We start from the raw sequence: 57,671 nt of genomic DNA on the forward strand, positions 1-57,671 counted from the left end.
CCTTTACGATGGTGTTTTTCTCCAAAGCGCTTATTTGGTTGAATGAACTCAAAGCCTGCCGAATAATAGTAGTGACTGACCGTGTCGATCTAGAAACCCAGTTGAGCAATACCTTTAAGTCAGGTGGTGTCATAACCAGTAAACGCGATAGTCGTGACGCCATGGCTACCTCTGGTCGCCGTCTAGCTGAGCAAATCGGTCGCGGTAACGAGCGTGTTATTTTCTCCATCATTAATAAGTTTGGTTCAGCCGTTAAGTATGATGAATGCTATAACGACAGCCCAAACATCATCGTCATGGTCGATGAAGGTCACCGCAGCCAAAACGGTGAGAATAACATCCGCATGGCACAAGCCCTGCCAAATGCTGCTTTTATTGCCTTTACTGGTACGCCATTACTTAAGGATGACAAGACCGAAAACAAATTTGGCAGCATCATTCACTCCTATACCATGCAGCAAGCGGTCATAGACAAAACCGTTACCCCGCTGTTATACGAAGAGCGTATCCCTGAGCTCAATACCAATGACCAAGCAATCGATGCATGGTTTGACCGTATTACCCAGAAGCTCACCGATGATCAAAAAACTGACCTCAAACGTAAGTTCTCACAGAAAGGACAAATCTATCAGGTTGAAGGTCGTATTGAGCTGATCGCTCATGACATCTCTGATCACTTCCAAAACTTCAAACAGCAGCATCTAAAAGGTCAACTGGCTTGTGACTCCAAAGCCTCAGCTATCCGCTATAAAATGGCATTAGATAAGATTGGTAAAGTGACCTCAGTGGTTGCTATGTCACCACCTGATACCCGTGAAGGGCATGATACCGTTGATGGTGAATCAAAAGACATCGTCCAGAACTGGTGGCAAGCCAATGTCGCTACTGAGTACGGTGGTGATGAAAAGGCATATACCAAAGCCATCATAGAAGCCTTTGGTCAGGACAATATTGACGGTAGCGCTCCTGATATTATGATCGTCGTCGATAAGCTACTAACGGGCTTTGATGAGCCAAAGAACACCGTCCTGTATATCGATAAGCCATTAAAGCAGCATAACCTGATTCAGGCGATTGCACGGGTGAACCGCTTACACGAGAAAAAACGCTTTGGTTATCTGATTGATTATCGTGGCATCTTAAAAGAGCTGGATACCACCATTGAGAAATATCAAGACTTAGCAGAACGTACCCAAGATGGTTTTGATATCGAAGACCTCAAAGGTCTGTACAACGCAATGGATACCGAGTATAAGCAGTTGCCAAGACTCCATAAGGAGCTGTGGGCGATATTCTCCTCGGTGAAAAACAAGCAAGACGGTCAAGCGTTAAGACAAGTGCTTGCACCAAAGATGCAGGAAGTAGAGGGCAGAGTAGTCGATACCAAGCTTAAAGAGCGTGACGACTTTTATGCAGCTTTGACCGCATTTTCTAACGCCATGAAAATTGCGCTGCAATCAGCGTCTTTCTTTGAAGATAAATCATTTGATAGCAAGCGTGACCGCTACAAAGCCGATCTAAAAGCCTTTATCAATCTACGTAAGCAAGTACGCGAGGATGCTGATGAAACTATCGATTACGATGAGTATGAAGCAGATATTCGCAGCTTACTTGATAAGCATATTGCTGGCCTTGAGGTTCGTGAGGCAAAAGGTGCTTATTTGGTTGGCAACTTAGGTAAGGATGTTAAGCCTGAAGAATTAAGCGATGATGAAGCACGCAACCAAACGGATAAAATCACTGGTCGGGTGACCAAGATGATTGAGCAAGATTTGGCTGATGATCCTTATGCCCAAGAGTATTTTTCTAAACTGCTTAAGCAAGCGATTGCAGATGCGAAAGCAATGTTCGATGCGCCAGTGAAGCAGTACATGATGTTTGCTGACTTTGAGCAAGCCGTTAAAGACCGTGATGTCGCTGATGTACCGAATGAGTTTATCGATGGTAATGGCAGATTAAACAAACATGCTCAGGCGTATTTTGGTTTGTTTAAGCATTTATTCGATACTGATTTCTTGATAGATAAAGAGTTAGATAACGACAAGCTAGTCGATTACGCCTTTGAAATTGATAATATCGTTAAGACAGCCGTGGCTGAGTACTCTATCAACCCAGCAGAAATTGAAAACGCCATTAGTGTCAAATTGCTACCGATGTTATTTATGGATTTGGGTATCGATAAAGCGCAACAACTCATCGAAGAAGTACTAAAAATTACCCGTCTTGGACTTTCGAGAGACCAGTAGCATAAGAGCAGAAAGAGGGTAGTAGGCAATGACTGAGAATAAAGTGTTTTACTACGGTCAAGATAAAATTGGCTATGAAGTTGTGCGTAAAGAAGCAACTTATAAAGAAAAGATAAACCAGACTGAAAGCGCCAAGCTTGTTACCGAAAAGACCAAACCTCGAAAAGTAGTCATCAAGGTTCATCCTGATCAGCGTGTGGTCGCCACAGCACCTGTCGATGCTACCGATGAGGTGATACACGATGCGGTGATGAAACGCGCTCGCTGGATATGGCAGAGCCTACAGGATTTTGCCAAACAACAAGATCATGTATTGCCCAAGCGTTATGTCAGTGGCGAAACTCAGTTTTATCTCGGTCGTCGCTACGTGTTAAAAATAATAACGGATGCAGAAGTTGCTGATGGAATAAACAGCACGGTGAAGCTCAGTCGCGGTAAGTTAAATGTAGAATTGTCTCAAAGTGATTCTGAGTTAGACGCTGAAGAACGAGCTGTCTTAGTTAAACGTCTTATTGATGAATGGTATAGAAATAAATTTAGGTCGATCTCTAGAGAGAGGCTTGAAGCCTTGATATATAAGGCTTCATGGGTTAAAAATAGTCCTTCAATAAAATTAATGACCATGAAAAAGCAGTGGGGAAGTTGCTCAACTAAAGGCAATTTAATACTCAATCCGCATTTAGCAAAAGCCCCAAAGGAGTGCATTGATTACGTGATACTACATGAGCTCTGCCATATCGCTGAGCATAATCATAGTGAGCACTTTTGGCGCTTATTAACGCAGGTAATGCCAAACTGGAAAGAGGTGAAAGCTAGGCTTGATGAGATGGCTGAGCTTTATTTGAATGAGTGACTCATAACACCTTTATCATAATTAGCAAAAAGACCACCTTCAAAAGAGTAGCTAGCTATCAACTAAAATAACCCGCATCAGACGGGTTATTTTAAGTTCAATTCTGAGAAGCTTTTTAACTATGGCGTACCTGCATGCCCCACCTTAACTCGCACAGCTAACATACGTCCTTTAGTTTCTGCCTTACGAGAGTCTTCATCCCAGTCTGGCGCCGCGCACATAAATAATGTCTTACCATCATGTCCACCAAGCGTAACCGCAAAGATACCATCAGGTGCAGTATCGATAACTTCTAAAATCTCACCACCCTCTGCTATACGTACCGCTCGCTGATTTAAAGTATCTGCGATCCACACGGCACCTTCTGCATCCAAGGCCAAACCATCAGGTAATATACTGGCATTCTCTATACGTAGACCAAGATTTGGCTCATCACCTAATTCTCCAAAATTAGCAAAGTCACGCTTTTCTCCAAGGCTACCATCTTCTTTGATATCAAACTGCGTAACTTTATTGCCGAATAGCTCGTTAACGATCAATGTTTTCTGATCTGCAGAGATAACCATACCATTTGGAAATGCCAACCCTTCAGCAACAACCTGTGAGCTTCCATCAGGCTTAACCAATACAAGCCCTGTGTTTTTATGGTCAGCGCCACCCATTAAATCAAAACCAAAGTTGCCGACATAAGCATTGCCATTGGTTGAAACCACCATGTCATTGGCATGACCACCGCAATGCTCCCAGATATCAGCGTGAACGACCAAGTTACCATCATTTTCTAGTCGCAAGACTTTGCGGTCTTTCATCGATACAACCAGCAAACGCCCATCAGGCAACCATCCTAAACCGGAAGGTTGATGTTCAACATGGATGATTTTCTCCGCTATTCCTTCATCGTTGACCCGATAAACGCCTTGAGTATAGAAATCGACAAACCATAGCGCATTTTGATACCAGCGAGGTCCTTCTAAATAGTGAAAGCCATCAACGGCAACTTCTAATTCATATTTCGACATAATCATCTTCCTTGATTGATAGACAAAATTATTTAAACAATATTTCTTATCATGCTATTTCTTCATATATTGCAGTGACTTCCTCTAAATTCATATCTTTGGGATTGGTCGCGATTAGTCGTGCATAGGTATTGATAACTATGTCGGCTAAAGCAGGAATATCGTTCTTTGTAATATCCAGTTCACTTAAACGGTATTTAAGACCACTGTTTTCCAAAAACATTTTTAGTTGACTAATAAATGAAGTCGCTGCGTCTAAATCAGCCATTCCAGTTGTCTGAGTAGGCATGACAGCACGAGCAAGCTCTGCGTATAGAGGAGCAGCTTCTGATAAGTTAAATGTAAAAACACCGCACATGACTAGTGCATTAGCATGTCCATGTGGAATGTGGAAGTTAATACTAAGAGGGTATGAGAGTCCATGAACGGCGGCTACAGAGGCATTAACGAAGGCGATGCCAGCTAACGTAGAACCTAATAACATCTCGGCACGAGCATCAATATCGTCACCTTGGTTTAATACTCTTTCAAAATTATTCCAAAGCATCTGTAAGCCTTTTAGTGCTAGTGCATCTGAAATAGGATTCTTTTTAGTACGACTGGTATAGGCTTCAATACAATGCACCATGGCATCAAGTGCGGTTGCTGCAGTGATATGACGAGGTAGTTTTAGTGTTAATGTTGCATCTAAAATGGCGACGTCAGGTAGGATTTTAGGTGTATAAATGGCCTTTTTACTACCATCTTTTGCTGTAATCACGGAGACAAAAGTGGATTCTGCACCTGTACCTGCAGTAGTCGGTATTGCAAATAGTGGTAGTTTTTTGAAACCGCTAATATCTTTATCCAAAATATCATTAAGGGTCTGAAAGTCGTTCGGATATAAGGCGACAATCTTTGCTGTATCAATAGAGCTGCCGCCTCCTAAGCCAATGATCAAATCACATTGATTGTCTCTTGCAAGCCCAATAGCGCTTTCAACAATCTCGATAGGTGGGTCAGCAACGACATTGTCGAATACAACGACACTAACGTCTGCTTCCTGTAAGGCTTGCTGGGCGATATTGACATAGCCTAGTTCGGAGATTCCAGCATCTGTAATGATTATAGCTGAAGTGGCAGCATATTGTTTTGCTAAGACCCCTAGCTTTTGTCGCATGCTGTCAGCTTCGCTGACAATATGACCATTAGTATAAAATTCAATCCCTGTCATTCTGTTCTTCCTTGTTTATATATACTCACTTGTTGAGATCAAACGATACAAAAGTAAGAGTGTTTTTATATCGATTAGACTTTTATAAGGCGTCAATGCTTTTCAAGAGTATTAGGTAACTACTTATCTTATTAATATTTTACCTTCAATACATTTTTTACAAGAGCAGTGTGCAGTGGGCTGCAAAAAAAACGTATTAAAAAATTCTAGGTACCAGAAAAGCAAGCAATATCTTAATTTCTTAACATGCTTAACTAGCCGATGTTTGTAAGGTGTTACATTAGCATAAACATTAGCGAATAGTCATTAAATGATTTGACAGCTATCACTTTAGTTGCTAATTTCAGATGGATGTTTAGGTGTGTCTTAAGTATATATTGACCTAGTTACTTATAACCACTGCTAATAGTGTATTTAACTTACCTGTCGAATACTACAAAAATACAAGTTAAATTAATGAACTTATGACTACTATCAAAAGGAATTGATAATGAAATTAGCACCCATTTTTTCGATAAGCGTGCTAGCCGCGATGAGCCTTTTAGGTTGTTCAAACCAATCCAGTAATGGTACGACTTCCTCAGAAGAGACCACTGTTTTACGTTTCTCACATTTCTATCCTGCAACATCTGATATTAATAAAGAGATTTTTGAACCTTGGGCAAAAAAAATTGAAGCTGATTCGGGCGGGCGTCTTAAAGTTGAGGTATATCCTTCGGCCACTATTAGTAAAGCGGACACAGCTTATGAGTCTGCTGTAAAAGGAACCATTGATATTGGTTCACAAGTACAAGGTTATACAAGTGGTCGATTCCCATTATCTCAGATTGCAGAGCTTCCGGGGTTGTCTAACTCATCAACACAAACAGGCTGTATGCTGCAAACCTTATATGACAATGGTACGATTGCTGACGAGTATAAAGATTCACACTTGCTCTTTATGTTTGCCACAGGACCTGGAACCTTGCACAGTACTAACAAATTGATCAGAACTCCTGAGGATATGAAAGGTATGCGTATTCGTAGGCCCTCAGCAGTTGCAGGTGACATTATCGAGAGTATGGGAGCTTCTCCTGTTGGGTTACCTGCCAATGATATATATACTTCTTTACAGCGTGGTGTCGTTGATGGATTAAGCTTTCCATGGGAGGCCATGGAGACTTTTAAACTAAATGAGTTGACGAAATATCATACCAATATGCCATTTTATAGTTCTGCTTTAATGGTAACTATGAATAAAGATAAGTATGAAGGTCTTCCAGAGGACTTGAAACAAGTTATTGATGAAAATTCAGGTATGGCGCTTAGCAAAAAAGTAGGGGCTATGTGGGATAAGACTTATTCAACGCAGTTACAAGCAGCTATCGACCAAGGAGACGAAGTTGTCGATATCTTAGACCCACTCAATGACCCAGACTGGAAAGGCCCACTTGAAAAAGGTACAAAGAAATATCTTGATGATGTAGAGTCTTTAGGACTAGATGCTTACGAGGTCTATGATAAGGCTAAAGAAGCTAGTGTGGTCTGTAAAGTGTAATCTTATAAAATTTTTAGCTAAAATGTAGCTGAACTGACTAAACTGAAAAAGCCCCAGCTTTAAGCTGAGGCTTTTTTGTTTTTCTGATTCTAACTATTTTAAGATTTACCTACCTAGGACAAGCTGTCCACCAGAAAAGCTAATACACCCCTCACAAAACCAAGAGTTCAATCTCATTGCATAAGGTACATCTGCTGGGACATCTAATTGATAGGGACGACCACAGTACTCACAGTGTACGTTATCTAAATAAACCTGACATTTTGCAAGTGTAACAAATAAAACATCAATCTCCGTGTTGTGGTCATAACAAAGCAGTTCTAAATGAGCTATATAATCACTGGGCGACACATAGGACCAATACTCATAGCACAAACGCTTCAGTGTATCCTCCAGAGCTGAATCAAAGACGAAGTTCATGCTCATAATACCCTCCTTAGTATCCATAGCCAGTTTGAGGTAGTAGCTCGTAAAGTTCACTCTGTAGCTGACTACACATATCATCAGCGATATAGTCAGGATTGACATCTAAGCGCGTCTGAACCCATACGCGCAGCGCCATATGATTATCAAAGCAACTATCAATACTTAGGAACCTAGCCAAACCATTACCTGACTGAATACAGAGCTCACAAATGAGATAGTTAGCAATATTATCTGCGCCATTACTGACATAGCCACTAGGTTTAAACGTCGCATGCAGTTTATCGTAATCAATCATTTTCATGGTGAGACCCCTTATCGGTAGATACCTGAGCAATCTGACTGCGATTGACCAATGCTTCAAATGCACTACCATCCTGTCGAGTCATATTCGGTACATAGCGACTATACGTATTAAATAGCATCTTGGTTGTAGAGTGTCCCATTTGACTGGCAATCCACTCAGGGCTTTCGCCAGCAGCTAACCATAGCGTTGCTGCGGTATGACGAGTCTGATAAGCATTACGCTTCTTCAGACCTAAAATCTTGAGAGTAGGGTGCCAAACACGTTTATTTACGTTGTTGTAATCAAATGGCTCACCTGTATGCGCGCAAAATACATAGTTAGATTGCTTATAAGTGATGGTCTGCTGTTCCTTCAGAGCATCGTAGACCCAAGGTGACATTTGAATTGCACGGTAAGACTCTTGAGTCTTAGGAGGAACAATTTTGCCTTTAACATAAGCTTGTTTGATCACAATCTCACGCCGATTAAAGTCAATGTTCTCCCACGTTAACCCATCAATCTCACTCGTACGCATACCTGTAAAAAAACGTACCAGATAATAATTGCGATAGTCTGCTCTTACCCCATTAATAAACGTCCAAACCTCACTTAGTGTGAATGGTTGGATATCCGTTTTAGGTTGCTTGAGCGCATTGATATCGTAATAAGGATTATCAAATTTATAGCGTTTAGCCGCTTCTTTTAGTATCATACCTAAAGGTACCATTATCGAATTGATACGTGCCGCTGACAGATGTTTGTTAGCTTTTCCGTAAGTCACTTTGGCGAGGGATGAACGGAAGGCTAATACATCTGTCTTTTTTATGAGGTTAATGGGTTTAGTCCCAAACTCAGCAATCAAGTACATATCAATAATCTCCTTTATTTTGCGTTTGTAAGTATCACGCCACTCAATTTCTTTTTCAGAAAACCATAATTCTGCAAAATTTTTAAAAGAGGGCGTATCGGTACTAATGCATTCTTTGCGATCGCTTAACGCTACCATCTGTGCCGCTTTATCACTTTTTGGAAAGTACTTAGCGTAATTGAACAGTCCTAAGATGATTTCTGCTTTCATTTTCTCAGCCACCTTCTCAAGTTTCTTGCGATTTGCTGGTGTGTCTGTCAGGTTTGTCCTCTCCCGACAGCGTATACCCATATAATAAAAATCGACAAATAGCATATTGCTTCCTTTGCGCTTTCTAATACTAGCCATTCTATTTCTCCTTATTGTAGTGCCATAGCGTTGATGCTACCGGCGATACCAGTGCGCATATCTTTTTCAATCTCTTCCCATATGTATAAAATCTTACGACCACCGAACGGGCGTATATAATGAATGCCCTCGATAAGCACACTATCCTTAAGCTCATTACGGATAGTACGAGGGTTATATTTGATGAGTTCAGAAAGCTCTTGGGTAGTTAGGTAGGTATGTGACATAATAAATTCCTTGTAGGCCAATTAAATAACTAGGTTGTTTTATCAAAATAACAAATAATTCTATAAAAGTAATTTGTTGTTCGATACAAGTACTTTACTAGCTATTATTAGTCGATACAAGTACTTTTTTAGTCTATTAAGGAATTATTAATGATTTTATGTAATTTGCCAGTGCTACTAGCTGAACGACGTATGAAAGTTGCAGACCTAATAAGAATGACAGGAATTAGTAAGTCGACCATGCACAAGATTTATAACGAACAGACTTCGAGAATAGATTTTGACACTATGGATAAAATTTGCGAGGCACTAGATATTGAAGTAGGTGATTTATTTACTTATGTACCTAACGAGTCGCTAGATAAAGAGAAGTAAATTAATCTTGAGAGTGTTTTAGATAATTTAGGGTAGAGGTCGAAAGTGTTACTCTAAAAGAAAGGCAAAATAAAGAGCGGGCACAGTTTGGGCACAATTTGGGCACACACGTTTTTTGATGATGTTTGCTGAAAGTGAGAAAAGAGATAATTTGAATCGACGTATAGTTTCCTTTTCCGCTACAGCCTATATTTTACGGACAAAAAAAGCCCCAATCGTGAGATCGGGGCTTTCTAAATTTGGTAGGCATAAGCAGATTCGAACTGCTGACCTCTACCATGTCAAGGTAGCGCTCTAACCAACTGAGCTATACGCCTATTTAGGTTGAGCATTTTAGCAAGTTTCCCAGACTTTGCAAGTCTTTTTTAACATAAAACTATTTTATTGTCGTAATATTTAGTATTCAGTCAGATATTAGTTATTGGAATATATCTTTGTGTATATTTACTAAATATCAAATTTAGTTCGTTAAGTATTTATTGTTAATAAATGGTATGACTCTAATGAATAAGGGCTTATAACTGGTATGATACCTCTTTAAACAATGCGTTTATCGTGATAATAATAGCTTAAAGTCAATCATGCTTAGTAAGAGTTAGGCAAATAACAAAAATAGTTGGAGAATAACATGGGTCTCTTGGTAGACGGGCAGTGGCAAGATAAATGGTACGATACAAAAAAAAGTGGCGGCCGCTTTCAGCGTGAAGATGCTGGTTTTAGAAATTGGGTAACGGTAGATGGTAGTGCAGGGCCAACAGGTATTGAGGGTTTCAAAGCCGAATCTGACCGCTATCATCTTTATGTGTCGCTAGCCTGTCCTTGGGCACACCGCACCCTTATCTATCGCAAGCTTAAAGGCTTAGAAGATATTATTCCGATATCTGTAGTACATCCATATATGGGTGAGTACGGCTGGACGTTTGCAGAGGGGGCAGGGGTCATTGCTGATCCAGTGATCAATGCAGACTATGCCTATGAGCTGTATACCAAGGCTAAGCCAAACTATACAGGCCGTGTCACCGTACCTATTTTATGGGATAAAAAAACAAATACGATCGTGAGTAATGAGTCATCTGAGATCATTCGCATGTTTAACTCAGCTTTTGACGAGGTTGGTGCGTTAGCAGGTAATTTTGTACCAGCAGAGTTATTACAAGAAATCGATGAGATCAATAGTTTTGTTTATTCTGCGATAAATAATGGTGTGTACAAAGCAGGATTCTCTACCACACAAGAGGCTTATGAAGAAGCTGTGACCGAGCTATTTACAGCCTTAGATACTCTTGAGGCGCGCTTAGCACATCAGCGTTATCTGACAGGCAGCACTATAACCGAGGCTGATTGGCGACTCTTTACGACTCTAGTTCGTTTTGATGCTGCCTATGTTGGGCACTTTAAATGTAACATGCATCGTATTGTTGATTATCCAAACCTTTGGGGCTATCTGCGTGATTTATATCAAGTACCAGGTATCGCAGATACTGTAAATATGGATCATATCAAGCAGCATTATTACACCAGTCATGTCAACATTAATCCTACGCGTATTGTGCCTGTTGGTCCTGATATTGATTTTATGACAGCGCATCATCGTGAGCAGTTATAGACATTTATAGTTCGTAAACTTAATAAACCTCTTTATTTTGAATAGAGTATCAGTATAAAAAAGCCCCAGCTACTAATAAGCAACTGGGGCTTTTACACTATAAAAGGTAGTGAAACTACTATTAGGCATTATTTAGCTGACGGGCCGCTTCTAAGGCAAAGTAGGTCAAGATGCCATCAGCGCCAGCACGGCGGAAGCCAATCAGCGACTCTAAAATCACTGCATCACTCAACCAGCCGTTTTGAATGGCTGCCATATGCATGGCATATTCGCCAGACACCTGATAGGCAAAGGTTGGTACGCCAAAGGTATCTTTGACTTCACGAATCAAATCAAGATAAGGCTGACCTGGTTTGATCATGACCATATCTGCGCCTTCGTTGATATCCATAGCCACTTCATGTAGCGCCTCAGCACGATTGCCAAAATCCATCTGATACTGCTTTTTGTGGCCACCTTTTAAGTTGCCCGCACTACCGACAGCATCACGGAAGGGACCGTAGTAAGCAGAAGCATATTTTGCTGAGTAGGCCATGATAGCCGTATTGACAAAACCTTCTGCTTCAAACGCATCACGCATGGCTTTGATACGGCCATCCATCATGTCACTAGGAGAGATAATGTCTGCACCCGCGCGAGCATGTACAAGTGCTTGCTTGACCAATACTTCGATGGTGGCATCATTGATGACGTAGCCGCTGTCATCAAGCAGACCGTCTTGACCATGTGAGGTATAAGGGTCTAGCGCGACATCAGTCATGACGACCATTTCTGGTACAGCGTCTTTTATCGCTTTTATCGTGCGTACTGTCAGAGCGTTTTCGTCATAAGCTGCGCTACCGTCTGGTGTTTTCAAGGCATTATCGATCACAGGAAAAAGGTCGATGGTTGTGACGCCTTCTGCTAATAACTCTTTGGCATAGTTGATTAGCAAGTCAATCGATAAGCGCTCGACGCCTGGCATACTAGCGATGGTCTCGCGCTGATTTTCACCCTCTAATACAAAGACAGGGGCGATAAAGTGCTTGGGATGCAGTTCTACTTCACGAATCATTGAACGTACGTTGTCATTGTAGCGTAGACGACGTAAGCGAGTAGCAGGGTACTGACGATTAAAGGTATAACTCATAATAATTCCTTATGATTGTTTTAATAGTTATCATGTTACATGATTAAAATAATGTCTTTCTAAAGGGTATTTTGTAAAATTAGCCTATCAAAAACGGTATTTCATAAAGTGGCTGTATAGAGAGAGGTCTTGTATAAAGCGGCTCTACTATAACAAAAAGACGTTAATAAAAGTAAAAAGCCCCACCAAGTTGAGTCGGTAGGGCTGATAGTACTTATCGACTGTCAATGTGATGATAGTTTATATCATCAGATTAAGCATGGGTCATTTAAGGCTCAACAATCTGCGTAGCAGGGGCTTGTTCGGCGCTATTGTTATTAAAGCCAGTCTCTTCAGTGACCACACCGACAGCAGCATCCTTCTTACCATCATCATTGACATCGACGATAGCAGTCGGTTCAAAAGTAGTGGTTTCTACCGCTTGTGATTGCTTAATCGCGACAGCTTCCTGTGGCGTCGTTACACGCGCTGAACCAGCTGCTTTGATAGCATTTGTCGCTTTGGTTTCTGCACTAGTAGTAGAGCCAGTCACAATCTGTGCCAAGTTGGTATGCTGCGGTACTGGGATAGCGGTCGGTATATCAAGGTTGGCACCGCCACCGAGCGCTTGGTACAACTCAACCTGACTAATGATTTTTTGTAGCTCTAAATCTAATATGTCTTGCTGAGTAGAGAACAATGAGCGCTGGGCATCAAGCACGTCTAGGTAGTTATCAAGACCAGACTTGAAGCGCGCATCTGCTATCTGATAGGTCTGCTCAAAATTATCTTGCAAGCGATACTGCGCTTCTAATTGCTCACCAAGTGTTGCACGTGTGGCAAGTACATCTGACACTTCGCGGAATGCTGTTTGAATAGAGTTCTCATAACTGGTAAGCGTTTGGTCACGCTCAATTTGAGCCACATCATAATCAGCATCCAAACGTCCTGCATCAAAGATAGGTACGCTAACGCTTGGGCCAAATGACCAGCCAACGGCACCATTCTTAAACAAGTCATTTAAGCTACCGCTACTCACGCCCACACTACTGGTTAAACTAATAGAGGGGAAGTAAGACGCACGAGCCACTGCAATATTGGCACCAGCGGCTTTCAAGTTGTATTCTGCTTGCAAAACATCAGGACGATAGCGTAGCAACTCACTTGGTAAGCCAGTATTAAAGATTTGCTGGCTAGTAATATTACTAACAGCCGGCGTTGGAATTAGCTCAGCAGGAATAGAGCCACCAACCAAATACTGTAGTGCGTTTCTGGCTTTTAGAATATTGGTTTGCGCAGCCAATACAGCAAGCTTGGCGCTTTCAAGAGAAGCAGAAGCCTGCAATGAAGGTAGTTTTGCATCAATACCTGCTTCAAAACGCTTATTTGTAATGAATAACGAACGTTCGCGACTTTCAACAGTCGCTTCAGCAAGCTTTAACTGTGCCAAGCTATAGCTTAGATTGGCATAGCCTTGTGAGATATTGCTGATTAGACTGATTTGAGTCGCGTCTTTGGCTGCTGTAGTCGCCAAGAAGTTCTGTAAAGCTTGATCTTTTAAGCTTGAAATTTTGCCCCAAAAGTCTAGCTCGTAACTAGCAAGACCTAGATTGACGCTATAACTACTACTAGCGTTTCGGTCAGTACGATTCTGTGCTTGACGGGTGTAACCGGCAGTGCCATCGATAGCTGGCAAGTCATTAATATCAGTAATCTGATACTGTGCACGTGCTTTTTCGATAGCTAGGCGAGCACTTTCAAAGTCTTTATTGTTTTCAAGACCTAACGCAATCAGGCCTTTTAGACGCTCATCGCTATAAAAGTTCTGCCAACGTTGACCTGCAATACTCGCTTGCTCTGCGCTACTTGCCGTTTCCTTATCAAACGCACCATAAGATTGCTGCATAGAGATGTTCGGCTCTGCGAGAACAGGGCTCATATCGGCTTTTGGAATGGTATTACAAGCGGCCATGCTAATTGCTAAAGCAGTTAGACCTAACAAGCGACCGCTGTTCTTACGCAAACGTGATAGCGTTGGTTGTGCAACGGTAGCTGTAATAGCTACCGATGATGCACTAGTGATAATTGTTTTTTGAGCACTCATTGTATATTGTCTCCAAGACTTGCAGGCTGATAACTCTCAGAAGATGTTGGGTTAGGCGTACCATTACCACCATCTCTATCATTTGGCTTATTATTCTCATATTTATGAGGGAAGATGCTTCGTATCCAAATATAGAACATCGGAATAAAGAACACTCCTAATAAGGTGGCAGTGACAACGCCACCAACCACACTAGTTCCGATCGCATTTTGACTGCCAGACCCTGCGCCAGTGGCTAGGAATAATGGCACGACCCCAAGACCAAAGGCAAGTGATGTCATGATAATAGGGCGTAAACGTTGACGCGCCGCTGTCATGACTGACTCTTTGAGGCTGTAACCCTCTTCTTGATGATCTCTTGCAAACTCGATAATCAAAATAGCGTTCTTGGCTGATAGACCAACGACAGTTAATAGACCTACTTGTAAATAAACGTCATTGGATAAGCCACGGAGCCATGTGAATATCACAGCGCCCAAGACCCCAAGCGGGATCACTAGTAGTACAGAAAATGGTATAGACCAGCTCTCATATAGTGCTGCAAGACATAAGAAGACGACTAGGATTGAGACCGCATATAGCACTGGGGCTTGCGCACCTGATTCTTGCTCTTCTAGTGACATACCTGTCCATTCATAACCGACACCTTCAGGTAGCTTGGTTATGAGCTCTTCCATCGTACTCATTGCCTCACCAGTACTAAGACCAGCTGCTGCTGAACCTTGAATATTCATTGATGATAAGCTGTTATAGCGCGTCAGACGTGGAGAGCCTGACTGCCATTCGCTACTAGAAAATGCATCGAATGAAATCATATCACCATTTTCATTGCGTATATACCATTGGCCAAGGTCATCAGGATTGGTGCGACTGCTTGGTTCACCTTGTACATAAACTTTTTTAATACGACCACGGTCAATGAAGTCATTAATATAGCTTGAACCCCATGCGGTTGATATGACGCTATTAATATTTGACATCGACAAACCATAAGCGGCGGCTTGTTCTTGATTGACATTGACTTTTAATTGTGGAGCATCTTCTTGACCGTTAGGGCGTACACCAGTTAAGTTTTCATTTTGTGCGGCCATACCAAGCAGCGTATTACGGGCTTCGAGCAGGCCATCGTGACCAAGGTTGCCTGTATCTTGCAACATCAAGTCAAAACCACTGGCATTACCCAGTGCGGTAATAGCGGGCGGTACAATCGCGAATACTGATGCTTCATTAATCTGAGTAAAGAAATACCCCATGGCACGTTCGGAGATGGCTTGAGCGGTATTCTCATCACCCGGACGGTCATCCCAGTCTGATAAGCGCACAAACGCCAGACCCATATTTTGGCCCGATCCAGCAAAACTAAAGCCTGCGATAGTAAAGACAGAAGCGATATTGTCTGTTTCTTCAGTATCGTAATAGTTTCTTACCTTATCAAGAACGTCTTGTGTTTCATCTATAGTAGAGCCAGAAGGCAGCTGAACGATCGTGAACATAAGGCCTTGATCTTCTTCTGGCAAAAATGAGCTAGGAATCCGTAAAAAGACTACCGTCATGATGCCGATAATCGCAGCATAAATGATAAGGTATATCCATTTACGACCAAAGCTCTTACCAATAAAGCCTTCATACGAACGGCTTGTTTTAGTAAAACTACGGTTAAACCAACCAAAGAAGCCTTTTTGTTTTTCGGTGCTGTCTTTTTCGTGGCTTTTACCACGCTTTAGCAAGGTCACACATAAAGCAGGGGTAAAGATAAGTGCTACTAGAGCAGATAGCACCATGCTGGTAATCAGAGTAATCGAAAACTGACGGTAAATAGCTCCAGTTGAACCGCTAAAGAAGGCCATTGGTAAAAACACTGCTGATAGGATCAGAGCGATACCAACAACAATCCTACTAATTTCACCCATCGACTTTATCGTGGCGTCTTTAATAGAGATATGCGGGTCTTCTTCTAATATTCGCTCAACGTTTTCTACAACGACGATGGCATCATCGACCAGTAGACCAATGGATAGTACCATGGCAAACATCGTCAGGACGTTGATACTAAAGCCAGCAATATAGAGCACGGCAAATGTACCCAAAAGAACGACAGGGACAGCAAGCGTTGGAATAATTGTGGCGCGCCAGTTCTGTAAGAAAATGAACATGACGATAAATACTAATACAATGGCTTCAATAAGCGTATGTACCACTTGCTCAATAGATAAACGTACAAATGGTGTCGTGTCGTAAGGTGTAACTGATACTAGGCCTGTAGGAAAATTGGCTTCTAACTCAGCCATACGTGTACTGATGGCCTCACGAGTATTCAGCGCATTGGCACCACTAGCAAGTGAGATACCCATACCTGCCGCATCTTGACCATTATATAATGAGTTGACACTATAGTCTTCACTACCGATCTCAACATCTGCGACATCGCCTAAGCGCACTTGTGCACCTGATGCATCAGTTTTTAATAAAATATCTTTAAATTCATCAGGCGTCTGTAAGTAGCTTTGTACCGTAACTGTTGCGTTGATGACTTGCTGTTCAGTATCAGCGGGTGCTTGTCCTAGCTGTCCTGCAGATACTTGCGTATTTTGCGCGGTAACTGCAGTGACCACATCAGAGGGCATTAAGCTGTAACTGCGTAAGCGTGCAGGGTCGAGCCAGATACGCATCGCGTATGTAGAACCAAATACTTGAACTTCACCAACCCCTTCAACACGGCTGATCTGATCAACGACATTTGAGTTAACGTAATCGGCAATATCGTTACGATCCATACTACCATCTTCAGACACAAAGCCTTGTACCATTAAGAAGCTGCTAGAGGATTTGTTAACGGTAACCCCTTGACGCTGAACGGATTCAGGTAGTGAGCTTGTTGCTGACTGGAGTTTATTCTGTACTTGTACTTGAGCCGTATCAGGGTCAGTACCATTCTCAAACGTCAGCGTCACGGATGCACTGCCGTTTGATGAGCTGGTTGACGACATGTACATCAAGCCGTCAAGCCCTTTCATTTTTTGTTCAATAACCTGAACAACTGAGTTTTCAATAGTTTGCGCATTGGCACCTGGATAGCTTGTACTAACCGAAACAGTTGGTGGTGCAATACTAGGATACTGTTCAACCGGTAGGCTGTTAACTGATATTATCCCGATGAGCATGATCAAAATAGCCAGTACCCATGCAAAAATAGGGCGATCAATAAAAAAACGTGACATAGTATATCCCTAAGTCTTCCTATATTTGAATGGAATTAGTTAGTGGCAGTTTCTGCAGGTTTTTCGCTCTCTTTTGCAGCTTGCTGTGGTGTTTTGGCTACAGTATTAGAAGAAGCGCTTTGCGTCGCTGATGTTGACTTAGTGTCTTCAAGGGGTTTAGCAACCACTTCCTGATCTGGTTTTACCTTTGAGCCACCAATAACTACTAGCTTTTCGCCTTCTTTTAGACCGTCAGTTACTACCCAGTTGCCGTTATAAGTGCCATTGACCGTTACAGGACGTACTTTAATTTGATTATTCTCGTCGACGATATAAACCTGAGTATCACCTTTAGCAGAACGTGTAACAGCGCTTTGAGGAACGAGTGTAGCATTGGTAATAACGCTTTGAGTTAAGCGTGCCGTGACATACATACCTGGTAGCAGGATATTATTACTATTTGGGAATACAGCACGTAGGGTGACAGCACCTGTTGACTCATCCACTTTTGCTTCAGACAAAGCCAGTTGACCATTGACAGGATAAACTGTGCCATCTTCTAATACCAACTCAACTGTATTTGTACCTGTTTGAGCTTCGCCAGCAGAAATCTGTTGTCGTAGTTTGAGTAGCTCAGAAGAAGACTGACTAATATCAACGTAGATAGGGTCTAAGCGCGAGATAGTAACCAATGGATCGGCTTGGCTTGCACTAACCAATGTACCAGCAGTGAAACTTGAGCGATCGCTACGGCCTGTAAGAGGGGCGCGTACGATGGTACGGTTCAGATCCAAAGCGCTGGCTTGTAAACCTGCTTTTGCGCTTTCAATAGTCGCTTTTGCACTCTCAGCACTGGCCTCAGACTGGCCGATAGCTGCGCGCGCGCTGGCTACCGCTGCTTCGGCGGTACGAAGAGTGGTCACAGCTTGATCGTACTCTTGTTTAGATATAGCATCAATTTCGACCAAACCACTTAATCGCTGTAAGTCGCTTTTTGCTTGTGCTAATGATGCTTGGTTGCTAACCAGAGCAGCTCTACTGCTAGCCGTATTTGCCAATGCCGTTTGATAATTGGCTTGTGCTTGCTGTACGGCTGCTTGGCTACTCGTGACAGATGAGGCATAGTTATCAGTATTAATGCGATACAGTGGCTGACCTTTTTTGACGTTACTTCCTTCACGAAAAAGTACTTCGTCAATGACGCCATTAACCTGTGGACGGACATCGGCTGTCTGATAGGCTGAGGTCCGGCCGGAGAATGTTTGTACTTGTGGTACAGATTCAAAAGTGACAGTCTGTACGTTGACGACAGAGGGTGGCATCTGCTGTTGAGCAGCATCCCCAGCGGTGTCTCCGCTGTTGTCGCAGCCAACCAGTACAGCTCCAGATAGTACAGATGCTATTACAAGCGCAAGATAAGAGTGCTTCATCAATGTCCTCGGCAATATATAAATAGTGACAGTATAAAAATCGATCAATAAGTTTAGCGTACTGAATATAAGGGTCTTGTAATGCTAAATAAAAAATAAGTAGTCTAAGCTAGCACTATTTACTCAAATTTTAGATCGTTCAGTTAATGGAACATTGCCAATCAAAAATCTGACATCGATATGGATTAAGTATCGAAAGAGCTATTTAGCATTAATTGTTTAAGCAAACCACAAAGTGGATTAATAAATTTAATGAGTCATTATAAACTATTGGGGTAACCCCACAGTCAAGTGGTTTGCGATATGAGCTGGACCAAAAAGGGGAAGTATGACAGTTTGCGAATTAACGAATTACCGTTATAGTAAGCGTCGTCTCTACTAACAGCTAATAGCTCCATGCACAACCTAGTATCAAAATATATTGTAAATTTTTGTTATAAATCTAAAGCCCTAGAGTTAATGAGGTCTTTAAATAGTAAAAAATCAACTTTGTCAACAAAACGACAATTTTAGCAACCCCTAATTGTAGTCATAAAGAATAACTATCAGTATGTGCCTGCGAAGCGTGCACAAATATTATTCGACTGTCGAAAAAATTCTTATATGATTATAGTACTGCTAGGATGTATGAAACTTAAAGAAAGGTAACGATTTAGCTGACAAACGATTTTTTGAGAGGGTAATTCTTGTTTAATGGGTCTTATATTCCTTAATTGCCAAAAAGCTCTGCTAAAAACTGAGTCGCCGTAATCATTTAACAATATAGACGACTCAGTTTTGATTATACTAATCGTGCGCTAGCGAGTTCAGTCAATTGATATAAGCCTGTACGATAACGGTTATCAGGTAGTGTGCTCAGTGCGTCTTGCGCCAATTTGGTTTCTTCCAACGCGCGCTGCTTACAATAAGCCAATGAACCAGAACTACGTACCAATTCAATAAGCTGCTCAGCATTTGGTGTCTTACCTGTCTGAACGGCGATACGTAACTGCTCATAGCCTTCAGAGTTGCTATCTTTGAGTAGTTCGAGTGCTTTGATAGTCGGTAGGGTAGGTTTGCCTTCAGCAAGGTCGTCGCCTAGGTTTTTGCCCATCACGTCACTATCGCCGCTATAGTCGAGTACATCATCGATAATCTGAAAGGCATTGCCAAAGTGCTGTCCAAAATCGCCCAACGCGGCCATATATTCTGTCTTGTCTTGCAAAATAGCAGCACCTTGAGTCGCCATCATGAAAAGGCGTGATGTTTTGCCATCGATAATGCGCAAGTAATCTTCTTCTGTCGCAGCAGGGTTATGCTGGTGCTGTAGCTGTAATACTTCGCCCTCAGCAATGTCACAAGTCCCATCTGAAAATACTTGTAACAATGGCAGGCTCTGAAAACCAACCAAAAGATTAAAAGCGCGAGCAATCAGATAGTCGCCGACCAACACAGCAGTAGCATTATCCCATGTGGCATTTGCCGTTGGTTTGCCGCGGCGTTGTCCTGACTCATCGATGACATCGTCATGCACTAAGGTAGCCGTATGTAGCATTTCCGTGATAGCAGCCAGATGCATGGCCTTTTCTGATGGATTGTCATCAAACATACGGGCACAGAGCAATGTAATCAGTGGGCGCATACGTTTGCCGCCAGCATTGATCACGTGTTGCGATACGCTCATGACGAGTTGTACTTTTGAGTTCAAGCTGCCAAACACTTGCTTGTCCATTACCTCGAAGTCATTGGCTACAATACTTTGAATGTCAGCATAGCTAGGCGTTGATTGAGAAGCAGGCACGGTATTATTTAAAGAGGTACTAGTCATAATAAATAGTCATATTAATAAGAGTAAAGAGAGTTGTTATAACTTTGACTTTATCTATTGGTAGGTAAAGTATTATTTCGCTTATGATAGCATAGCTATCTGTTTAAATTGTTGGTTAAAATATAGGGCACAAGTAGGTCAGGAGTATGATATGTAGGGCTTGCCATGCCTATAAAACAAAATAAAAGCCCCTCATATTTTGAAGTTACATCTTCTAGCTTATCTGAGTTTTTTAGTCACATAAATGTTTTATAAAAGACTGTAAGTAACTGATTGCATAAGTTATAATGGCCACTGTCGAGCTTAATCTATCACTTATCATTACTATTTCTCATGTTTATATTCGTATTGTCGTTCATCGACTTTCCTTGATAAGCAGCCGTTATAGCAAAATGAGAGATGGTCAGTAGTGTAACCACCTTGCAAAAACAAGAGGCGCGGCTTGCTTTTATGAGCAAAAAGCCGTAAAATCTTGCCTTTAATTTTTCCCTGTCGTGTTCGTCGTAAAAGCGTTGGTATAACATCAGCCACGGCACACGGGTTAAACGGAGTCATATAATGTACGCAGTAATCAAAACTGGTGGTAAACAGCACCGTGTAGTCGTCGATGAATTGCTTAAAGTTGAACTACTAAAAGCAGAAAAAGGCGAAACAATCAAATTTGAAGACGTGTTGATGGTTGTTGACGGCGATAACGTCAAAATCGGTCAGCCTGTTGTTGACGGTGCTAGCGTAGAAGTTGAAGTTGTCGAGCATGGTCGCGGCGAAAAAATCCGTATCATCAAGCACAACCGTCGTAAGCATTATCACAAAGAACAAGGTCACCGCCAATGGTACACCTTGTTAAAAATCAAAGCGATTAATGCCTAATTATTCATTTAGCAATTATTGCTAAATAGCGCACTAAATGCTTAAGAGTTATCGCATTAGCGATAAGTCAAATTAACAAGGAGATTTTCTCATGGCACATAAAAAAGCTGCCGGTTCGAGCCGTAACGGTCGTGATTCAAACCCAAAAATGCTAGGCGTAAAAATCTTTGGTGGCCAAGCTATCTCAGCTGGTAACATCATCGTTCGTCAACGTGGTACAGAGTTCCATGCAGGCGAAGGCGTTGGCATGGGTCGTGACCATACTTTATTTGCACTGAATGACGGTGTTGTAAAGTTTGCGACCAAAGGTAAATTTAACCGTCGTTATGTTACGGTTGAAAACGCATAATTATCTACTTAAGTTGTTTTATTCTTTGGATAAAATGATTGGATAATTAAAAAAGCCCCTGTTGCCTTATGGTAATAGGGGCTTTTTATATTTGTAGGCTTATATAAAATAATAATGACTCTTATGAGTGCTATCTTAGAAGCTATTATGATCATAGTTACTGTAGCTAAGAATACTAAATACAAAATTTTGCTGTGTCATTGTATTGGTTACAAGTGTGTATGGCAGCCGTAGTAAAGATTGCAAATCATGACTAGGCGCGTAATAAAAAAGCTGGCACACTATTGTCATTGCTGATGGTTACCCGTTTTATTTTGGTAAAATTAGTATTTATAGAAAACAAAAATTTCAATAAAACATTTTATTTTAAGCGACAATTTTTAAGCGACTATGCTTTTTTAGAGAGGATTTATGATGAACTTATCTACGACAAAATCAACCAAACAAAAAATGATGAGTGGTGCTTTAGCAGGTGTATTGATGACATCGCTAGGTATTGCCGCTCCAATGATGGCGCTAACTCAAACGGCTACCGCAGCTCCCGCTGATAATCTAACAGCTGCTAAACGTTTGAATAAACTACTAACGAATACTAAGAGCATGACAGCCAACTTTAGCCAAACGACCAAAGGCGCCAGTAGTGGTACGTTTACAGGCTCTATAAGTGTTCAACGTCCAAACAATTTTCGCTGGGAAACTAAGTCACCATCAGAGCAGCTGATTGTTGCGAATGGTAATTCTATGTGGGTTTACGACAAAGACCTAGAGCAAGCAACTAAACAAAACGTCGATAGCCAAGTAGGGAATACACCAGCTTTACTACTGTCAGGTGATCCGAGCAAAATTGATCAAAACTTTAAAATTACTCAGCCATACGACAACAAGAATTACTATGTGCTTTATCCTAAGTCAGAGAGCGCTAGCTTTAAGAGCCTTTCAATGAGCTTTAGTGGTGGTAAACCTGTCATGATGGTATTGAATGATACCTTGGGACAAACAACTTCTATTAAGTTCAGTAATATCAAGATGAATCCAAGTGTTGGCAGCAGTCAGTTTAAATTTACACCGCCAGAGGGTGTTGATGTTATTAATCAGTAATTAGCAAATATATTGTTAGGTTTTGATTCAAAATTAGCAATGTAATAAAAAGGACAGATCCTATGCGGTCTGTCCTTTTCTATGTGAGTCACTATAGTTTGGTTGGTAGATAAATTAAGACATGGATCTTATGGCTTCCATATCTGGCATAGGTGGAAGTTCATCTAGGTGGTTTAATCCAAACGCATCTAAAAACTGCGCTGTGGTATGGAGTAATGCAGGGCGACCTAGAGTGTCCTTAAAGCCTTTCTCAACAATCCATCCTTTATCAAATAACTGGCGCAGTATATTGCTCGATAATGTGACTCCGCGTACGTGCTCAATATCACTGCGTGTCACAGGTTGCTTATATGCAATAACACTCAAAGTTTCTAGTAAGGCTTGGCTCAGACGTTCCTGACGCTGCGGAAAAATGCGCTGGATTAAGCTGCTGTAGTCATCTGATATCTGTAAGCGATAACCGCTGGCGGTTTCATGTAGCCTTAGTACACCTGTATCTAAGCGTTTTTGCAGCACTTCCAAAGTCTGTTCTAATTCTTTAGTAGATAATGATAAATGTTTTTTCAACGCATGAGCTGTCAGCGGTGCCTCTGACGCATGTAATAGCACTTCAATACGCTTACTCATATCTTCAAGAGAAACATGATGCGCTTCAATTGATGACGTTATATGTGTTGATTCTAGGGTTTTATCATGCTGTTTTGAGTTTTCAATAGCTACCATCTAAAATGTGCTCTTATTTCAGTGTTGTTTTTTAATAGAGAGTAGGTCTAGGAGACAGTCGTGAAGCTGACTAGGCTAGCCACTGTAACGTAAGCATTGTAAGCTCACTGTCTACATCAGACAGCTCGTCATTGGAAACAGAGCTAACGATCTCGCTATCTGTCTCGATGTTAACCACACCAATCAGTTGGCGCTTTATGAGTTCAAGTACGGCGACGAAACTCACAACCACACCTATTTTACCTTGTGCTTTATCCAACAGCTCATAAAAGGAGCGCGCCCCATCCGTACTTAGTTGCCTGCTAATACTGGCAATACGATCGGCAAGTGGTACTGCATCAACTTTGATGGTATGCATTTGATAGTCGGGCTGTAATTGCATTTTGAACAAGCTATCAATCAGTAAGTTGGGCGAGTAGCTTGGCAGTTCTGCATTCATAACCTCTTGACCAGGCATACTGACCATTGCCAAAAACACATCACGCTCTAAGCGTACTAGATTGTCTAAGCGTTGACTGACCACTTTGATTTGCGCGTACGCTTCGAGGCGTTCAATGAGCTCTGCTTTTGGGTCACGCTCGTCGGTTGGAGTATCAGGAGCAGGTAATAGCAATTCGGTTTTAATAGCAATGAGCGTTGATGCCATCAGTAGATAGTCACCTGCTAACTCGAAGTGCTCGGTGTCCAACTCACTGATATATGATAAATACTGCTCAGTAATAGGCAGAATTGGCATTTGAGTCAAGTCGACGTTATTTTTCTTGACCAAATACAATAGAAAGTCTAATGGCCCAGCAAACTGCTCTAACCAAATAGCAAAGGCTTGCGGTGGTACATATAGATCTTCTGGCAAGTGCTGCACAGGCGTCTGATAGATACGCAGCGATATATCATGGTCAACTGTTTCATCATAGGCACTCTGATGATCCATAGGCTCAGAGGTTGAATCAGCCATAGCAGATAAGGCGACTTTGGACAAAGCCGCCTGTTTGGTATTTGGTTCAGTCTGCACGTTTAGCACCCGCTCTGATAAATTGCGCCAGTGAAGCGATTACTTAAGCTTAGCAAGTGGACGGATACCGATGGCACGACGAGCTTTATCCAGCTGCTTACGACTATGACGGCGGGCTTTGTTTGCACCCATCTGTAAGATTTCTTCTAACTCTTTTGGATTGGCCATCAGCTCTTCGTAACGTGCACGGAATGGCGCGATTTCGTCATTAATTTTATCAAATAGCGCTTGCTTAGCATCACCCCAACCAATACCAGCGGCATAACGCGCACGCATATCAGCAACTTCTTCAGCAGTAGCAAATGCTTTATAAATCTCAAAGATAGCGGATTCATCAGGATCTTTTGGCTCATCAGGCAGCTGTGAGTTAGTCACAATTTTCATGATAGCTTTGTGCATTTGTTTTTCAGGATTGACTTGTGGATTTGGCTCGCCAAATAGAGGAATAGTATTGCTATAGCTCTTACTCATCTTGCGTCCATCAAGCCCAGTAAGCAGTGGTATATCGTTATCAACAACTGCTGAAGGTAGCGTGAAAAGTGACTTATAACGATGATTAAAAGTACCTGCGATATCACGAGCCATCTCGATATGCTGTACTTGATCACGACCAACAGGCACATGAGTCGCATTAAACATCAAGATATCAGCAGCCATTAGCACGGGATAACCAAACAAACCCATGGTGACACCTTGATCAGGATCGACATCGGCTTTTTCTGTGTTGATATCGACCGCTGCTTTGTAAGCATGGGCGCGGTTCATTAAACCTTTGGCACATGAGCAGTTCAAAATCCAAGCCAGTTCTGGAATTTCAGGCACGTCTGACTGACGGTAAAACGTCACGCGCTCTGGGTCTAGACCACAAGCAATCCACGTAGCGGCAATGGCTCTCGTCGATTCATGAATGATAGCAGGGTCATAGCAACCGATAATGCCATGGTAGTCTGCTAAAAAGAAAAACGCTTCATGATCACTATTTTGAATAGACTCAATTGCTGGACGAATCGCTCCAACATAGTTACCTAAATGCGGAATACCAGTTGGTTTAATACCAGTCAGGATGCGTTTAGCTTCGGTTGAAGTATCAGAAGCTTGATTGTCAGGAGTGCTGTTATTGCTCATGGAAAATCCGTTATTTTGTTTATCAAATTATTATAAATGTATATCAAAAGTGCGAAATATTAGCTGCAAAGTATAGCAAACTTCATCAGTATTTTTGGGAATAAAGGCTTACTTATAGATATCAGTACGACCATTTGGCCCATGTTTAAAGCGGCGATGGAACCACATCCATTGGGTGGGATCAATACGAATAAGCCCTTCTAAGACTTCATTAACCCGAGTAGCATCAGCGACTTCATCTTTGCTCGGATAACCGTCTAATTCTGGCGTAATAGTCAAATGGTAATGAGGACGCTTACCACGCGGCAGATTGTCAGGTGTCTGTCGATAAGTATGCAATGCCATAACCGCTGGTGGTTTGGTTTTGTTGCCCATTTTTGCCATACGACGAGAGGCAGTAATAGTCGCTGCTGGTACACCAAAGAATGGCGCCATAACCCCTTGTTTTAGTCCATAGTCTTGATCAGGAGAGTACCAGATGACGTGTCCCGCTTTGATAGAGGTGACTAAGCTACGCATATCTCGGCTAGAGATTTGCTTACCAAATATATTGGTACGACCGTTATAGATAAACCAATCTAATAAAGGATTATTCTGTGTACGATACATACAGTCTACAGGGAAAAACTGTGCACTTAGCAAGCCGCCTAAATCGAGCATCGTGTAATGTGCACCTAGCAGGATAACTGGCCGCTGCTCATTTTGAGCATTGACCAAATGCTGTAGTCCTGAGATAGACACTGTTTTAGTAAACACATTTGGACGAAACCAAGCACATAACGTTTCAAACACACCAATACCTTGATTGACAAATACTTGCTTGGCCATTAATTCACGTTCAGCTTCAGGCTTCTCTGGAAACGCCAACTTCAGATTAATTAACGTATCGCGTCTACGTGAGCCAGCAGCTTTATAAATCAAACTACCAAGCTTACGACCTAGCCAAAATTGCCAACGTAATGGTAGATATATCATCGGCAACATGATCAAAAACAATAACCAAATGCCCCAGTACTTTGGCGCTAAGAACTGCCATTGAAATGGTTTTTTATCTGCTTGTGCGGTACGCTTATGATTTTGCGTAATCGTTGGCGTTCCAGCAGGTATGGCAGGCGACCTATGAGATTGGGCAGACTGCTGTTTCTTTGGTGGCACGCTATCAGTAGATGGTTTGCTAGGGTCGTATTGTTCTGGCGCTTTCATAATATCCTTCTACAGCAAGGTTTGAGGCATCATGGCTAATAATAAAAAGTTACTGATATGATGGGGTAGCATTAAATGCTTTGCAAGTTAGAATTTTTATAGATGCGCTACTTTGTAGTGTCGAAACAAACTCTAATGCTTTGACTATCAACTAAAAAGAACGAATGTTAGATTCATGATAATTATCAATATATCGCAAAGCTTGTTTGACTAAGTCAATCGTATAATTAACGCGCTATTAGTAGGCATAAAAAAACCTTATAAGCTGTGACCAGCTTATAAGGTTTTGCAAAACCAGACTCTTATTTAGTTTTGCTACTGAAGCTCTGAGAAAAAGACAACAGCAGCAAAAATATAAGAGAGAGTTTTGATTAACGTTTTGAGAACTGTGGACGTTTACGTGCTTTACGTAGACCCAGTTTCTTACGTTCAACTTGACGTGAATCACGAGTAACAAAACCAGCTGCTTTTAGGGCAGGCTTCAAAGTTTCGTCAGCTTCGATTAATGCACGTGTGATGCCGTGGCGGATTGCGCCAGCTTGACCAGTAGTACCACCGCCTGCAACAGTTACATATAAATCATATGCGTTAGCAGAGTCTAGTAGTTCTAATGGCTGACGTACAACCATGCGTGAAGTTTCACGGCTGAAGTATTCGTCAAGTGGCTTACCGTTAACAACGATACTACCAGTACCTTTTGATAAAAATACACGAGCAGTAGACGTCTTGCGGCGACCAGTTCCGTAATTGCGTTCCATAAGTATTCCTTAGATGTCTAGTTCTTTAGGTTGCTGTGCAGTATGTGGATGATCAGTACCCGCATAAAGTTTCAGCTTCTTGATCATCGCATAGCCAAGAGGGCCCTTTGGAAGCATACCCTTAACTGCTTTGTGTAGAACATCTTCAGGCTTATGTGCAAGCAACTTGTTGAAGTTGGTTTCTTTGATACCACCTGGGTAGCCACTGTGACGATAGTACTTTTTGTCTTGTGCTTTTTTACCCGTTACCGTGATTTTGTCAGCATTGATGACAACAATAAAGTCACCAGTATCAACGTGCGGAGTAAAAGAAGGCTTGTGCTTGCCACGTAAGCGAGTTGCGATTTGAGTGGCTAAGCGACCAAGGGTTTTGCCGTCAGCATCTACGACATACCAGTCATGGGTCACTTCAGCTGGTTTTGCACTAAGTGTTTTCATGATAAAACCTTAAAATTAGAATTCGTTGAGAGTTTAGCTGGGAACGGGGCTCTCAAAAAACAGACTGCACATTATAAGCAGTAGCGCCTACGCTTGCAAGCTGCATTGGGGTTTATTTTCGCCTTATATACATTAAACTGCAGCGTCGGCCAGTTTTTAGCGGTTCTAAACATTTGTAAAATATGTTAATGGCTATTATTAACCCGACAATTATGACGATGATAGACGATAAAGTCCAGCGACAACTTGTCCAACTTTGGTTTGTTTCAGGCATTCAAAAGCGATTGGTTGGTGAATAACGCTTAATGGCGAGCCTAATTTTTCATTTAGCGACGCTTCTAATTGCTTAAGCTGTGCTGACAAATCTTTATCAGCTTCTAAATAAATTAATGTTTCAGTATTAATTGAAGCGTTGATAATAAGAGACGTCAAAATAGGCTGCCATAAATCCTGAGCATAAGGCGGATCGATAAAGACAATGTTAAAAGGCCGATCAGTCAGCTGCTCTTGATTCAATATCTGCTCAGCAGTACCAGTGATGATTTGGTAAGAAGACGCCTCAAGGCGCAACTGCTCAGCACTCTGACGTAGCATGTTGCTTTGTGCTGGATTGATTTCGATAAATGTTGTGTGGGCAGCGCCGCGAGATAGCGCTTCAAACCCTAGTACGCCGCTACCAGCACAGCTATCGAGTACATAGGCGTCATGAATATCAGCGAGTAGCCAGTTAAATAAAGTCTCACGCAGTCGATCTGGGGTTGGGCGCAGACCATCTGCATCGATGAAACTTACAATACGGCGTTTAAACTGTCCACCAATGATACGCACATCACCTGCTGCTGCATTTTTCGCTTTACGGTGATTCTTTGATGCGCGTCCATTTGAGGCTTTTTTCATTATTGTGTCTCGCTTACCAGTTCTTTACTGGGTTTTACGGTTTAAATGGTTAGTTACTCAGACGTCGCTGTCGCTGTTTCGGCTTCCGCGGCTTCTTCCTTCTCCAATGCTTCTTCCTCTTTATCGCGAATAGCATCACGCATGGCTTTTTCGAAAGCTTTTTGGCGTTTAATAACTTTTAGTTCATCAGCAGAAGGCGGAAGTATAGGGTCTGTCTTGCGTTGTATCATCCAATAGTCAAATAGCGCACGGCCAATAGGAGCAGCAGTAGTACTACCACCACCGCCGTTTTCGACCAGTACGGCAAGCGCAATCTGTGGATCCTCTACTGGCGCAAAGCCATTAAACCAAGCATGATCCCAGTGGCGCTTATCGATTGCCGACTTGTCATAGCGTTTGCCTTGAGCGATAGATTTCACCTGTGCAGTACCTGTTTTACCAGCGATACGATAGCGCGGTGTATAGATGCCGCGCCCAGTACCACTTTTAACAGTGTCTTCCATAGCATCGTGCATGCGTAACCAGTCTGATGGCTTGCCGTTGTAATCAATTTTGCCATCTGGTTTAGTGATAATCTTGACGTCCGCAGCACCGTCACTGCTTTTTAATAAATGCGGGGTAATGTGCTGTCCTTTACTGGCCGTCATGGCGGTCGCGTTGGCAATCTGTAGCGGTGTCGCCAAGAAGTAACCTTGTCCAATACTGACCGAGATGGTTTCACCTGGTAGCCAGTCTTTATCGTAAGAATCTTTTTTCCATTTCGGCGATGGCATGATGCCTGATTTTTCGTTAGGCAAATCAATACCAGTATCTTCACCAAAGCCAAAGCGTACCATCCAATCGTGTAGACGTTGAATGCCCATCTCATAAGCCAATTTATAATAATAAGTATCAACTGACATCATGATAGATTTTTTGAGATCTACAGTACCATGACCACCACGTTTCCAGTCGCGGAAGCGATGGGTATCTCCTGGTAAGCTAAAATAGCCAGGGTCATAGATGGTACTGTTCCAATCGCGTAAACCATAATGAATACCGCCTAGACCCTCAAATGGCTTGATAGTGGAGCCAGGTGGGTAAGTACCTTGAAGCGCACGGTTATACAGTGGCTGATCCAGATCCTCACGCAGGTCATCGTAGTCTCTGTAAGAGATACCTGATATAAAAGGGTTGGGATCGTAACTTGGATTACTGACAAATGCTAAGACGTCCCCATTTTTTGGATCTATCGCAACGATTGCACCGCGGCGTCCATCAAGTTGCTGCTGAGCGATGGTTTGCAGACCATAATCTAAGCTTAACGTAATATCGTTACCAGCTATCGGCGGCTTAGTATCCAGTTGACGTAAAATATTGCCATGCGCATCTGTTTCGACCGATTGATAACCTGGTTGCCCAAGTAAGATATCTTCGTAGTAATCCTCGATACCAATTTTACCGATTAGGTCAGTACCAGCATAACGGTCTTTATCAATGCGTTTAGACTCTTTATCATTAATGCGGCCAACATAACCAATGACATGGGCAAACAGCTCATCATACGGATATGAGCGGGTAAGTTTGCTTTGGATAGAGACGCCGCGGAAAAACGGCTTACGCTCACTAAACTGAGCCAGTTGCGCTTCTGTTAAATCGATTTTGATGGTTACAGGATCATTCTTATTTTTACTTAGACGCGCCAAAATATCGGTAATATCTGTATCAGTTAAATCAAAAATAGGTGCAAGTAGATTTAACGTACGCTCTGGGTTCTCGACCTCATCAGGGCTTAACATCGCTGTAAAGACAGGCTGATTGTCTGCCAGTATGACCCCATTACGATCGTAAATATAACCACGGCTAGGCGGTGCAGATATCAGTTTAATACGGTTGTTATCTGCTTGCGTTGTGTACTGATCATGAGCGTAGACTTGCAAATACCCGTACCGTGTTATCAAACCGCCCAGACCAATCAATATTATAATCCCAAAAATGATAATACGATTGGTAAAGGTACTGTTGACCTGCTGGGTATTGGGAGTTATCGGTTTATTCATAGAAAATCAGAGCCCAAACGGTCAGTGAGTCAATAAAGGAAAAATAAGAGGGCAGGCTGGTTAACCAAAATGCGATGAATCTAAAGGATAATACAAGTGGTTTCAATCACATAGAAGATGTGATGTGAAAACGTCATGCATTCATTTATACGCAGATAGTCTTTGTTATTTCACTACAAATTATAACAGAACAAATGAGAAGACGCAGTATTCAGTCATATATTTTGTTCTGTTTGTCTATTAGCCAAAAACTGACTTATATTCGGGTCTTTGAGGGTTAAGGAGTGCTGTGAGATATATCATTTTTAGTTATAACTCGACTATGGTCTATATGTGCTAATAAATGGCAAGTATGCTAAAATCAGGCGATTTATTTTATAGTAGTTATTATGGGCGGAGCGTCTTTTGAAACGTTCTTATTTTGCTAAAGGTTCATCATCCTTAACGATAATATTAGCAACGACAATCAACCTGTCAGGGACTAGATAAGTCATGGACGTAAATTCACTATGGCAGACGATAGCTGAACACCCAGAGTTTTTCGCCATGCTGACTATTCCACCAGTGACAGCATTTGTCACTTGGTTACATGTGTGGATGGCGCTCAAAATGCTATTCTATCCGATTAAGTTTCGGGGTGTTCGTATTCCTAACTTCCCATTTTTTGGGTTGCCAGGGATCGGTTGGCAAGGTATCGTTCCGCGTAAAGCGGGCAAGATATCAGGCGTTATTGTTGACCAAACACTCTCAAAACTCGGTTCGCTTGATGAGTTTTTTCAGGCGATGGAGCCTGAGCAAACGGCGACATTTGTCACTGATACGGTTGACAGGAATCTTGAGCCTTTGATAGATGAGATTATGCTGGATCATTCGCCAGCATTGTGGGGCAATCTACCGTACGCGATTAAGCGTCGTGTCTATGCTCAAGCACATCAAGAGCTACCCAGTATTATGCAGTCGCTTGTAACAGATTTGACCCACCATGTCGAAGATCTAGTCGATATGCGTAAGATGATCGTTAATACGATGGAAAACGATCGTCGCCTGATGGTCAATATGTTTCTAAAGGTCGGGCAAAAAGAGATCGATTTTATCTGGCATATCAGTGCTTTGATTGGTTTGGTATTTGGTATTATCCAAATGTTTATATTTTTGATGGTACCCCAGCATTGGACCGTACCGTTTTTTGCTGCGATTTGGGGCTTTCTCACCAATTGGATTGCTATTTGGATGGTGTTTAATCCAGTAGAGCCGCACTTTATACCTTACTTGAAGCTATTTACAGTGCAGAGTCGCTTTCCATTTATCAAACCAGTCATACCACATATTGCAAAGTATCGTTTGCAAGGCGGCTTCATGAAGCGCCAAGAGGAAGTCTCTGAGGTTTTTGCTGAGATTGTGGTAAAAGATTTGGTCACTTTAGAAAACATTATGAATGAAATGATGTATGGTGACCGCTCAGCACAAACGCGCGACTTGATGAAATCGCATCTATATACGGTGCTTGAGTCGCCAGTGATTAGCACAACATTACGTGTGGGCTTGGGTCGCCGTGATTATGGACAATTAAAAAATACCATTATCGACAAGTCTATTGTCGCAACGATGGTACCATTGCGAGATCCTGAGCTAAACGAAAGCCGAGCCAGTAAGATATTTGGTCTGTTTCGCGATAGAATACGTGCGCTCACGCCAAATGAATTTCAGAATCTATTGCGTCCAGCTTTTCGTGAGGATGAGATGACGCTGATTGTTTTGGGCGGTCTGACCGGTTTTCTAGCAGGTTGGTTACATTTAGTGTTAGTATTTTTCCCCTCAGTGCAGTAATGCGTGAATAAGTATTTTTAAATAATAATGAGCTGCTGTACTGAATAAGCTTCGAATAACTAAAAAATGCAGAATTAACAATAGATAAGCATTTTGTATCAATCATTCATATTGGTACGTCACAACGATAGTAGCGGGTTTTATGTGCTTCTACAGCAATTGAAACCTCAGTTTTTAACCGTAAACTATGACCGCATAAAGGATTATTAGCGTTTGCCGGTGGCTAGCAATGCCATCGGTGAACCCTTAATTGTATCCAAGGTAAACAAGGTTAGACCGTATGTTAATCACAGAATTGGGTTATTTTGCCTTGCTGGCCGCTTTTATACTGGCGATTTTGCAGGTGGTACTACCAACCATTGGCGTCATGCGTGACCACGTCGCTTGGCAGCGTTTGGCGCCAAGTCTGGCATGGGCACAATTTGCGGCAATGATTACATCATTCGCTGCGCTGATGGCAGGCTTTTATTACAATGATTTTAGTCTCGTCTATGTCACTCAGCACTCAAATACATTGCTACCTTGGTACTACAAGTTGTCTGCGACATGGGGCGGGCATGAAGGCTCGTTGCTGCTTTGGATGACTATCATGGCCACTTGGTGTGCGTTGGTCTCATATTTCAGCCGTGGGCTGCCGTTATCTATGCGTGCGCGAGTGCTTGTGATACTAGCAGGCGTGCAGATGATGATGCTAGCGATGCTTATCTTTACCTCATCACCATTTGATCGCACATTGCCTAATCTGCCTGTTGACGGCGCGGATCTCAACCCTGTATTGCAAGATTTTGGTTTGATCATTCACCCACCGATGCTCTATATGGGCTATGTGGGCATGGTTGTACCATTTGCGTTTTGTATGGCAGCATTGTGGGAAGGGCGTTTGGATGCAGTATGGACACGCTGGTCGCGTCCATGGGCATTGGCTGCTTGGGGTTTCTTGACAGTCGGTATCGCACTTGGCTCATGGTGGGCTTATTATGAGCTTGGCTGGGGCGGTTGGTGGTTCTGGGATCCAGTAGAGAACGCCTCATTGATGCCATGGCTGGCAGGGACAGCGCTACTGCATTCACTTGCTGTCACCGAAAAACGCGGTGTATTTAAAGCATGGACAATCATGCTTGCAATCTTTGCTTTTGCGCTCAGTTTGCTTGGTACATTCTTGGTACGTTCAGGTGTTATCACGTCAGTGCATTCATTTGCCGCTGATCCCACGCGTGGTCTGGTGATTCTAGTGATCCTTGGTATCATCGTCGGCGGTGGTCTGTTGATGTTCGCTGTACGCGGCTGGCGTTTGACGGTCGAGAGTCAATATCGACTTATCTCACGTGAATCATTTTTGGTGATTAACAACGTTATTATTCTGATTTCAACCTTAGTAGTGCTACTTGGTACGCTCTATCCTATTATTGCTGATGCCTTTAATTTAGGTCAGGTGTCTGTTGGCCCTCCATACTTCAACGCATTATTTGTGCCGTTGACGTGGCTACTATTAGTGGCAATGGGTATGGGTTCTAATATCCGCTGGAAACAAGACAGCCGTCCGTTATTAGGCGCTGGCATGGTCATCGCGGTAAGTAGTTTGGTATTGGCCGCCATTATTACCTATTTCACCAGTCCATCAGCGATGCTAAATATTGGTGTCACATTGGTCGTGAGCTTTTGGGTACTGTTATGGATGGTTGTCGACTTCAAAGATAAAACCAAAAATGCACCAAGTCGCTTAAAGGGCTTACGTCAGTTGCGTCTAAGCTATTGGGGTCAACAAACCGCTCATATTGGCGTCATCATTGCAGTCATCGGTGTGGCATTTACCAGCACGTTGAGCATTGAGCGTGATGTGGCATTAGGGCCTAATGATAGTGTGAATGTACAAGGTTATGACTTTACTGTACAAGGCTTCCGTGAAGTAAAAGGTAGTAACTTTGATGCCACACAAGCAGAAGTAATGGTCAGTAAAGACGGTCAAAAGGTGACCACGTTATACCCTGAGAAGCGTAACTACATTATCAGTATGATGCCGATGACAGAGGCTGCGATTGACGCCAACCTGATGCGCGATGTCTACGTAGCACTTGGTGAGCCGATTGCTGAAGACAGCAATGAATGGGCTTTTCGAATCTATGTTAAACCGCTTATTCGCTGGATATGGTTGGGTGCGCTGATCATGGCGTTTGGTGCATTACTCAGTATGCTAGACAGTCGTTATCGTATCAAAAAAACCAAAACACCTGCGCAAATTGCGGCTAAAAAATCAGGCTTTGCTACAGTTGCAGATTTAGATACGTCAGCTACAAAGATAGGGGAGCGTTGATATGACTACCTCAAACAATGAATCTGATAACAAAGTTCAACAAGCAACCGTCAACGGTAGCAAAACGACAATTAGCAATAAAGCGAAAAGTAAGAAAAAGCTAAAGATTGGATTTTTGATTCCGTTGGTTATCTTTATTGGCTTGGTCGCTATACTCTATATGCGTTTGGGCAAACCGACTGATATCGTGACCAATACGGCTCTTGAACGCCCAGTACCTGCCTTTGAACTGCCGTTGTTATCAGATACCAGTCGTATTATGACCAATGACAATCTGCCAGATAAGCCATTTTTAATGAATATCTGGGGCTCTTGGTGCCCAACTTGTATCATTGAGCATCCATTTTTGATGGAGCTAGAAGAGCGCGGCGTTAACTTAGTGGGTATCAATTACAAAGATGATATTGGCGATGCATTAGGGTATCTGAATCGCGGTGGTGATCCGTTCTCTATGTCTATTCAGGACTTGTCAGGACAGTTTGCTTTAGACTTGGGTCTGACAGGTGCGCCTGAGACTTTCATCGTCGATGGTGAAGGGGTTATTCGTCAGCATATCGTCGGTGAAATCAACGAAAGCAATTGGCAAAGTCGTATTACGCCTTGCTTGATGGTACTCAATGAGGCTAGCAATAATGGGGTTAGTCCAGATCCTAGTCAAGTTGCGGAGGTGTGCAAATGATAGCCCATCAAATAAGAAGTGCGACTATCAAGTTAGCAAGCTTGCTGATCGCCTGTCTATTCAGCATGGCCAGTTTTGCTGCAATTGATGTCTATGACTTTGACTCTGTGCAACAAGAAGCACAATATCGTGGTCTCATCGAAGAGCTACGCTGCCCAAAATGCCAGAATCAAAATTTGGCAGGGTCTGATGCACCCATTGCGCAAGACTTAAAACAAAAGACCTATGATTTGATAAAAGATGGTCGTAGTGATGGCGAGATTCGAGCGTATATGCAAGAACGCTACGGTGACTTTATCAGCTATAAGCCACCGATACGTCCTTCAACATGGATTTTATGGTTTTTCCCACCATTACTATTGATCGTTTTGCTAGTTGGTTGGTTTTGGCAAAGCAAACGTCGTCAGCTCGTCGCTAGTGGCGAGGGTGGTGTGACAGTAGACAACAATATAAAAGCATTGTCTGCCGCTGAAAAAGCAGAACTTGATCGCTTATTGTCACGAGCTAATAATGATGACAAAGACGACACTACAAGCCTTGGGGGCAAAAAATGACCATATTTTCTACTGTTGGCTTATTTATTGCGCTAAGTTTACTTGTCGCTTTGTTACTGGGTGTTATCACCATTAAACCATGGTTAAAAGCACCTCATTCACATAGTAAGCCTTTGGACAATCAACTACTAGATATCAACGTTGCTGTGTTCCGTGAGCGACTAGCAGAACTGAAAACAGATAAAGACAGTGGCGTTATTGATGATCATCATTATCAAAACCAAAAACTTGAGCTTGAACGTCAGCTTCTGGATGCCCAGCGTGAAGTCTCACCGATGGTCACGCCAGGTATCAAAAGCCGATTGATTGTTATCGTTTGGGTACCTGTGTTGACTGCCATGGCATATCTGATGGTCGGTGATCGCACACCCGTATTTGAGCTGTGGGCTGCTGAGGACAAAGTTGGCCAAGTGGCGGATGATCTATTAGCAGGTAGAATCGATCAGCCACCTGCTTGGGCAATTGAAGATGGTAATCAGCTGATTAGTGCCATGCAGACTAACGTCTATCGTCATGCTAGTGACTACAATCGCTGGATGCGCCTATCAGAGCTGTTCTTATCATTAGAAGCGACTGATTCGGCGTTAGAGGCGTTGTCGCGCGCTTATCGTCTATCACCTGACAACGAAGAAATTGCGACTACTTATGCGCAGATCAGTTTCTTTGCTAATAAAGGTCAGTTAGATGCAAATAGCCGCCGAGTATTAGAAAATATACTAGCCAAAAACCCAGAGCATGAAGGCGCACAAATGCTTATGGCGATGGGTGAAGCACGTGCTAGTAACTTCGATCAAGCACAAGGCTGGATTAAGCGTCTGCGTGAGAGTATTGCAGCCAAACCGGGGGATCACACGCAAGCGCTATCAAGTCTAGACGAGCTTAGTGCTAATGTTGTGATGCAGCAGCAGCAAGCCTCTGAAGGCGTCGAAGTGACGGTCAAAGTCAATGCCAGTCTACTACCGTTGGTAAAAGCTGACGATACACTGTTTGTAGCGATACGTGATGTAAAAGGTGGTCCACCATTTGCGGCGAAGCGTCTACCAATCAGCAATATCAAGCAAGGCGAAGCCGTTATTAGTCTAAGTGATCTTGATGCTATGATGCCAGAGCGTACTCTCGGGTCGGCTCGTTCTGATAAAGTACAGCTAGCGGTCATCGCTCGTATCAGCCATAGCGGTAATGCTACCGCAGAATCAGGTGACCTTTCTGGCAACCCAGTGGTCATCGGCGCAGAACAAACTGAGGTTAATGTGGAAATCAATCAGCAAGTTCCATAGTTATAGCAGTATAAATACCTAACGAAAAAGGTATTTATTATATAGGTGCTGTTGCTCAGCATAGCCGTGAGCAACAGTGCGATGATTGACTTGATTAGAAGAGGTGTGAAGTTAATTCAGGTAGTTAAATAAATATTCTAAACACGGTCAATCTTCTACTTTTTATTCTGAATTGACTACATATGAACACATAAGTCATGCCAACTTATCACATCAATAATGAAAATACTTGAGCTTTGCAGGGCCACAAGGTAAGGTAGCTTTGCAAACAAATAATCCCTGGGTTTTATTAATCCCAAAATCCTATCTATTAAGGAGAGTCGTGTAATGATGCGTATTATTTTACTAGGACCACCAGGCGCCGGTAAAGGTACCCAAGCCCAGTTTATTTCTAAAGAATATGATATTCCACAGATCTCAACTGGCGACATGCTACGTGCAGCAATCAAAGAAGGTAGCGAGCTTGGCAAAAAAGCCAAAGATATCATGAATGCTGGTGGTTTGGTTTCTGATGACCTTATTATCAACCTAGTGAAAGAGCGTATTGCTAAGCCTGATTGTGTCAATGGTTGTATTTTAGATGGTTTCCCGCGTACTATTCCTCAAGCGCAAGCACTTGCAGACGCTGATGTTGCTATTGACCATGTGGTTGAGATCAGTGTTCCTGATGACGAAATCGTTAACCGTCTATCTGGCCGTCGTCAGCATCCAGGTTCAGGCCGTGTGTATCATATCCATCACAATCCACCAAAGGTTGAAGGCATCGATGACGTCACTGGTGAAGCGCTTATCCAGCGTGAAGATGACCAAGAAGCGACTATTCGTGATCGTCTGTCTACTTATCATGAGCAAACGTCAGCATTGGTTGGTTTTTACCAAGACAAAGCTAAAGAAGGCGATGACGCACCTAGCTATGACAAGTTTGATGGTACGCAAGGTATCGATGATGTTAAGCAGCAAATCTTGTCTGCACTAAAAGGCTAATTGTCGATTGTAGCTAATTGATTTAGCCAGTCGATGTAGTCATTGAAGACCCTGTTTGATAACAGGGTTTTTTTATGGCTGATGACTTTGTGCGTTATGAAAACATAGCCACAAAAAAACCGCTCACTCATTATAAGTAAACGGCTCTTTTATCAACATATATAACTTATAAAGCTCATATACTTTTGATTAATACCTATGCATTACCTTGAGCATCCACTTGCGCTTGCTGCTGGCTTTGCGCGTATGCTTGATCGAAGTTCACAGGTGCTAGTAGCAATTGTGGGAAGCTACCACGTGTTACGATGTCACTGATGACTTCACGAGCGTATGGGAACAACACATTAGGGCAATATGCACCTAGGATTTGACCGATTTGGTCTTCTGGAATGTCTTTTAGTAAGAAGATACCTGCTTGATGCACTTCAGCGATAAACGCTGCTTCTTCCGCATTTTTGGCAGTAACGCTCACAGTTAAGATGATTTGATAATGATCGTCATCTAATTTTTCAGCGTTGCTAGACAAATTGATATCAAGCTCTGGGTTCCACTCTTTGGTGAATACGCCAGCGCCTGGAACTTCAAGTGACATATCTTTTACATAGATACGTTCTAGTGCCAATTGTGGTTGTGCTTGTTCTTCAGCCATGGTAAATCCTCTAAAATTAAATCAAATGATTGGACAAATCGTCATTTTAATAAAAGTTTATTGTAATATAAATCAAGACGAAAGCTTGATGTTTTTTATCATTACTTCTTAATGTTCTATTAAAATTCGCCGCTGCCTATCTTTACATAGATAAAGACAGACAGTAAAGAGATGTAGCAGATTAACCAGCCAATAGCTCGTCAAGTTTGCCTTGCTGGTTCATTTGGTTGAGCTCATCAAAACCACCAACAAAGGTTTCACCAACAAAGATTTGCGGCACAGTGCGGTAGTTGTTGGTCTTTTTCATTAATGCTTGACGCTCTTCGCTGCTCATATCGTGCATACCGATTTCTTCATAATCAACGCCTTTGGTTTTTAGTAGTTGTTTGGCGTTTGAGCAGTATGGGCAGATAGGGGTAGTATAAACTTTAACAGATACAGTCATGGTAAATCCTTATTTATAAATTTATGGGATAACAAACTTATTATAAAGAGCATGATAAATCATCATAGCCTCAGAGTTGGTATAGTCTGTTATCAATGAGTAAAGTGTAAATGCATTTGGTGATGCTCATTACTAAAGTGGGGATGGGTATAACAAATTCAAGCCGTTTTGGCCTAAAACATCTTTTAAGCTATAAATAGAATATAAAAAGCGAACCATAAAAAAAGACACCTGATTAGAAGGTGTCTTTTTTATAGCGCTTATACTGGCCTATTACTTGCTTAGACTTGGTTTTGTTTTACCTTTAGTCTTTGATTTGGCGTCTTTTACACCAACCAATGGCATACCAGCGCCTTGCCAACCGCCGACACCGCCATCTAAGCGGTAGACACTATCTTTACCAATCATCTGAATCGCAGCGCCTGCTTGTACGCCCATGTCGCAGATGATAATCACTGGCTGCTCAATCGCGCGAATCTCTTCTAAGCGGTCTTTGAGGTCAGTGAACGGTATATTGCGGCTGCCTTGAATATAGCCTGATTCAAACTTCTTCTTAGCGCGGATATCGATAAGCTGCGCGTTTTGAGAGTTGACCATCATGCCAAGCGTGTTAGGTGATATTTTTCTACCGCTACGTTTGTTTTCAATCGTAAAAAACAGTATAGCAAGTACGGCTAATATACCAAATAAAAACGGGTGGTTGCCCACAAATTCCAGCGCACGATCCAAACCATACCTCCAAAAAAATAAGTGTTCTATTGAGCTGAGAAGACAGCCCAATGATATTGAACAAGGCGCTATTATACCGATAAGGTCATCTATAGTAAACGGGCGATGACACGAGCAATAATTAAGTGGATATTGTACCTGTCTATTGAGTTTCTCTGCCTAATAAAAATATCTACTCACATTACCACTTTTAACGAAGGCAGACACTAACAAACTAAATCTTAATAAGGCTTAGTATCAGCTTCTTCTCGTAGCGTAACGAGGTTTTCAACACGGCGCTGTAATACCTCACCATCAGCGACTGCTTGCCATAATGCGCAGCCTTTGCTGTTGTGAGTATGGCGACAGTCACGGAATTGGCAGTTGCCAGCCAATGGTGCTAGCTCCACGAAGCCTGAGATAATATCGTCAGGGGTGAGGTGCCAAATACCGTATTCACGAATTCCTGGTGTATCGACGATACCGCCTTGGGTGAGGTCTTCTGGATTAAATGGAAGCAGTCGACTGGTCGTCGTCGTGTGCTGACCGAGCTTAGAGTTTTGCGAGATGATATTGACGCTCTGACCAGAGTCGGGAAGTAGGGCATTGATTAAACTGCTTTTACCGACGCCAGATTGACCAGCAAAGATAACCAGTTTTTTATCTATATAGCGCTTTAGCTCATCAAGGCCTTCTTGCTCATCGCTCTCGGCAATATTTTCAGGGCAGTCGACCGAAGTCAGAACACTCTCATAACCAAGTGCAGCATATTGTGCCAATAATTCATTGGTATCTACGCCGTTTTCTGCTGCCAATAAATCGGCTTTGTTAAGTACCAATAGTGGTTTGACGCCTGCATGATGACATACCACGAGATAGCGATCGATCAGTGTTGGCGCGGCGGCAGGCAATGGCGCAAAAACAATGGCCAAAATATCGACATTGGCAGCGACAGGTTTGAGCTTATGATAGCGATCAGGACGAGACACCAGCGAAGTACGCGGTTTGACAGCTTCGATACGTCCAAAGCCAGTATTAGAGTCAGCATTCCAGCGCACTTGATCGCCAGCCGCTAGCATCGGTAAGTTAGTACGCACATGACAGCGCCAAATATCATTCAACTCAAGCGCTTGCCAAAACGGCTCAGGATCATCAGGTGCAATCTCTGGCTGCTCAGGTATCACTGCAGGCAGGCTAGTGACTTGTACTTCTAGTTGCTTACCGTAATGCGCCATGACCACGCCATCCATCAAACTGTCATCAATACTATCTTGATTGGACAGTTGCTGCTTGTCGATGCGACGAATCTGTTGTTTAGTCAGTTTGCGTTGCCGGATTAATGCCATGGGTTTGTGACCTATTATAAAAATATTGCTAAGTGTAGCGTGAAAATTTGCTAACATACAGCCTAAAGCGTTTGCGGCAGACAGTGGTTTTGTAATATTTTAGCTGCTTACTAGATTTTTCAAATCTATCAATGCGCTACGATACTGTCTGAGCACGAGTCTTTACTCGTAATACGTTTTTTAAATTGTGTTTAAAACTGTTCCAAAATTCAATGACCATAGGATACTGTATGACTACCGGTGACCATCCCAACAAGATTAAAATCAAAAATAAAGGCAAAAAAGGGCTGGTGTGGATTGATTTAGAAATGACCGGACTTGATACCTTAAACGATGAGATTATCGAGATTGCTACTGTCGTTACTGACGAAGATTTGAATGTACTTGCTGAAGGCCCAGTATTTGCGATCAAAGTATCGGATCAAGTCTTAAATAAAATGGATGACTGGAATACCAAGCAGCACGGTCAGTCAGGATTGGTTGATCGTGTGCGTCGTAGTACGGTGACATTGGCAGAGGCCGAAGCTGAGACTATCAAGTTCCTAAACAAATGGGTTGATAGTGGAAAATCGCCAATGTGTGGTAATTCTATTTGCCAAGATCGTCGATTTATGGCGCGCCAAATGCCAGAACTTGAGCGTTTCTTCCATTATCGCAATCTTGATGTGTCATCAATCAAAGAGCTTTGTTTCCGCTGGCGTCCTGATATTTTGCGAAACTTTGAAAAAGGTGGTAGTCACTTAGCCCTAGACGATATTCGCGACTCTATTCGTGAGCTAAAGCATTATCGTCAGCATTTCTTTAAATTGATGGACTAAAGAGCGGGCGATAAGCAGTTTAAGAGTGTAGTAAAAGTAAAAAGGGTCTGTTGACTTATCAACCGACCCTTTTTTTATTAAAGAAAAATGTTTTGAGATACGTTGTTTAAAACGCCATTGAACGTGCTTTAGCGAATAAGACATTCAAACTTAAACAATCCAAACTCAGTATTATGACTACTAGAGCTGTCATTTGAATGCTCGTCATCTGTTACTGCCCCAATCACTGCATTGACTTTCGGCTGGCGGGAATCTTCATCTAATAATCGCCAGTCGCCAAGCACATAACGTTTTTTATCAGTAGTCGTCTGATGAATGTCTGGTCGATGAGTATGTCCGTGCAATAATGCATCGCTAGTGGTGATGGCTTTATTCACGGCATCATCGTTCACATCCATGATATAAGCGGCTTTATTAGCATTGTTCTGCTGGCTCCGTTGGCGCATATTGTCTGCAATGGCTAAGCGTTTTTCTAGTGACTTATTAAGCAAATACCACTGTGTTAAGCGGTTACGCATAATCCTGCGAAAAAACTGATATTTCTTATCATCAGTACAGAGTGCGTCACCATGTTCTAAACGATAATTCTGCTGACCAACAGGCAAAGTGTACGGCTCGTTGATAAGTTCACCACCGAACAGGTTACAAAACGGCTGACCCAATAAAAAGTCACGATTGCCGTGCATGACTAATATCTCACATCCATTGATACGTAACTGCTTGAGTTTAATGATAAGCGGGGTCAACCAGTGCGCCACCTGCTCATCTTCTGACAGTGACAAGTAGGTATCATCACCCAGCCACACCTCAAACCAGTCACCCAATATAAAGAGGCGTTTGAGAGTGGGTAGGGCAAGACAGTCATCGAGCAGCGCTAAAAAAGCCTGCACTAAGGCAGGCTCTTGAGGCGATAAATGCAAATCGCTAATCAATACTTGCCGCACTTGATGAGGGCGGGTCGTGATTAAGTGATTAAAACTTTGCATTTATCTTTGTCCTCGTAACTTATCGTATAGCGAGCATTTTCTAATCAACTCTATTAGAAAATGCTCGCTCATTCACGGCTATCGCTAAGTAACTATTACTGAATAGCTGCTATTAAATAACTACTACTACTGAGTAACGATAGTAGCTGAATTGATAACAACAGGCTCTTTTGGCACATCAGCATGCATGCCGAAACGACCCGTTGGTACGCTGCGCATCTTTTCGATAACGTCCATACCGCTAGTGACTTTACCAAATACGGTGTAGCCCCAACCTTGCATGTTTTTGCCAGAATGGTTTAGGAAGTCGTTGTCTTTTACGTTGATGAAAAACTGGCTAGTTGCTGAATGCGGGTCTTGGGTACGCGCCATTGCGATAGTACCTTTGTCATTTTTTAGACCATTGTCCGCTTCGTTTTCGATAGGCGCATTGGTTGGTTTCTCATTCATTTCAGCGTCCATTCCGCCGCCTTGAATCATGAAACCATCAATGATGCGATGGAAAATAGTACCGTCATACTGACCAGATTTCACGTAGTTTAAAAAGTTTTCTACGGTTTTTGGTGCTTTTTCTTCGTTGAGTTCGATAACGATCGCACCCATATTGGTTTCTAGTTCTACTACTGGTGGCATGTCTACCATGGGAGATTCCTTTTTGATTGCAGCGCCTTAAATAGCACTATTGTGGGTGGTGATTAAAAAGTTATGGGTAGTCTAACGGCTTTTTTATCTCGTGTCATGTATCAGGCTGTTAATGCGTTTGCAAAAGCTGATAGAATAACGCAACTTTACCCATTTTTGACAAATTTTGATAATGCGGTCGCACTATCTAAGTTTTTATATTCTCGTTTTATTTTAATATTTTAGTTTAAACGTTTTGTGATGCGTGATGGCACGCACCATGAACTGACAATTTGCGTTAGGAGCAATGCCCGATGAGTGATCACTCAAGCAACAATGCACAAAAAGACGAACCAAAAAACGATTTTATTCGTAATATCATTCGTGACGATGTCAATGCGCAAAAATACCAGCAAATTGTAACGCGCTTTCCGCCTGAGCCAAATGGCTACCTGCATTTAGGCCATGTAAAATCTATCTGCTTGAACTTTGGTGTGGCCAAAGAGTTCGGCGGTGTGTGCAACCTGCGTTTTGATGACACCAACCCAACTGCCGAAAAGCAAGATTACATCGACAATATTAAGAACGATGTGCAGTGGTTAGGTTTTGAGTGGGCAGGCGAGGCGCATCATGCCTCAGGTTATTTTGATCAGCTACATGCATGGGCAGTCCAATTGATTGAGCAAGGCGACGCTTATGTTGATTTGCAAACCCCAGAGCAAATCCGTGATAACCGTGGTTCATTTAACGAAGCAGGAACACCTTCACCATATCGTGATGCCAGTGTTGAAGAAAACCTAGCGCTTTTTGATGATATGAAAGCAGGTAAGTACGCTGAAGGAAAAGCTATCTTGCGCGCCAAAATTGATATGGCCAGTCCAAATATGAACCTACGTGATCCTGTCATTTATCGCGTGATGCATCAAGCGCATCATCAGACTGGTGATAAATGGTGCGTTTATCCCATGTATGACTTTGCTCATCCACTCTCGGATGCGCTAGAAGGTATTACCCATTCGTTGTGTACGCTTGAGTTTGAAGATCATCGTCCATTTTATGACTGGGTCATTGAGAAAATCGGCTTTGACGTACCACCGCATCAGTACGAGTTTAGCCGCTTAAACGTTGACCATACATTGACCAGTAAGCGTAAGCTAAAGCAATTGGTAGATGAAGGTATCGTCAGTGGTTGGAATGACCCACGTATGCCAACTGTCGCTGGTATGCGTCGCCGTGGTTATACGCCAGAGGGCTTGCGTGATTTTTGTGAGCGTGTGGGCGTGACCAAAGCGGATAGTGTGGTTGATTTTCGTTTGTTAGAATTTAGCGTTCGTCAATCGTTAGAAACGACAACTGGTCGCGGTATGGCGGTATTGAAGCCATTAAAAGTGACTATCACTAACTTTAGCGAAGCGGTCAGCAGCTGGGAATCGCAAAAAGCAGATAGCGTCAACGCACGTTTTGATGAGGCGACTCAAACGCTTTGGTTGACTCAGCCGAACCATCCTAACGTCGATATGGGTGAGCGTGAGATTCCGTTTACCGAGACGCTATACATCGATCAAGGTGATTATGAAATTGAGCCGCCTGCAGGCTACAAGCGTCTCTCTCCAGAAAAGCCAGAGATTCGTCTGCGTAACACCTACGTACTAGCAGTCACTGAGCATATCACTGATGAAAATGGCAATGTCGTTGAGCTAAAAGCGACGATTGACCCTGCTACTTTGGGCAACAACCCTGAAGGGCGTAAGGTCAAAGGTGTGATTCATTGGGTGTCAGCCAGCCAAGGTGTACCAGCCACAGTACGCATGTATGAGCAGCTATTCAGTGCTGAAGACCCAAGTGGCGTGGCTGATGTTCATCAAGCGCTAAACCCGAACTCGCTCACTGAGTTAAACGCCGTGGTTGAACCATCTTTGGTTAATGCAGATGCTGGCACTCGCTTCCAGTTTGAGCGTGAAGGCTACTTCATCTCTGACAGCGAAGATCACAGTGCTAATAAGCCAGTTTTTAATCAAATCGTTAGCTTGCGTGATAGCTATAAGCCAGCTTAATTTATATTGGCTTAATATTTGAAAAACACCGTTAACTAAATGGATAAGATACTTTGAAATAATACTGAACAATAGTAGTTTGCAAGTCAGCCTATTTCTAGTACGCTAGGGATGGGCTTTTTTATGCATGATTATAGTGGCGAATTTTGCTTATGGGATGCTGGTATGGTGGTCTAGTTATTTATTAAAGCTGTTAATTCATAAAAACTTATTAAAAACTTTGCTCATCAGCTTAGCGTTAGATGGAATAACTGCATTACAATCCGTCACAAGACATTCATAACCAGTTTGTTAAGATAAAGTCAGTTTTTACGGATGTGCTTTATGTTATATTTGATAGCTGAGCACGTCGATGATAATAATAGAACGCGAGGCCGACGTGTCGATATAAGCGTTCATTCACATAGCTAAGGATTCAAACATGGCACATTTACGTTTAGGTGATACCGCACCAAATTTTGACGCTACGACCACAGAAGGTGACATCAATTTTCATGAGTGGGCAGGTGATCATTGGGTCGTTTTCTTCTCGCATCCAGCAGATTTTACGCCAGTATGTACCACTGAGCTTGGTCGCGCCGCTGCATTAAATGGCGAGTTCCAAAAGCGCAATGTAAAGCCGATTTGTATTTCTGTTGATAGCCTAGAAGATCATAAAGCGTGGGCGAGCGATATCGGTGAGACTCAAGGCACAGATATGAATTTCCCAATCATTGCTGATCCTAATAAAGAAGTCGCTGAATTATATGACATGATGCATCCTAATGCCGATAGCACTCATACAGTACGTAGCGTCTTTATCATTGATCCAAGCAAAAAAGTCCGTTTAACGCTGACATACCCTGCTAGCTGTGGTCGTAACTTTGATGAAATTATCCGAGTGATTGACGCATTGCAGTTGTCGGATGAATACAACATCGCAACGCCAGTAGACTGGAAAGATGGTGATGACGTAATCATTCCACCAACTGTGAAAAATGAAGATATCGCTGCAAAATACCCAAAAGGTCATAAAGAGATTAAGCCGTATCTACGTACTACACCTGCGCCAAATAAATAATTATACTGATGACTAAATGTGATTAAATAAAGCCCCATGACTTAGAGTTATGGGGCTTTTATTATTTCTATTTTATGATTAATAAAACTTTGCCATGGTGGCAAGATTAGGCTATAACTGTGGTATAGCGTATCAATCGTTTGTGCTCATCAGTACAACAACCATAATAAAGCGTATCAGCGCCAAATCGCTGTCTAATCATCTCACAAGGAGTTTGCTATGAAAAAACTATATATTACCCGTACCGCGCCCAATCCGCGTAAAGCGCTTATCCTATTGGCCTCAAAAGGTATCGATGTTGATAACATGGATGACATCGATGTTATCGATATTGATTTTGCGGAAAACGAGCAGAATTCAGATGAGTTTACTAACATGAACCCGATGCGTACAGTTCCAGTCTTAACACTGTCTGATGGCACTGTCCTAAATGATTCACAGGCCGTTTGTGAATATCTCGACCGCGTTTACGGTGAGCGTTCAGTGATGGGTAATGATGTGGTACAGCGTGCGCAAGTTTGTTCTATGCGCCGCATTGCAGAGTTCGAAGTACTATATAACTTCATGTTGGCGTTTCAACATAGTAATCCTGCTAAGGCCCAACGTGTTGAGCAAGTGCCAGAGTTTGTTGAGCCGTCTATTGCACGAGGTGTCAAAACACTTGCTTATTTTGAAAGCATACTAGAAGGCCGCGAGTATTTGGTTGGTGAGCAATTAAGTTTTGCCGATATCGTACTCTATATAGGTTTAGACTTTGGCAAAGTACTCAAAGTAGATCCTAATGAACAAGGCGCAAACCTAGCTCGTTTTTATCAAAAAATGAATGAACGGTTTAGTATTAAAAAGATGGCTAAAGCCAAACCTGTGAATGTGAATGACTAAAAAATCCTAGGAAAATAGTTCAAATTAAAAAATTTATCTATTACCTTTCTCATTAAATTGATTGCAATAAAGCAAAACAGCTAACCCCAACCGTTAGCTGTTTTTTTATTAAATATAATAAAAATCAACATTTCGTTACATAGGTCAACAGAGCCAAGGTTATAGTGGTCAGTCTAACCCTGTTATATCAGTTATGTTTGAAAACCGTTTACTTAAAAGAGGTGTTCTTAGATTATGGCATCTTTTGAATAAGTGTTTTAAAACATAGAGGGTACGTGAGATAAGTTGTACAAGCTTACTAAGAGGTATGTAATATGGTAGGTAGCCGAAATAAGCCAACGTTAAAAGTACTGCTATTGCCCAGTGTGATGGTGGTTAGTCTGATTTTAAGTGCGTGTCACCAAGAAGCGGCCTCTGGCGAAAACGATATGGCAGAGACTGCTGAAGATAGTGAAGTGACAAACACAGCAACAAATGAAGGTTTAATATCTAGTATAAAATCTACACTAAATGAATCTAAATCTACTGAATTGTCCGATAAAGAAAAGCTAATGACCACCTTATCTCATCATCGTTGGACACTAGTAAGTGCAGTCGATGCCAATGAACAACCTGTGGCTGATCTTGCGAATATTAACAGTCGTACAACTCTTTCATTTAACCAGTATCAAGGGCAAGACACGCTAAGCTATAGCGTAGGCTGTAATACGATTAGCGCAGTCTACCAGTTAAAAGGGCATACTTTGACTACTGAAGAGGGTATGAGTACGAAAATGTCCTGTGGCGATCTGGACGGAGCTGAAAATACCCTAAATACATTTATGCAAGGCAGTAGTGAATTCAATATAGATCAAGGCGATACCACGGTATTAACGCAGGTTACTGATGACGATGTGACTTTGGTATGGAATGGTAGGCTTACTGCACAAGCAAAATACAATAGCAAAGGTGAAACAGTATTTTGGGCAGTAAACTCCGAAACCGTACCGTGTGAAGCAAGCAGCTCTGAACAGTGTTTACAAATCAAGCCTATCACCTATAATAATCAAGGCATCAAAATTCATGAAGGGGAGTGGCGAGTATTCTTTGGTGAAATTGATGGCTATCAGCACGATAGCAAACACGAAGAAGTATTACGCTTACAACGCTATGCGCTAAACATCGATGACGTATCAGAGACCAGTGAGCCAACCAAAGATGATACTGCTGATGAAAAGTATGCCTATATACTAGATGCAGTGATTGAAAGTTCAGTTACAGAGTAGCCTGTTGTCGTTCGAGCTTTGAGAGTTGAAATATTTATAGCCATAAAAAACACGCGTCTAATAGCACGTGTTTTTTTATGGAATAGCTATTTTGATATTTATCCATTTTGATGCCTTCCTGCTTCAATGCCGAGCTGTTTTAATGTTTATATTTAACGTAAGTTACCTAAATCTTCTTCAGTCAAACGCCAACGACCTTTCTTTTTAGAAGCACCGCGTCCGCGCATGGCACTATTCAATATTAGCTTGTTCATGGAATGGCTTGAGTGAGCATGACAGATGGCGCAGGCAAGTCCATCGGCAGCATCTTGTTGCGGTACAACTTCTAACGATAGTATACGACACACCATCTCTTGTACTTGCTCTTTGCCCGCAGCTCCATAGCCACAGACGGCTTGTTTAATCTGCCGAGCAGTATATTCTGATACTTCTAAATCTAAGGCAACCATCGCTGCAATCGCTGCGCCACGTGCTTGCCCAAGCTTGAGTGCAGAATCAGGGTTCTCCGCCATAAATACTTGCTCAATCGCTGTATAAATAGGCTCGTCGGCATATTTCAAATGGTGTTTTGTGATACGAGTTAGTCCGTTAAAGATGCGCTTAAGGCGTTCAGGCATCTCTTTAGTATCTGTGCGAATCGTCCCTGCATCGATATAGGTCAGCTTATCCCCTGTTTGCTGTACTATTCCATAACCGGTCATGCGTGACCCTGGGTCAATACCTATAATAATTGCCATAATATTCCGTCTTGCTTACATTTTGTTTTACATTCAATCCTATATAAATTAAGTACGGAGTCAGGCTCGCTCAGCTTACTACTTGTAGTACTGACGTCCATCTTCCTTGTATCCAAATTATATTGTACCGACTATATGGCTTAAAAATTAGCCTTAAGTTTGATAGTATAGCAACCAATCCCCATATACATCATATGTTAGCCATTTTAATTTTCATGGCGTTCAATTTATTGGTTTTTATTTTATAGGACGACACTTTATGGGTCAGATAGTTGGTATAGCCATTGTTTGGTTTATTATCGAGATGCTACTGTGGTATTTGCTTGCGCAATTTATGAGCGGCTGGTGGGTATTTATATGGTTTATTATTGCTGCAGTTATCGGTATCTCATTAATACGCAAAGGTATGGCTGCTCTTAATCCAATGGCACAGCAAATGAAAGCTGGTGGCATGATGAACCCTGCCATGCGTCCACCAGAGACCACCATGATCAAAAGTATCGCGATGGCAGCTGCTGGTATTTTATTGCTTATCCCTGGGGTGCTCAGTGATTTGATAGCGTTATTGGTCGTATTGCCACCTGTGCAAAAAAAGCTAAAAGACTTGGCCAATAATTATGTCATGAACAATCAGCAAAAAATGATGGAAATGATGGCAAAACAGATGGGTGGTCAAATGGGCGGCGGTCAAAACCCATTTGGCGGTGCTGGTGGTATGGGTGGTCAAAACCCATTCGGTGGCGCAAGTGGTATGAACGGTCAAAACCCATTTGGTCAACAGCAACAAAACCCATTTGGTGATGTGTTTAAACAGCATACTACCGTTGATGGTACCGCTAAAAACGTCCCTAAAGATGTAAAAAAGATTACGAAATCTGCTAATGATGAATAACCATTTAGCGAAATCATAAGCATAAAAAAAGCCCCTTTCGTCAATGACAGAAGGGGCTTTTTAGTGGTAGTAAGTAAACCAGTTATAAAAGGTATAGTTACTAGCCGAATGAAACAACCGAAGTGCCGCTGTAAGATGGTGACCCATGAACCGTGAAGTTCAGGGCGGATGCGTCATCATCTCTGCAGGTTTCCTGATACACCGCAAGCAGTGCAGGCATACACAATGAGACAATAGGTACCACATCCTAGTAAAGCATTATCGGCTCAGGGAATAAACATCTACTAGCCAACACTTCAGAATAGTTTCATCTTAACCAATGAAAAGAGTGATTGCAAGTCTGAATTACAGTTTGATACTCAGTACCATTGAATGGCATGACTGGTAAGGGTTTGCTTACAAATACTAAGGTATAAAAACGATACAAAACCATTCGTTTATTAGTAAAAAATTGTCAGTTTTTCAGCTATTTCAAGATGTGTGTTAACATATAGGGCTTTATATTCCCTTACACAACATTATAGGCGTTCATTCACTCGAGGAGCGGTAATATATGACCAGTACCCAACAAGCATCAGACTCTATTGATAACAAAACACAGCTTAGCAATAATCAAGACAGTGCCCAAAATAAAAAAACACCGCATGTTTTGATGATATTGGATGGCTTTGGTCATCGTGAAGAAGATAAAGATAATGCCATCGCTGCCGCTCATATGCCAAATTTAGATAAGATCTATCAGCAGTATCCTCACGGGCTGATTTCTGCTTCAGGGGAAGATGTTGGTTTGCCAGAGGGTCAGTTTGGGAATTCAGAAGTCGGTCACATGAACCTAGGTGCTGGTCGCGTGCTTTATCAGGATTCGACACGTATCTCAAGTGAACTTGCCAACCGCGAATTTTATAAAAACGAAGCGTTGGTTGATGCCGTGAAAGCTGCCAATGAGCGCGGCGGTAATGTCCATATCATGGGCTTGCTTTCTGATGGTGGCGTCCATTCACATCAAGACCATATCGAAGGTATGTGTCATTCAGCGTTGGTCCATGGTGCCAAAAATGTCTTTATTCATTGCTTTTTAGATGGCCGCGATACCCCGCCCAAGTCTGCTGATAAATACATTAACCGTCTGCGTGACTATATCAATAAGTTGAATGCTCATTACGAAGGTGGCCGTGTACAGATTGCAAGCATCATCGGACGCTACTATGCTATGGATCGTGACAATCGCTGGGATAGAGTACAAAAAGCCTATGAGCTGATTACTGAAGGTAAAGCTGATCGTCTATCAACACGGGCAGATGGTGCTGTCCAAGCTGCTTACAAAGCGCGTGAGACCGATGAGTTTGTCAGTCCAACAACCGTAATTGGACGTGATGAAGTGCCGTATACTGTTAATGATAACGACGCACTTATTTTTATGAACTTCCGGGCTGACCGTGCTCGTGAACTCGCCCAAGCGTTTGTTTTACCAGACCATGAGTTTTCTGGTTTTGCTCGCCAAAAGCAACCAAAACTGGCAGCATTTGTGATGTTGACGAAGTATTCAGATATCCTAGCGGATAACCCAAAGACTAGTATTGCTTACTACCCAACGTCTTTGGCTAATACATTGGGAGAGTACTTACAGGATAAAGGAAAAACGCAGCTGCGAATTGCTGAAACTGAAAAGTATGCGCATGTGACGTTTTTCTTTAGTGGTGGCCGCGAAGAAGAGTATGAAGGTGAGACTCGCATTCTAGTACCATCTCCAGACGTGGCGACCTATGATTTAAAGCCTGAGATGAGCGCGCCTGAAGTTACAGATAAACTAGTAGAAGCGATTGAGTCTGGCAAATATGATGTATTGGTGGTCAATTATGCCAATGGTGACATGGTTGGACATACAGGTATCTTTGATGCAGCGGTAAAAGCGGTTGAGGCTTTGGATGTATGTGTGGGCCGTATCGAGTCAGCAGTGCGTGCTGCTGGTGGCGATATGCTTATCACAGCCGATCATGGCAACTGTGAACAGATGCAAGATTATGAAAGCGGTCAAGTACATACACAGCATACGACAGAGCATGTGCCGTTAATTTATGTGGGTGAGCAAAAGCTGCAAGTACGTCGCGGCGGTAAACTGAGTGATATAGCACCGACGATTTTATCATTGATGAATGTCGATGCACCAGCAGAGATGACGGGTGAGAGCTTGCTTATCCCAGTAGTCTAAGGTAGTCGAATCAAAAATGGCTCTTGAGTTACTGGGCTTCATATTGATTTAATCTCTATACTAAAAGGTATCGAAAAGGAAAGGATAACCTACTATCCTTTCCTTTTTTTGTGATACATTTTACTTAGTTTACTTGCAATACTATGCTAGTTCGAAATATGCGTTTGGTGCTATCTTATCAGTCGCTATATAACCATAAATTCGTATTCTCTATTATTTAAATGAGTCCTTTTATGCAGCCTATTTCTCTTGCACGTTCTTTTTTATCCAAAGGGTTAAGTAAATCAGTAAGGAAGCCGTCAGCCGCGTCTACGGTTTTACAACCTGCAATTTTGGTAGGTATGCTTGGTTGTGCGATTAGCGTGAATGTACAGGCAGCAGTAGGGGTAAAGGCTTCTGCAGATAGTACTAATCCTACAGACGGCCTACAGCTCATCAGTCTAGATGCAGATAAGATAGTGGATGAAAACGACGCTGACAATTTATCGAACATTGCTGATATGCTAGATGTCGCCGATGAACCAGATGACTCGATAGATAGTGTGCCAGATGAAAGCGCTCTAATAGATGATACCGATGATATTGATACGGACATTCCAGCAGAGGTCGCTCAGGTATCGCTAAATGCTATCTCTCCTGAGACGCTAAAGACGTTCGTGGCTGTGGTGGATTTAGTACGCCGTGAGTATGTTGATACGGTCAATGACGAAGAATTATTTAGCAATGCGATGAGCGGTATGCTGACCAAGCTTGATAGCCATGCTGAGTTTTTAGATGCAGAAGAGTATGAGAACCTGCGTGCTTTTACCGAAGGTGATGTAGGTGATATTGGTCTTAAGGTTAACTACCAGCCAGAGGCGGGGTATTGGGTCGTAACAGAAGTTATCGATGACTCACCTGCGGATAAAAAAGGCATCGCAGTTGGTGACTATTTACATCAGGTTGATGAGTTTAAGCTTGATGAAGGGCGACAAGCCAATGATGTCGAGCAGCTTTTGACAGGTATTGCTGGTACGCAGGTAGATATTACTACTTCCAAAGCTGGTCGACGTAAGCACACAACGACGTTGCAGCGTAATAATAGTCATCCGCAGATTATCGAGACTAAGCTAGTTGATGGCATTGCTATTGTTAAATTGCCTGCTTTTCAAAATAATAGCCGTGAAAAATTGTTAGAAGGTTTGATTAACCTTAACGCTCCTATATCAGGCATTTTATTAGATATGCGCGATAATCCAGGTGGTGTACTGACATCAGCAGTGAGTGTTGCCAGTTTATTTATGGATGATACTGATGTGGTACAAGTGCAAGCACGTCAAAATAAATCACGCGTACTATCGACCCAAGGTGATGCGATACTTAAGCCTTTGCCGTTAGTTGTATTACAAAACCGCTATTCAGCATCGGCGTCAGAGGTGCTTGCTAGTAGTTTACAGGCACAAAAACGCGCTAATATCATCGGTGAAGTGAGTTATGGCAAGGGCTCAGTACAATCGGTCATTCCTTTAAACGATGAGCAAGCCGTTAAGTTGACTGTGGCCAATTATATGACGGCAGCAGGTAGGCAAATAGACGAGATCGGCGTAGAGCCTGATGTGACCTTGTCAGGCAGTGAGAGTACGTGGGAGCAACAAGCACTAGAATTAGTAAAAGTGCGCGCGCTAGATTCTGGCATTCGCTTTGTTAGAAAAACGGCTGCACAAGAATAGACTATTCTATTTGTCAATGAATAGCACATCTAATCACACAGCCGAAATGTTTGAAATTTCTGAAGATGCTAATCGAACGCCTCTTCAGAAACTTCAAGCTTTTTCATACGGTAGCGTAAAGAGCGAACAGTTGTTCCTAACAACTCAGCTGCTTTGGTTTTATTCCAGCCAGTTTGCTTGAGTGCGGTGATAATTAATTGCTTTTCTTGTTCTTGCAAATAATGTTCCAATCCTTGAGGCGGTAGTTGACCGTTAAACAACTCTTGCGAGTTTGATATATCTTTAGATAGTTCTTGGTGCGAAGTAGAGTTAAGAAGTGACTCTTTGTCATGAGTACTTGCTACGTTGGTTGAAGAGTTGTCACTATTAGCTGATGACTGCTGCATCATTGAAGGATAGTGATGGGTGCTAGTACGATAGGGATGTATATTAATCGTACTTTGCTTAACCTGTGTCGTTATATTACTGCTAGATTGAATGGATTGCTCACCACTTTTCGTTACTTGGGCTGTAGGTTGAGCATCGATTTGGTTTTTTACGTTATGAGGAGGTAGTTCAGGATCGTCAATAGCTGAGCTATGATTCTGCTCTTGTGTATTTACAAGTTCAGGTTCAATGTCAGGAAAACCTAAATGACTAACGTCAATACATGAGGTTTCAGCTAACGTGACTGCACGCTCAAGTAAGTTGCGTAGCTCACGGACATTACCCGCAAAATCGTGACGTTGCAAGCGTGCGCAGGCTTCAATCGTCAATGATGGCGGTGACTCTAATTGCCAATCATCGGCGATCATCGCTAAAAAGTGTTCTGCCAATACAGGAATGTCGTCGCGGCGTGTGTTCAGGGTTGGAAGCTTGAGTTCAATAACATTGATGCGATAATATAAATCTTGCCGAAATGCACCATCTTGTACCAAATGGCTTAGGTCCTTATGAGTGGCAGACAATATGCGTATGTCTACTGGAACCTCTTTTGTATCACCAATTGCTCTGACTGTTTTTTCTTGAATGGCACGTAACAATTTAACTTGCATAGCTAAAGGTAAGTCTGCTACTTCATCTAAAAATAACGTGCCACCATTGGCTTGTTGAAATAGCCCTTGTTTATCAGCGACAGCCCCTGTAAAGCTGCCTTTTTTATGACCAAAAAACTCCGACTCCATCAGCTCTGATGGTATCGCACCGCAGTTTACTGGTACAAAGCTGCCATCTCGACGTGGACTTAAATCATGGATCAATCTGGCGACCACTTCTTTACCCGTACCAGAAGCACCGGATAAAAATACAGGCGCCTGTGAGCGCGCTAGTTTTAAAATAGTATTCTTAAGAGGATGCATGACAGCGGAGTTACCGATCAATCTGCTGTCTAACATTTTTTGTTCAGGAGAGCACTCTGGTGTGGTCTGTACTTCACTATCTTGATGGATAACTTTTAAAGCATTCTCTACCAGTTGGCGCAAACGTGGCAGTTCAAGCGGTTTATTAACAAAATCAAAGGCGCCGAGCTTTAAGGCCTCAATAGCTAAATCCATGCTGCCGTGAGCCGTAATCACCGCTATTGGAATATTAGATCTACTGCTAATTTCTTTCACCAACTCTAATCCCGAGCCATCCGGCAGCTTCAAATCCGTCAAACAAAAATCGTAGTCATTATCTTGCCAAAATGATCTTGCTTGCGACAAAGTATAAGCCACATCACTTTTGATACCCATTTTTGTCAAAGTAATTTGCATCAATCGGCATAAATCTACTTCATCATCGACGACTAGCGCAGTTGTTGTCATACATCATCTCATTGTATTCAATGGCTATAAAATTCATAGCTGGATCTAGATAGGCGTATCGCTTTATACAAAGTCAAAACTTTACGTACCTTTATTAATTTCATCTCAAATCTGCTATTTGGTGAAATTAACGTAGAACAATATTGTTCCAGAAGATAAATTTAGGAAAGACTTTCTTCAATGGTTTGAAATTTATTATCAGATTTAATAGAAGGCACAATCAGTCGAAAGCATGTTTTTTCATGTTCAGGAATATAGAGTAGACGTGCTTGATTGGCTTCACAAAATGCTTGTGATAAATAAAGCCCCAAACCTGTACCAGCTTTATCTGTTGTAAAAAACGGATCGAACAAAAGTTGTAAGTTTTCAGCATTCACGCCATTACCATCATCTAATATATCAATTATAACATCGTTGTCTGCGCAGTAAATGTCGATTTCTACGTAAGCATGAGGATGAGCATAGCTACTATAGCGCAGGCCATTGTTGATTAAATTGATTAATATCTGCTCTAACTGATGAGTATCGAATGATATTATAGGGTTGGTTTTTACTCGTAGAAAAATGTCGTGTCCCTGAAAGTGATTTTCCAAAAACGATGGCATCCATTCAGCCAGTTTGAGCACCTGTTGGGTCGCTGTCTGCTGACGAGACAGTTTTAAAATATCCTCGATGATACGGTTCACACGTTTTGTCTGTGAAAATATCATTTCAT

The 57,671-nt window shown here is 42.3% G+C and carries 50 protein-coding genes, 1 tRNA gene and 1 other RNA gene (1 of these 52 running past the window's edge); 22 read left to right on the forward strand and 30 right to left on the reverse strand.

Annotation, left to right across the window (positions count from 1 at the left end):
- Positions 1-2,246: type I restriction endonuclease subunit R (locus tag ACT3QQ_RS06575; protein WP_444527377.1), on the forward strand; the 2,246-nt coding region annotated here is incomplete at its 5' end.
- A 28-nt stretch (positions 2,247-2,274) separates the two neighbouring features.
- Positions 2,275-3,099 (forward strand): M48 family metallopeptidase, encoded by an 825-nt coding sequence (locus tag ACT3QQ_RS06580; RefSeq protein ID WP_444527378.1) that lies wholly within the window; start codon positions 2,275-2,277, stop codon positions 3,097-3,099.
- A 119-nt stretch (positions 3,100-3,218) separates the two neighbouring features.
- Here ACT3QQ_RS06580 and ACT3QQ_RS06585 read toward each other — a convergent pair whose 3' ends face one another.
- Positions 3,219-4,118 (reverse strand): SMP-30/gluconolactonase/LRE family protein, encoded by a 900-nt coding sequence (locus ACT3QQ_RS06585; protein ID WP_444527379.1) that lies wholly within the window; start codon positions 4,116-4,118, stop codon positions 3,219-3,221.
- A gap of 49 nt (positions 4,119-4,167) precedes the next feature.
- Positions 4,168-5,331, reverse strand: a complete 1,164-nt coding sequence (locus tag ACT3QQ_RS06590; protein WP_444527380.1) for an iron-containing alcohol dehydrogenase — start codon at positions 5,329-5,331, stop codon at positions 4,168-4,170.
- A 490-nt stretch (positions 5,332-5,821) separates the two neighbouring features.
- Between ACT3QQ_RS06590 and ACT3QQ_RS06595 the strand changes: the two genes are divergently transcribed.
- Positions 5,822-6,868, forward strand: a complete 1,047-nt coding sequence (locus ACT3QQ_RS06595; RefSeq protein ID WP_444527381.1) for a TRAP transporter substrate-binding protein — start codon at positions 5,822-5,824, stop codon at positions 6,866-6,868.
- 105 nt (positions 6,869-6,973) lie between these two features.
- Here the strand turns inward: ACT3QQ_RS06595 and ACT3QQ_RS06600 are convergent, their stop codons facing one another.
- Genes ACT3QQ_RS06600 through ACT3QQ_RS06615 form a run of 4 tightly spaced genes read right to left on the reverse strand, consistent with a single transcriptional unit; the run spans position 6,974 to position 9,020 of the window.
- Positions 6,974-7,294, reverse strand: a complete 321-nt coding sequence (locus ACT3QQ_RS06600; protein ID WP_444527382.1) for a hypothetical protein — start codon at positions 7,292-7,294, stop codon at positions 6,974-6,976.
- A gap of 10 nt (positions 7,295-7,304) precedes the next feature.
- Complete coding sequence (locus tag ACT3QQ_RS06605) at positions 7,305-7,595, reverse strand: hypothetical protein (RefSeq protein WP_444527383.1); 291 nt, start codon at positions 7,593-7,595, stop codon at positions 7,305-7,307.
- Positions 7,582-8,793: an Arm DNA-binding domain-containing protein gene (locus ACT3QQ_RS06610; RefSeq protein WP_444527384.1), complete on the reverse strand. Its 1,212-nt coding sequence runs from the start codon at positions 8,791-8,793 to the stop codon at positions 7,582-7,584. The genes ACT3QQ_RS06605 and ACT3QQ_RS06610 overlap by 14 nt, the downstream gene beginning before the upstream one ends.
- Before the next feature lie 11 nt (positions 8,794-8,804).
- The gene (locus ACT3QQ_RS06615; protein WP_045447035.1) at positions 8,805-9,020 is read right to left on the reverse strand and encodes a hypothetical protein; all 216 of its coding nucleotides are present in this window, start codon (positions 9,018-9,020) and stop codon (positions 8,805-8,807) included.
- A 150-nt stretch (positions 9,021-9,170) separates the two neighbouring features.
- On the opposite strand from ACT3QQ_RS06615, the gene ACT3QQ_RS06620 reads away from it, so the two are divergent.
- Positions 9,171-9,395, forward strand: a complete 225-nt coding sequence (locus tag ACT3QQ_RS06620) for a helix-turn-helix domain-containing protein (protein WP_062845094.1) — start codon at positions 9,171-9,173, stop codon at positions 9,393-9,395.
- A 240-nt stretch (positions 9,396-9,635) separates the two neighbouring features.
- On the opposite strand, the gene ACT3QQ_RS06625 is transcribed toward ACT3QQ_RS06620, so the two are convergent.
- Positions 9,636-9,712: transfer RNA gene (locus tag ACT3QQ_RS06625), tRNA-Val, on the reverse strand.
- A gap of 311 nt (positions 9,713-10,023) precedes the next feature.
- On the opposite strand from ACT3QQ_RS06625, the gene ACT3QQ_RS06630 reads away from it, so the two are divergent.
- On the forward strand, positions 10,024-11,001 hold the full coding sequence (locus tag ACT3QQ_RS06630; RefSeq protein WP_444527385.1) for a glutathione S-transferase family protein: 978 nt from the start codon (positions 10,024-10,026) through the stop codon (positions 10,999-11,001).
- Positions 11,002-11,122: 121 nt separating this feature from the next.
- Here the strand turns inward: ACT3QQ_RS06630 and hemB are convergent, their stop codons facing one another.
- The 5 genes from hemB to ACT3QQ_RS06655 all read right to left on the reverse strand — a co-directional run bounded on the left by hemB (position 11,123) and on the right by ACT3QQ_RS06655 (position 20,647).
- Complete coding sequence (gene hemB, locus ACT3QQ_RS06635; protein WP_444523149.1) at positions 11,123-12,130, reverse strand: porphobilinogen synthase; 1,008 nt, start codon at positions 12,128-12,130, stop codon at positions 11,123-11,125.
- Between the two features lie 268 nt (positions 12,131-12,398).
- Entirely contained in the window at positions 12,399-14,213 is a 1,815-nt protein-coding gene (locus ACT3QQ_RS06640; protein WP_444527386.1) for an efflux transporter outer membrane subunit, read from the reverse strand.
- Complete coding sequence (locus ACT3QQ_RS06645; RefSeq protein ID WP_444527387.1) at positions 14,210-17,431, reverse strand: efflux RND transporter permease subunit; 3,222 nt, start codon at positions 17,429-17,431, stop codon at positions 14,210-14,212. The genes ACT3QQ_RS06640 and ACT3QQ_RS06645 overlap by 4 nt, the downstream gene beginning before the upstream one ends.
- A gap of 35 nt (positions 17,432-17,466) precedes the next feature.
- Complete coding sequence (locus ACT3QQ_RS06650) at positions 17,467-18,840, reverse strand: efflux RND transporter periplasmic adaptor subunit (protein WP_444527388.1); 1,374 nt, start codon at positions 18,838-18,840, stop codon at positions 17,467-17,469.
- 781 nt (positions 18,841-19,621) lie between these two features.
- Positions 19,622-20,647, reverse strand: a complete 1,026-nt coding sequence (locus tag ACT3QQ_RS06655) for a polyprenyl synthetase family protein (RefSeq protein ID WP_444527389.1) — start codon at positions 20,645-20,647, stop codon at positions 19,622-19,624.
- Between the two features lie 558 nt (positions 20,648-21,205).
- Between ACT3QQ_RS06655 and rplU the strand changes: the two genes are divergently transcribed.
- The 3 genes from rplU to lolA all read left to right on the forward strand — a co-directional run bounded on the left by rplU (position 21,206) and on the right by lolA (position 22,964).
- A complete protein-coding gene (gene rplU, locus ACT3QQ_RS06660) occupies positions 21,206-21,517 on the forward strand; it encodes a 50S ribosomal protein L21 (RefSeq protein ID WP_057761012.1) in 312 nt (103 codons plus the stop codon).
- A gap of 91 nt (positions 21,518-21,608) precedes the next feature.
- Positions 21,609-21,866 carry a 50S ribosomal protein L27 gene (gene rpmA / locus ACT3QQ_RS06665; RefSeq protein WP_444520592.1) on the forward strand — a complete coding sequence of 86 codons (258 nt, stop codon included), beginning with the start codon at positions 21,609-21,611 and terminating at the stop codon, positions 21,864-21,866.
- 411 nt (positions 21,867-22,277) lie between these two features.
- Positions 22,278-22,964, forward strand: coding sequence for an outer membrane lipoprotein chaperone LolA (gene lolA, locus ACT3QQ_RS06670; protein WP_444527390.1), 687 nt, complete (start codon positions 22,278-22,280; stop codon positions 22,962-22,964).
- Positions 22,965-23,078: 114 nt separating this feature from the next.
- Here lolA and scpB read toward each other — a convergent pair whose 3' ends face one another.
- The 8 genes from scpB to mrdA form a co-directional block, all read right to left on the reverse strand.
- Positions 23,079-23,591, reverse strand: a complete 513-nt coding sequence (gene scpB, locus ACT3QQ_RS06675) for an SMC-Scp complex subunit ScpB (protein WP_444527422.1) — start codon at positions 23,589-23,591, stop codon at positions 23,079-23,081.
- A gap of 166 nt (positions 23,592-23,757) precedes the next feature.
- Positions 23,758-24,618 (reverse strand): segregation and condensation protein A, encoded by an 861-nt coding sequence (locus tag ACT3QQ_RS06680; RefSeq protein ID WP_444527423.1) that lies wholly within the window; start codon positions 24,616-24,618, stop codon positions 23,758-23,760.
- Between the two features lie 120 nt (positions 24,619-24,738).
- Complete coding sequence (locus ACT3QQ_RS06685; protein ID WP_444527391.1) at positions 24,739-25,824, reverse strand: tryptophan--tRNA ligase; 1,086 nt, start codon at positions 25,822-25,824, stop codon at positions 24,739-24,741.
- Between the two features lie 108 nt (positions 25,825-25,932).
- Positions 25,933-27,027 (reverse strand): LpxL/LpxP family acyltransferase, encoded by a 1,095-nt coding sequence (locus ACT3QQ_RS06690; RefSeq protein WP_444527392.1) that lies wholly within the window; start codon positions 27,025-27,027, stop codon positions 25,933-25,935.
- A gap of 371 nt (positions 27,028-27,398) precedes the next feature.
- Positions 27,399-27,785 (reverse strand): 30S ribosomal protein S9, encoded by a 387-nt coding sequence (gene rpsI, locus ACT3QQ_RS06695; RefSeq protein WP_444520596.1) that lies wholly within the window; start codon positions 27,783-27,785, stop codon positions 27,399-27,401.
- Between the two features lie 9 nt (positions 27,786-27,794).
- Positions 27,795-28,223: a 50S ribosomal protein L13 gene (rplM, locus tag ACT3QQ_RS06700; RefSeq protein ID WP_057761004.1), complete on the reverse strand. Its 429-nt coding sequence runs from the start codon at positions 28,221-28,223 to the stop codon at positions 27,795-27,797.
- Between the two features lie 210 nt (positions 28,224-28,433).
- Entirely contained in the window at positions 28,434-29,120 is a 687-nt protein-coding gene (gene rsmD, locus ACT3QQ_RS06705; RefSeq protein WP_444527393.1) for a 16S rRNA (guanine(966)-N(2))-methyltransferase RsmD, read from the reverse strand.
- 53 nt (positions 29,121-29,173) lie between these two features.
- The gene (gene mrdA, locus ACT3QQ_RS06710) at positions 29,174-31,159 is read right to left on the reverse strand and encodes a penicillin-binding protein 2 (protein WP_444527394.1); all 1,986 of its coding nucleotides are present in this window, start codon (positions 31,157-31,159) and stop codon (positions 29,174-29,176) included.
- Between the two features lie 492 nt (positions 31,160-31,651).
- Here mrdA and ACT3QQ_RS06715 point away from each other — a divergent pair, with 492 nt between their 5' ends.
- The 6 genes from ACT3QQ_RS06715 (at position 31,652) to adk (ending at position 38,791) form a co-directional block, all read left to right on the forward strand.
- Positions 31,652-32,986 (forward strand): hypothetical protein, encoded by a 1,335-nt coding sequence (locus ACT3QQ_RS06715; protein WP_444527395.1) that lies wholly within the window; start codon positions 31,652-31,654, stop codon positions 32,984-32,986.
- 280 nt (positions 32,987-33,266) lie between these two features.
- Positions 33,267-35,297, forward strand: coding sequence for a heme lyase CcmF/NrfE family subunit (locus tag ACT3QQ_RS06720; RefSeq protein WP_444527396.1), 2,031 nt, complete (start codon positions 33,267-33,269; stop codon positions 35,295-35,297).
- Position 35,298: 1 nt separating this feature from the next.
- The gene (locus ACT3QQ_RS06725) at positions 35,299-35,976 is read left to right on the forward strand and encodes a DsbE family thiol:disulfide interchange protein (RefSeq protein WP_444527397.1); all 678 of its coding nucleotides are present in this window, start codon (positions 35,299-35,301) and stop codon (positions 35,974-35,976) included.
- Positions 35,973-36,530 (forward strand): cytochrome c-type biogenesis protein, encoded by a 558-nt coding sequence (locus ACT3QQ_RS06730; protein WP_444527398.1) that lies wholly within the window; start codon positions 35,973-35,975, stop codon positions 36,528-36,530. The genes ACT3QQ_RS06725 and ACT3QQ_RS06730 overlap by 4 nt, the downstream gene beginning before the upstream one ends.
- Positions 36,527-37,807 (forward strand): c-type cytochrome biogenesis protein CcmI, encoded by a 1,281-nt coding sequence (ccmI, locus tag ACT3QQ_RS06735; RefSeq protein ID WP_444527399.1) that lies wholly within the window; start codon positions 36,527-36,529, stop codon positions 37,805-37,807. The genes ACT3QQ_RS06730 and ccmI overlap by 4 nt, the downstream gene beginning before the upstream one ends.
- Positions 37,808-38,137: 330 nt before the next feature.
- Positions 38,138-38,791: an adenylate kinase gene (adk, locus tag ACT3QQ_RS06740; protein ID WP_444527424.1), complete on the forward strand. Its 654-nt coding sequence runs from the start codon at positions 38,138-38,140 to the stop codon at positions 38,789-38,791.
- Between the two features lie 196 nt (positions 38,792-38,987).
- On the opposite strand, the gene secB is transcribed toward adk, so the two are convergent.
- The 4 genes from secB to rsgA all read right to left on the reverse strand — a co-directional run bounded on the left by secB (position 38,988) and on the right by rsgA (position 41,939).
- Positions 38,988-39,440, reverse strand: a complete 453-nt coding sequence (secB, locus tag ACT3QQ_RS06745) for a protein-export chaperone SecB (RefSeq protein ID WP_444523163.1) — start codon at positions 39,438-39,440, stop codon at positions 38,988-38,990.
- A gap of 181 nt (positions 39,441-39,621) precedes the next feature.
- Entirely contained in the window at positions 39,622-39,885 is a 264-nt protein-coding gene (grxC, locus tag ACT3QQ_RS06750) for a glutaredoxin 3 (RefSeq protein ID WP_021813631.1), read from the reverse strand.
- A gap of 273 nt (positions 39,886-40,158) precedes the next feature.
- Complete coding sequence (locus ACT3QQ_RS06755; protein ID WP_444523164.1) at positions 40,159-40,614, reverse strand: rhodanese-like domain-containing protein; 456 nt, start codon at positions 40,612-40,614, stop codon at positions 40,159-40,161.
- Between the two features lie 221 nt (positions 40,615-40,835).
- Positions 40,836-41,939, reverse strand: coding sequence for a ribosome small subunit-dependent GTPase A (gene rsgA / locus ACT3QQ_RS06760; protein ID WP_444527400.1), 1,104 nt, complete (start codon positions 41,937-41,939; stop codon positions 40,836-40,838).
- A gap of 230 nt (positions 41,940-42,169) precedes the next feature.
- Between rsgA and orn the strand changes: the two genes are divergently transcribed.
- Complete coding sequence (orn, locus tag ACT3QQ_RS06765; protein ID WP_444520607.1) at positions 42,170-42,757, forward strand: oligoribonuclease; 588 nt, start codon at positions 42,170-42,172, stop codon at positions 42,755-42,757.
- A 128-nt stretch (positions 42,758-42,885) separates the two neighbouring features.
- Here the strand turns inward: orn and ACT3QQ_RS06770 are convergent, their stop codons facing one another.
- Both ACT3QQ_RS06770 and ACT3QQ_RS06775 read right to left on the reverse strand, forming a co-directional pair.
- Complete coding sequence (locus ACT3QQ_RS06770) at positions 42,886-43,743, reverse strand: UDP-2,3-diacylglucosamine diphosphatase (protein ID WP_444527401.1); 858 nt, start codon at positions 43,741-43,743, stop codon at positions 42,886-42,888.
- A 126-nt stretch (positions 43,744-43,869) separates the two neighbouring features.
- Positions 43,870-44,385 carry a peptidylprolyl isomerase gene (locus tag ACT3QQ_RS06775; protein ID WP_179798385.1) on the reverse strand — a complete coding sequence of 172 codons (516 nt, stop codon included), beginning with the start codon at positions 44,383-44,385 and terminating at the stop codon, positions 43,870-43,872.
- A 293-nt stretch (positions 44,386-44,678) separates the two neighbouring features.
- Between ACT3QQ_RS06775 and ACT3QQ_RS06780 the strand changes: the two genes are divergently transcribed.
- The 4 genes from ACT3QQ_RS06780 to ACT3QQ_RS06795 all read left to right on the forward strand — a co-directional run bounded on the left by ACT3QQ_RS06780 (position 44,679) and on the right by ACT3QQ_RS06795 (position 49,625).
- The gene (locus ACT3QQ_RS06780; protein WP_444527402.1) at positions 44,679-46,418 is read left to right on the forward strand and encodes a glutamine--tRNA ligase/YqeY domain fusion protein; all 1,740 of its coding nucleotides are present in this window, start codon (positions 44,679-44,681) and stop codon (positions 46,416-46,418) included.
- Positions 46,419-46,839: 421 nt separating this feature from the next.
- Positions 46,840-47,478 carry a peroxiredoxin gene (locus ACT3QQ_RS06785; RefSeq protein ID WP_444527403.1) on the forward strand — a complete coding sequence of 213 codons (639 nt, stop codon included), beginning with the start codon at positions 46,840-46,842 and terminating at the stop codon, positions 47,476-47,478.
- 219 nt (positions 47,479-47,697) lie between these two features.
- Positions 47,698-48,360: a glutathione S-transferase family protein gene (locus tag ACT3QQ_RS06790; protein ID WP_444527404.1), complete on the forward strand. Its 663-nt coding sequence runs from the start codon at positions 47,698-47,700 to the stop codon at positions 48,358-48,360.
- 314 nt (positions 48,361-48,674) lie between these two features.
- Positions 48,675-49,625, forward strand: a complete 951-nt coding sequence (locus ACT3QQ_RS06795; RefSeq protein ID WP_444527405.1) for an META domain-containing protein — start codon at positions 48,675-48,677, stop codon at positions 49,623-49,625.
- A gap of 152 nt (positions 49,626-49,777) precedes the next feature.
- Here the strand turns inward: ACT3QQ_RS06795 and ruvC are convergent, their stop codons facing one another.
- Complete coding sequence (gene ruvC / locus ACT3QQ_RS06800) at positions 49,778-50,362, reverse strand: crossover junction endodeoxyribonuclease RuvC (RefSeq protein WP_444520613.1); 585 nt, start codon at positions 50,360-50,362, stop codon at positions 49,778-49,780.
- A gap of 259 nt (positions 50,363-50,621) precedes the next feature.
- Here ruvC and ACT3QQ_RS06805 point away from each other — a divergent pair, with 259 nt between their 5' ends.
- On the forward strand, positions 50,622-51,254 hold the full coding sequence (locus ACT3QQ_RS06805) for an FxsA family protein (RefSeq protein ID WP_444527406.1): 633 nt from the start codon (positions 50,622-50,624) through the stop codon (positions 51,252-51,254).
- 110 nt (positions 51,255-51,364) lie between these two features.
- Here the strand turns inward: ACT3QQ_RS06805 and ssrS are convergent.
- A non-coding RNA gene (ssrS, locus tag ACT3QQ_RS06810) (6S RNA) lies at positions 51,365-51,560 on the reverse strand.
- A gap of 247 nt (positions 51,561-51,807) precedes the next feature.
- Here ssrS and gpmI point away from each other — a divergent pair.
- The gene (gene gpmI / locus ACT3QQ_RS06815) at positions 51,808-53,463 is read left to right on the forward strand and encodes a 2,3-bisphosphoglycerate-independent phosphoglycerate mutase (protein ID WP_444527407.1); all 1,656 of its coding nucleotides are present in this window, start codon (positions 51,808-51,810) and stop codon (positions 53,461-53,463) included.
- Between the two features lie 233 nt (positions 53,464-53,696).
- Positions 53,697-55,172, forward strand: a complete 1,476-nt coding sequence (locus tag ACT3QQ_RS06820; RefSeq protein ID WP_444527408.1) for a S41 family peptidase — start codon at positions 53,697-53,699, stop codon at positions 55,170-55,172.
- Positions 55,173-55,240: 68 nt separating this feature from the next.
- Here the strand turns inward: ACT3QQ_RS06820 and ACT3QQ_RS06825 are convergent, their stop codons facing one another.
- Positions 55,241-56,956, reverse strand: coding sequence for a sigma-54-dependent transcriptional regulator (locus tag ACT3QQ_RS06825; RefSeq protein WP_444527409.1), 1,716 nt, complete (start codon positions 56,954-56,956; stop codon positions 55,241-55,243).
- 161 nt (positions 56,957-57,117) lie between these two features.
- Positions 57,118-57,671, reverse strand: the 3' portion of a protein-coding gene (locus tag ACT3QQ_RS06830; RefSeq protein WP_444527410.1) for a sensor histidine kinase. 1,201 nt of this gene lie beyond the right edge of the window; only the last 554 of its 1,755 coding nucleotides appear in the window; its start codon lies beyond the right edge, outside the window — the gene reads right to left on this strand; the stop codon is at positions 57,118-57,120.

The sequence above is a fragment of the Psychrobacter sp. AOP7-A1-24 genome (genome assembly GCF_052376235.1).
Classification (GTDB): Bacteria; Pseudomonadota; Gammaproteobacteria; order Pseudomonadales; family Moraxellaceae; genus Psychrobacter.

Excerpts from the sequence above, each read along its gene's own strand:
- ACT3QQ_RS06640 (WP_444527386.1), bottom strand. The coding sequence starts at position 14,213 with ATGAGTGCTCAAAAAACAATTATCACTAGTGCATCATCGGTAGCTATT.
- ACT3QQ_RS06620 (WP_062845094.1), top strand. The coding sequence starts at position 9,171 with ATGATTTTATGTAATTTGCCAGTGCTACTAGCTGAACGACGTATGAAA.
- ACT3QQ_RS06685 (WP_444527391.1), bottom strand. The coding sequence starts at position 25,824 with ATGAGCAATAACAGCACTCCTGACAATCAAGCTTCTGATACTTCAACC.
- ACT3QQ_RS06730 (WP_444527398.1), top strand. The coding sequence starts at position 35,973 with ATGATAGCCCATCAAATAAGAAGTGCGACTATCAAGTTAGCAAGCTTG.
- ACT3QQ_RS06775 (WP_179798385.1), bottom strand. The coding sequence starts at position 44,385 with ATGGTAGACATGCCACCAGTAGTAGAACTAGAAACCAATATGGGTGCG.
- ACT3QQ_RS06690 (WP_444527392.1), bottom strand. The coding sequence starts at position 27,027 with ATGAAAGCGCCAGAACAATACGACCCTAGCAAACCATCTACTGATAGC.
- ACT3QQ_RS06600 (WP_444527382.1), bottom strand. The coding sequence starts at position 7,294 with ATGAGCATGAACTTCGTCTTTGATTCAGCTCTGGAGGATACACTGAAG.
- rsgA (WP_444527400.1), bottom strand. The coding sequence starts at position 41,939 with ATGGCATTAATCCGGCAACGCAAACTGACTAAACAACAGATTCGTCGC.
- ACT3QQ_RS06650 (WP_444527388.1), bottom strand. The coding sequence starts at position 18,840 with ATGAAGCACTCTTATCTTGCGCTTGTAATAGCATCTGTACTATCTGGA.
- gpmI (WP_444527407.1), top strand. The coding sequence starts at position 51,808 with ATGACCAGTACCCAACAAGCATCAGACTCTATTGATAACAAAACACAG.
- ACT3QQ_RS06825 (WP_444527409.1), bottom strand. The coding sequence starts at position 56,956 with ATGACAACAACTGCGCTAGTCGTCGATGATGAAGTAGATTTATGCCGA.
- grxC (WP_021813631.1), bottom strand. The coding sequence starts at position 39,885 with ATGACTGTATCTGTTAAAGTTTATACTACCCCTATCTGCCCATACTGC.
- ACT3QQ_RS06780 (WP_444527402.1), top strand. The coding sequence starts at position 44,679 with ATGAGTGATCACTCAAGCAACAATGCACAAAAAGACGAACCAAAAAAC.
- ACT3QQ_RS06795 (WP_444527405.1), top strand. The coding sequence starts at position 48,675 with ATGGTAGGTAGCCGAAATAAGCCAACGTTAAAAGTACTGCTATTGCCC.
- ACT3QQ_RS06770 (WP_444527401.1), bottom strand. The coding sequence starts at position 43,743 with ATGCAAAGTTTTAATCACTTAATCACGACCCGCCCTCATCAAGTGCGG.
- ACT3QQ_RS06595 (WP_444527381.1), top strand. The coding sequence starts at position 5,822 with ATGAAATTAGCACCCATTTTTTCGATAAGCGTGCTAGCCGCGATGAGC.
- rplM (WP_057761004.1), bottom strand. The coding sequence starts at position 28,223 with ATGAAAACACTTAGTGCAAAACCAGCTGAAGTGACCCATGACTGGTAT.
- scpB (WP_444527422.1), bottom strand. The coding sequence starts at position 23,591 with ATGAGTAAGCGTATTGAAGTGCTATTACATGCGTCAGAGGCACCGCTG.
- ACT3QQ_RS06655 (WP_444527389.1), bottom strand. The coding sequence starts at position 20,647 with ATGACTAGTACCTCTTTAAATAATACCGTGCCTGCTTCTCAATCAACG.
- secB (WP_444523163.1), bottom strand. The coding sequence starts at position 39,440 with ATGGCTGAAGAACAAGCACAACCACAATTGGCACTAGAACGTATCTAT.
- rplU (WP_057761012.1), top strand. The coding sequence starts at position 21,206 with ATGTACGCAGTAATCAAAACTGGTGGTAAACAGCACCGTGTAGTCGTC.
- ACT3QQ_RS06715 (WP_444527395.1), top strand. The coding sequence starts at position 31,652 with ATGGACGTAAATTCACTATGGCAGACGATAGCTGAACACCCAGAGTTT.
- orn (WP_444520607.1), top strand. The coding sequence starts at position 42,170 with ATGACTACCGGTGACCATCCCAACAAGATTAAAATCAAAAATAAAGGC.
- ACT3QQ_RS06720 (WP_444527396.1), top strand. The coding sequence starts at position 33,267 with ATGTTAATCACAGAATTGGGTTATTTTGCCTTGCTGGCCGCTTTTATA.
- ACT3QQ_RS06610 (WP_444527384.1), bottom strand. The coding sequence starts at position 8,793 with ATGGCTAGTATTAGAAAGCGCAAAGGAAGCAATATGCTATTTGTCGAT.
- ACT3QQ_RS06725 (WP_444527397.1), top strand. The coding sequence starts at position 35,299 with ATGACTACCTCAAACAATGAATCTGATAACAAAGTTCAACAAGCAACC.
- ACT3QQ_RS06645 (WP_444527387.1), bottom strand. The coding sequence starts at position 17,431 with ATGTCACGTTTTTTTATTGATCGCCCTATTTTTGCATGGGTACTGGCT.
- ACT3QQ_RS06785 (WP_444527403.1), top strand. The coding sequence starts at position 46,840 with ATGGCACATTTACGTTTAGGTGATACCGCACCAAATTTTGACGCTACG.
- ACT3QQ_RS06630 (WP_444527385.1), top strand. The coding sequence starts at position 10,024 with ATGGGTCTCTTGGTAGACGGGCAGTGGCAAGATAAATGGTACGATACA.
- ACT3QQ_RS06680 (WP_444527423.1), bottom strand. The coding sequence starts at position 24,618 with ATGGATCATCAGAGTGCCTATGATGAAACAGTTGACCATGATATATCG.
- hemB (WP_444523149.1), bottom strand. The coding sequence starts at position 12,130 with ATGAGTTATACCTTTAATCGTCAGTACCCTGCTACTCGCTTACGTCGT.
- ccmI (WP_444527399.1), top strand. The coding sequence starts at position 36,527 with ATGACCATATTTTCTACTGTTGGCTTATTTATTGCGCTAAGTTTACTT.
- ACT3QQ_RS06590 (WP_444527380.1), bottom strand. The coding sequence starts at position 5,331 with ATGACAGGGATTGAATTTTATACTAATGGTCATATTGTCAGCGAAGCT.
- lolA (WP_444527390.1), top strand. The coding sequence starts at position 22,278 with ATGATGAACTTATCTACGACAAAATCAACCAAACAAAAAATGATGAGT.
- ruvC (WP_444520613.1), bottom strand. The coding sequence starts at position 50,362 with ATGGCAATTATTATAGGTATTGACCCAGGGTCACGCATGACCGGTTAT.
- ACT3QQ_RS06615 (WP_045447035.1), bottom strand. The coding sequence starts at position 9,020 with ATGTCACATACCTACCTAACTACCCAAGAGCTTTCTGAACTCATCAAA.
- rsmD (WP_444527393.1), bottom strand. The coding sequence starts at position 29,120 with ATGAAAAAAGCCTCAAATGGACGCGCATCAAAGAATCACCGTAAAGCG.
- ACT3QQ_RS06580 (WP_444527378.1), top strand. The coding sequence starts at position 2,275 with ATGACTGAGAATAAAGTGTTTTACTACGGTCAAGATAAAATTGGCTAT.
- rpsI (WP_444520596.1), bottom strand. The coding sequence starts at position 27,785 with ATGGAACGCAATTACGGAACTGGTCGCCGCAAGACGTCTACTGCTCGT.
- rpmA (WP_444520592.1), top strand. The coding sequence starts at position 21,609 with ATGGCACATAAAAAAGCTGCCGGTTCGAGCCGTAACGGTCGTGATTCA.
- ACT3QQ_RS06820 (WP_444527408.1), top strand. The coding sequence starts at position 53,697 with ATGCAGCCTATTTCTCTTGCACGTTCTTTTTTATCCAAAGGGTTAAGT.
- ACT3QQ_RS06585 (WP_444527379.1), bottom strand. The coding sequence starts at position 4,118 with ATGTCGAAATATGAATTAGAAGTTGCCGTTGATGGCTTTCACTATTTA.
- adk (WP_444527424.1), top strand. The coding sequence starts at position 38,138 with ATGCGTATTATTTTACTAGGACCACCAGGCGCCGGTAAAGGTACCCAA.
- mrdA (WP_444527394.1), bottom strand. The coding sequence starts at position 31,159 with ATGAATAAACCGATAACTCCCAATACCCAGCAGGTCAACAGTACCTTT.
- ACT3QQ_RS06605 (WP_444527383.1), bottom strand. The coding sequence starts at position 7,595 with ATGAAAATGATTGATTACGATAAACTGCATGCGACGTTTAAACCTAGT.
- ACT3QQ_RS06805 (WP_444527406.1), top strand. The coding sequence starts at position 50,622 with ATGGGTCAGATAGTTGGTATAGCCATTGTTTGGTTTATTATCGAGATG.
- ACT3QQ_RS06790 (WP_444527404.1), top strand. The coding sequence starts at position 47,698 with ATGAAAAAACTATATATTACCCGTACCGCGCCCAATCCGCGTAAAGCG.